The sequence below is a fragment of the Dolichospermum sp. UHCC 0259 genome, from assembly GCF_009711935.1.
Lineage (GTDB): Bacteria > Cyanobacteriota > Cyanobacteriia > Cyanobacteriales > Nostocaceae > Dolichospermum.
In genome coordinates this window covers 1-45,107 of record NZ_VIKX01000031.1, presented here as the reverse complement: position 1 = coordinate 45,107, position 45,107 = coordinate 1, and the positions used below count along the sequence as shown (strand labels likewise).

Below are 45,107 nucleotides of genomic sequence, written 5' to 3'. Positions count from 1 at the left end.
TAGCCCCCCTATTCTCTCTCAAATTCACAATTTTTTGCTTGACAGACCACTAGCTGAACCTAACATTTCTTCAATTAATGGTTTACAGCTACCGCAAATTGTCGTTGCTTGAGTTTGTTCCACTAATTGTTCTAAGTTATTGCAACCTCCTGCAATCAAATCCTGAAATTTACCGCATTTTGTTTGAGTACAATTACAAACAATATCCTCTACAGAACTGAGATTATTAGCTTCTTCAATTGCTAATTCTCCCAATTCTCGAAATAACGCCACTTGCCAACGAGGTATAGGTTGATTTTGTAAAAATAACTGAGTTACTAATCTTAATCCGCGCCAAATTCCCCGCACCGATACGCTAAAAATTTGTCCATTTTTTAATTTTAAAATTCGCTCCCCAACTTCTGGAGATTGATAACTTACTACTTCTACCTCTGTATCTGTATTAGCTAATTGCATTTCTACAGTTTGCATATCCAAAGTTCGCTTACCTAAAATAACGCGGTTGTTACCTTGAAAAAGACGGGTAATTAATGCTGGTTGTTCTGCAAATAGCCCTTCATTAATAGTTAAAATACCTCTTCCTGGCAAAATATAAACATTAATCCAATCAAGTACATATTGTTTAGCCCAATCAGTTAAAGAAATGTTAATATTACCTAACCATTGATCTAATTCTTGCTTTTTTTTGTGGTGAGTTATAACTCTTGATAATTTATTAACTAGACTTTCTTCTGTAACAATTTCCGTCTTTTTATGATCTTCCTGTTGATATAATCCATACTCATTTACTGCTTCACATAACTCTAGTCTTGATTGAGCAATATTTTCTTCTATTCCCCTAGCAATCATGTCATAGATAGATGTAGATTTAGCTATGTTAATATACTGTACTTTTGTGGGAACATCTGCCAGAATTTTAGTGAGATTCTCTCCTAAACCTTGAGTAAATTCTTCAAAGTCAATTACTCCATTACCATCAGTATGGGTTTCTTCTAAAATATTGACAGCTTCATCTTGGCTATATCCGAGTTTTAATAAATAGGGTAAAAGTTCTGCTAAAGAAATTTCGTTATTGAGATCGACATCAATCTTATCGAAATATTGTCGAGCAAATATCATCCCGTTCAGATTCTCTTTAATTACTAAAGAAAGTGTTTTAGCAATATTATCTCCAGTTAACAAACTTGTACCAACAATAATATCAGGAGGTTGATTATTTATCTCACCTAATACCCACTTATATAAAGCCTGAGAAATGACTTCTGGTGCTACCCAAGGTAAGGGATTAGTCCCCAAAGACATAGATAGAGTCCGCCTATATTTTAGCTCTTTTTTGTGTTCTAAAATGTCAGAGAATAGAGGCGCATGACGCAAAATAAGAGTTTCTAAACAGGAAGAACGGACTAAATTTTCAGCCTCAGCTAGACGCTTTCCTAAATCGCTTTTTTCTGAACAAGCGGGAGCTATCCAACCTATGCGTTGACAACCTAATTCATTAGCTAATACTACGAAGTTACGACTAATTTCCATGACTTGATCAAAGTCCGCAGGTTGTATAAATATGAAAGCAGAATTAGCAATATCGAGTTTTCTAGTTAATTGACTTCCTGACAATTCTGAGGTCAATAAAACTTGCACATCGTATTTTTCGCTACCTATTAGATGATAAATAAAATTTTGAATAGTTATCTGCTGGAGGTTAGCAGCAAAAACTATTAGTATAGTTTGTAACATAAGTGAGAACACATTTTAAGAGACAATAGACAGAATATTTTTGGGGAATATTTTGTTTGTTAAGTTTGATTGTTTACAAAAATCACTTACTCTTAATTTATCCTTGATCTCAAAATCCTTCTAATAGCACATTTAAGTCAATTTTTTGTAATAAAAATTCACTGATATGATATTTTTGCATAAAATTAATGCAAAAATCCTGTTTAAGTAAGTCATGTCTTTAATCAAAGAATCTCAGCGGCTTTAGCCGCTGAGAGTGTCAATTTGAGAATATCTTTCTAAGAAGGTGGATAACCAGCAGCAATTAAAGCTTCTCTAATAACGGATTCTGAAGCTTGAGTTTCTACATTGACAAACTTGGTTTTTGTATCAGCTTCCACAATAGCATTAGCGTCAATGCCTATAACTGCTTTGGTTATATTACTAGCACAAGCAGAACAAGCCATTCCAGGAATAGTAAGTTTAATTGTCATAGGTAAAAATGAGTGAAAACTCAATTAGAAGTCACAAAAATATGCGTCTTAACTGACTGTATTATGCTTGAAAAAATAGTATATCCTAAATTTTCTAAATTAATTAGTCAAGGTAGAACAATTGTTGATTGTTTGTACTAACAAAGCTAGTTCTACTGCGCGGATTTTAACCTGTTCCCTATGATAGTTGACACCTAAACACTAATATAGTAATTTTGTACTATACAAATTTGGTTCTCACTGTCATCTACCTATAGGGAGTAAAACAATGAAGCTATCTAAAATGGATTTAAGCAGTTTATTGGCAATTTCTCATTCTGAGGGATATTTGCAATTATTGCTCGACAGGGGAAACGAGTTTGAATTAATGCAAATTTCCGCACCAGTCGAAGCTTATGAAGGCTTAAAACAACTAAATGAGGTAATTTCTGATACTGTAACTGATGCAGAGGAAATTCCCATGCTATCGGTTAATTCTTCTGTAGCTTATGCAATTGGTTATGATGCTGATTCACAAATTTTGCAAGTAGAATTTCAAAGCGGTGAAGTTTACCAATATTTTGATGTAGAAGCAGAAACATGGGAAGATTTTCATTCAGCAGATTCTATTGGTGAATTTTTTAATCAAGAAATCAAAGGAAATTATGAATGCGATTGCATAGACAATATATACGATGAGGATTATTAGATTCAAGAAACTGTAGGTTGGGTTGACATGAAAAAACCCAACCACAACTTTAACAATGTAGATTTCCTAGTATTAACTCTGAATTAATGTTTGAAAACCTGGCTCATTTTTAATCTCATCAAAATCAATATCAGTTGCAGCATCTTCTCGATAACTGGGATTAAATTCAATAGCTTTTAGGAGATTTTTTAAAGCTAACTCAACCTTTCTTTGTAGTGCATAACAGGCAGCTTTGTTATAATAGGCGCTATGATAATCAGATTTAATTTCTAGTGCTTTATCAAAACTGATAATTGCTTGATCGTCTTCTCCTAACATTACCAATGTGTAACCTCGTTTATCCCAAACTTTAGGAGAGTTAGGTTGAAATTCTAAAGCTTTATCAAAAGACACAACTGCATCTTCATAACGTTCTAATTCTAGCAAAGATAAACCACGATTTACCCAAGCAACTCCATCATCAGGTTTAATTTTACTAGCTTTATCAAAACAGTTAAAAGCTTCTTGATGTTTTCCTAAGTTTCCACAAGCTACACCAATATCACACCAAGCTTGATGATATTCAGGATTAATTTTGATAGCCTGATTATAGGAGGCTATAGCCTCTTTGTAGCGTTTTAATCTATTAAGAATAATTCCACGTTTTAACCAATTTTCTGGATTTTCTAGTTGGATTTTAATGAGTTGTTCATAAATAGCTAAAGCATCTTCATGGCGTTTTTCCAAAAATAGCACTTCTGCTTGTTTTATATAATCAGCAGTAGAAATTTTTGGTTGTAATGCTTCTGATTTTTGTTCTATTGCTGGTGATATTGTAGGTGTAATTTCCGCTAACTCTTTGAGAATTATATCTTTACGTTGTTGAGCATCAATTTCTAATTTTTGCAGATTTTCCAGAACAGTAATTTGCTGTTTTTGCACATCATTTTCTAAGTCTGAAAACTGAGATGTAAATTCTCCTCCAGATTTTTCTAGATTCTCAATGATTTGCTGTTGTCGTTGAATAGCCGTATTTTGTAATTCTGTCAGTTGGTGAGAAAATTCACTTTCTAATTTTTGCAAATTTTCCAGAACAGTAGTTTGCTGTTTTTGTACGTCAGTTTGTAAATCTGAAAACTGAGACGTAAATTCTCCTCCAGATTTTTCTAGATTCTCAATGATTTGCTGTTGTCGTTGAATAGCCGTATTTTGTAATTCTGTCAGTTGGTGAGAAAATTCACTTTCTAATTTTTGCAAATTTTCCAGAACAGTAGTTTGCTGTTTTTGTACGTCAGTTTGTAAATCTGAAAACTGAGACGTAAATTCTCCTCCAGATTTTTCTAGATTCTCAATGATTTGCTGTTGTCGTTGAATAGCCGTATTTTGTAATTCTGTCAGTTGGTGAGAAAATTCACTTTGTAATGTCGCTAAATGCTCAAGCAATTGATACTTTTGAACTTGGGTATCAGTTTTTAATTCAGTAATGTCTGACTTGAATATATTATTAAGATTTTCGATATTACCTGTAACTAGATCTTTTTGATTTTTAACATCTAACTGAAATTGAGATAATTCATGAATAAATTCTGATTGTAATTTCCCTAAATTTTCAACAGTACAAAATTTCTCTTGTTTAGTTTGCGACTCTAACCCTTGGAATTGAGATATTAAACTAGCACGAGATTGTTCAATATCACTAATAGCAATATCTTTTTGATTTTCTACTTCTGACTTAAGTTGGGTAAATTGAGAAAATAACTCAAATTCTAATTTTTTGATATTGTCAATTGTAATTCTTTGCTGTTGAGCAGATAAAGTTAATTGTTCTAATTGAGTATTTAATCTAAACTCTAAATTACTAATATTTTCTTGAGCAGACTTCACTTCAATTTCCAAAGCTGTTAAAAACTCTTGTTTTGATTTTGGTAAATCAGATAAAAGAATAGATAAATTTTCTTCCTCACCTTGAATTTTTTGTTTAAGAGTATTAACTTCCTGTGCTAATTCTTGAGTAGTATTTTTGGATGATTGAATCAGTTGTTTTGCTTCTGCTTGAACTGTAGTTAATTGAGTTTGTAAATTTTCAATTCCTTGAATTTGCTGCATTGCTCGTTCGACAATTTCTCGAATTACGGCTCGACGAAAAAACCATAATATGGCAATTAAAGCCACAGGAAATAAACTTAAAATAGTTAACCAAATATTGAGTAAGGTATTCGTGCGAGTAAAAGCTCGTTCAAAATCAGATTGGACTTGTTTTTGAGTTCGGGTTTCTTGTCGCAGTCGCGCTAATTCTTCCCTTTCCTGATTTGATAGTACCTGAGCCGTAGCAGATAGTACAGTATATCCACTGATAAAAGCCGTTGATAGCAGTAAGGGTGACAAGAAAATGGCACTTTTTAAAGCTAGATTTGAGCATAAGGGGTTTTTGTTTTTCATAACTATTTTCCCTATCCGGTGGTTATTGTTTGCGGCGGTGTGCTTATATGCCATCTATGATAGATGATTGGTGTAGGGTTACTGGATTTTTAGGGGTTTTTTTGATATTAACAGATTTGGGGAGAGCGATCGCTGTTCTAGGATGGAATTATGGATAAATCAAAGAGAGAACTTCGGCAATCTGAAAAAAAAGCTGCCATGTCCTTAGATAAAAAACCAGAGCGAGACCGAATATTAGCAGGATTAAATAAAAGCAAATATAGCTTAATAAAAAATGAAGATTCATTGAATGAAAAACAAAAAGAAGGATTAAATAGAGTTCAAGAGGTTTCCCCTATTTTGGCAAAAATGCACGCACTAAAAGAAGAATTTCGACACATATTTGAATCTACTAAACCTTGGAGTGAAAGCATAATAGATTTATTGGATTGAATGCATGATGGAATGAAGTATTTTCCTAAAAGTATAGGGACAATGACTAGATGGTTTGGTGAAATTGTCGGTTATTTTGACGACAGAACTACCAGTGGTACTGTAGAAGGAATTAATAATAAACTCAAATTAATCAAAAGACTTGGATATGGATTTCGTAACTTTAGCAATTTCAGATTACGCAGTTTATTAAACTGGCACTTTAGTATTAATTCTCCATAAAAGGAACGCAAGAGCCGCAAAATCATCCAGGAACACAATTACATGATGCTGTTAAATTCAAAATTCTAGACCCACAACATCCCAAAGCACAAGTATTTGTTAAATGGTTTAAGGATTTGTATGATTTGTAATTGTTTAATCCGATTTTTCTTGTTTTCTATTTAATTCGGTGCAGTTGCGAAAGAAAATACTGAGTTGCTAAGGTAGGTTGATCAGATTCGATGAGCGATCGCACTACAGCTACCCGTTGCCCTCCCGCATTTATCACATCATTCACGTTACTCATATCTATTCCCCCAATCGCAAACCAGGGAATTTGACAATTTTGAGAAACATACTTCACATATTCTAAACCTGCTGCGGCTTTACCCGGTTTAGTCGGTGTTTCATACACAGGCCCCACACCAATATAATCTGCACCTTCGGCAATTGCCCCTTGCATTTCTTGGGGATTTGTGGTAGAGCGGCCGATAATGCGCTGACTTCCTAGTAATTGACGCGCTACAGCAATGGGCATATCCTGTTGTCCCAAATGGATACCATCAGCATCCACAGCCAAAGCTAAATCCACCCGATCATTGATAATGAATAATGCCCCATAATGATGACATAATTCACGTAGTCTTGTCGCCCGTTCTAAACGTACTGAATCATCAGCGGTCTTTTCCCGATACTGTAACAGAGTTAAACCGCCTTGAAGGGCTGCTTCCACCACTGCAAATAAGTTATCTGTGGGAGATGTTACCAGATATAAATGCGATCGCCATAATAACTGATGACGCTGATAACCCAGCAAATTGCTTTCTAGGGTATAAACTTGATAACGCATTTGTTTACAAGCTGCTCCCATATTGCCATGATAAAGCTTGCCATATTCTTCCAATACTCGCAATGCTTCCTGCACCCGGCAGAAGTTAGCCTGTAATAGCGATGTAATATCAGCCCGTTGTTCCTCTTGGGGATGACTTAAATCCGTTCCTGCATCACCCGGTGTATCGCGGGCTGCGCGGATTTCTGCCGTATGCAAAATGCCCAATTCTTGACGCAGGTGTTTGCATATACCTGAAAACTGAGCATTATTTAAACCAAACCGACACCACTCTTCAATAATTCGCAAACCCTCACGAGCGCGATCTAAATTAGCATCTAAAATGCGATAAACAGTTTGTTGTGTGTGACTATGGGCTGAAACCATTACAAAACCTCATTTTTAATGTTTTTATAGTAATAGCCAGCCTGATTCATATTTTAATATTTTGATTATTAAATATTTGCTAACTAATCGCGGTTAATTTGTCAAGATCCCAGTAAAATCGTGGACATACTACTATATAAATAGTATAAAAATTAATTGTATACCAATTGCCACATAACAATTGATATCCCGTCTTAGATCCCAATAGACTCTCAGTGTTCTTGCTATAAGTTTTAGAGGAGTTTTATAAAAAAATGATAGTCCCCCAAAAATCTGTGAACACCCTGCATAACTTCCTGCGTTTAACAGTTGGTTTAGGAGTGACGAGTACCATACTCTTGATGACAAGTGCAAGTACTGTCTTTGCTCAAGTTCCGAGGGTCGGCGAACAAATACTTCCAGGTGAAAAAACAATCTCTCAGATTAACCAGTCATTTGTCAACCCCAGTACGGGAAATGACAAAACAGGTAATGGTAGTATCAGCGCACCTTGGCGGACAATTAGCCGAGCTTTGGAAGCATCACCATCTAATAGTGTAATTATCCTCTCTTCTGGTACATATAACGCCCAAAGTGGAGAAATATTTCCTTTAATGTTGAAGCCAGGTATAGCTATTCAGGGCAATATTAACAATAAAGGTCAAACTGTGACAATTACTGGTGGTGGTGAATTTCTCAGTCGCCGGTTTGGTGGTCAAAATGTGGCTATTGTTGGTGCTAACCAAGCTAGTTTGAGTGGTGTCACCGTTACTAATACCAATCGTCGTGGTTATGGATTATGGATTGAATCCAGTAATATTTTAGTTCGGGAAAGTACCTTTACTAATAATACCCAAGATGGAATTGCGATCGCTGGTGATGGCACACCCAGTATTAGTAAAAATACTTTTGTTCGCAATGGTGCTAATGGGATAACTATTTCTGGGAATGCCCGCCCGGAAATCAGGGAAAATATCTTTCAAGAAACTGGTTTTGGGATTAATATTGCCCAAAATGCTGCTCCTGTGGTGGTAGCTAACCAAATTCAGAATAATAGATCGGGGATTATTGTCCAAGCCAATGCTACACCGATGTTAAGGAATAATATTATTCAAGGTAACAGAGAAGATGGTCTAGTCGTCATTGCCCAAGCTAGACCAGATTTAGGGAGTAGTTATGACCCCGGAAAGAATATCTTTCGCAATAATCGTCGTCATGATATCAATGCCAAAACTGCTAAGTTGGTAATTTCTGCGGCTGGGAATAATTTGGTTAGTAGTCGGATCAGCGGTAAGGTGGATCTCAAAGGTACAAGCTCATCTACAGCTAGAAATTCTGGTGCTAATTCTTCATCAACACCAACTTCAGTCCGCAAACCCATCACTTTTACTCCACCTCAAAGAACGGTAACACCTTTAAAAGTTCAACCTGTTCCCAATCCCAATCAATCGCCATCATCACCCAATAATCTATCTGATTCACGCCAATTTAATTATACCAAACTTGATTCTGGTGCTATTGAATTTGTAGCCCCTCAAGCAGCTATTGGATCAGAATCCAGGATGTCTAGGACTACTGGGCAAAATGTCAGTTACCGGGTGTTAGTGATGGTTGCTAGTAAGCAGCAAGAGAATTTAGTTATTTCTCTAGTTAATGATGCTTTTCCCAGGGTTTGGCAAGGTCGTAGGATGATGCAGGTGGGAATTTTCAATAGTCAAGAAAGCGCCGCTGAAGCAGTAAACCTTTTTGATAGCAAAGGGTTAAAATCAGTGGTTGAAACTGTGAAGTAATTGGGGACTGGGGACTGGGCATTGGGCATTGGGCATTGGGCATTGGACAACTGACCACTGACAACCGCCTAAAATGCCAATTCCAATCTTTCACTAGTCATGGATTTGAGTTTGGAGGTGAAGGATTCGGTGCGATCGCTCTTTTGGGGCATAAACTGACCAATAGGGGGATGATTGGCTGTTGCTGGGAGCATCAACTGTTGGGTAAGTGGGGGTGAAATTTCCTCAATAACTTGTTTTTGTCTGATATTTCCGGTTAATTGCACAGAAGAAGGGGCTGGGGCTAGGCTTTTTGGAGCATAGTCTCGGTTTTCTTCTATTGGCTGTAAATTATTATTTATTTGATACTTATAACTCACTGGAGCAGGTGATAGACGAAGATTTTTATATTCTTCCATCCTGATTTCCTGTTTAGTGGGTGGTAAAACTGGTAAAGAGACAGAAGTGAGCCGTTCTGGAAATTTGCTGCAAATCATGCGCTCAAATTCCATGTTGAAATGGTAGGTTGTCTCGCCCTTTCGTCGCCAAAAGTTCAAGATTTGCTGGACAGATACGGCTTTATAACGACCTTGATACAAAGCTTCAATAACTGCCAAGTGTAACCAATGCAGAGGATATTCAGATTGCCATTGGTTAATCAACTCACTGGCATTGTATCCGTTCAGATCAAAGCTGTAGTGAGTTAATAACTTAGCTGCTAGTTCGGCAGGAGCCGCGAAAGTTTGAGTGACCGGGGCTGTTGTTAACATGGGCTGTGAGTTATAGGCAATAGGTATAAACATTGCACCCATCGCATCTAGCCTAGCGTACTTTTGGCTACATGAATGTTTTTTTCCATCAGCAGCAAAAGTGATCGGCAGTGTTTTCCATTCTACTTGTCAATTGCTGATATGCAAAACAATATATGGTGAGTTTATAACTTTTGTGCGCTGACTGGCGACTAATGCCTGATACACCATTGCTGCAACTTCGGCGCGGGTGGCTTCTCTGGTTGGTGCGAGTAAATTGGGGTCGGGATAATTAACAATAATTTTTTGCTGGGTGGCAATGGTAACGGCTGTGCGGGCGTATTCGGGAATTTTCTCTTGGTCAATGTAGGTTAAGGTTTTTTGATCAGTTGCCACAAGTCCCAGTCCGTTGACTAGGGAGACGATGACTTGCAGCCGTTGGACGTTTTGGGTAGGACGGAAGGTGCGATCGCTAAATCCGCCCACAAAACCCCCTCTGGCTGCAATTTCAATGGCTTTAGCTGCCCAAAAATCTTTGGCTATGTCTGTAAATTCTGGGGAGGGACGTTTGGCTGGGGGATTAAAGGCGGCCGCAATTAAAGCTGTATATTGGGCGCGGCTCATGGCTTGATCTGGTTGGTATGTTCCATCAGCAAAACCCTGGGTTAAGTTCATGCTAACTAATGCCCGAATAAATGGTTCTGCCCAATGGCCGACAATATCGGAAAAGGAGGGAATCTCTGTCTCTGGTTTGACAATATAGGCGGAGGGTAGGGGATTTTCTTGACCTGTGGCGACTAATGCCTGATAAATTAGGACTGCCATTTCGGCGCGGGTAATTTCCCGGAGTGGTTCTAATTGATCTGATTGAGGATAATTGACGACTAATAGTTTTTGCGTAGCTACGGTGGTGGCATTGGTAGCGTAACTGGGAATTTGGGCGCGATCGCGGTATACCATTAAGACGTTAGGATTACCACCACTTAAGTTTAAACCGTTAACAATGGAGACTAGTGCCTGAATTTTGGTGATGTTATTTCCGGGTCGAAATGTGCCGTCAGGAAAGCCTTTCAAAAAGCCTCTATCGGCGGCACTGGCTATGGCTTTAGCAGCCCAAAAGTCGGATTTGACATCTTTAAATTTATTGAGTTGATTACTTTCTGGTAGTTGAAATGTTTTGGTGATTAAAGCTGCATATTGGGCGCGGGTAATCGGTGTGGCTGGTTGAAACGTGCCGTCGGGAAACCCACTAATAATATCTTTACTGACTAAGGCTTCGACGAAGGCGGCCGCCCAATGTCCTTCTAAGTCAGCAAATCTACTGCTAACTCCGATTTGACTGGGGGTGTCAGCGGTTGCAGCGATGAAATCTATCGCCCCAATTACCTGGGGAACGCTTAATTGATTACCAACGGAGATAATTTTTTGATCTGTAACATTTTGTAAATCGAATTTACCCTGTTCTCGAAAAATGTTGTCGGCTGGGTCTTGGGGACTGCCTAAGTCGGGAATGGCATTACCATTGACTAAGAGACCGCCTTGGGTATTACCAGTGATGAGATTCCGCCGTAATACTGGTTTAGCATCACGAGATAGGGCGATCGCTGTACTATTGGTAGAAAGTTGGTTATTGGCGACTAAAGGGGCAGCAAGGTCACTAATGGCTATGCCTAAAGCATTATTTTGAAACACATTCCGCAGGACTTCTCCTTTGCTATTCTTGGCTATAACTAATCCACAAACTTTGTTATTAATAAATAAATTATCTACAATCCCTGGTTTGCTATTGCCAGTAATGAAGATTCCTTCTCTGGTACAGTTCTTAAATGTACTATTAGCCACAGTCGGTATTGATGATTCAATCCACACCCCAGTCCCTTTGGTTCTAGGATTAATCACTGTCACGCCTAAAAGACTGGCATCACCGAGTAAGAGTAATGTGATATTCTGTACTCCAAAACTAGGGCTTTGATATTCTCCACTACCAGAAATAATTATTTCCTGACCTTTATTTGCTTCATTTCCTACTACTAATACTCCCGGTGAAATGACTAAGGGAAATACTTCACCATTGGCTGTGCTATAAGTTCCACTGGCTAACTGAATAATGGTTGATGTTTTCGCTTGTTTAAGGGCGCGGGTAATGGTTTTGAGGGGATTAGGACGAGAACCAGTATTAGCATCGTTTCCTGTCACAGGATTAACATAGAGTGTGGCAACAAGACTAGAATTAACCATAAATTTTTAAACGGGCAGGGTTTTAATGGTGACATCCATAATTAATCATATTTTTAGCACAATTAAGATCCCCGACTTCTTAGAGAAGTCGGGGATCTGACTCTGGCAATTGCTATAATTCTCAAAAATCCTGCGGATTTATATATGAATAACAATGATTTAGCTTTTACTCCGGCTTTGGAGTTAGCACAGTTAATCCGTCGGCGGGAGGTGTCGCCTCTGGAATTGGTGGAAGTATATTTAGAAAGAATTGAACGCTTGAATCCCCAATTGGGGAGTTATTTTACAATTACGGCAGATTTAGCGATCGCTGATGCTACAAATAAAACGGAATTACTAACTACAACTTCAGAATTACCACCGTTTTTTGGTGTGCCAATTTCTATTAAAGATTTAAGTGCAGTTGCGGGTGTGACTTGTACTTATGGAAATCCAGCACTGTTAAATAATATCGCTAATCACGATGATGGCGTAGTGACAAAAATTAAACAAGCGGGATTTATTATTCTGGGTAAAACCGCAACTTCTGAATTAGGTTCTTATCCTTACAGCGAACCTATGGGATTTCCCCCAGCGAGAAACCCTTGGAATTTAGAATATACTCCGGGTGGTTCTAGTGGTGGTGCAGCGGCATCGGTAGCAGCAGGATTAAGTGCGATCGCTCAAGGTTCAGATGGTGGTGGTTCGGTACGTGGTCCGGCGGCTTGTTGTGGTGTTGTGGGCATCAAACCAGCGCGAGGAAGAGTGTCTAAAGCCCCTGTAGGCGATCGCTTGGGTGGCATCGCTGTTGATGGTCCCCTTGCCCGCACAGTGGCAGATGCAGCCGCTATGTTAGATGTCATCTCTGGCTATGTTACTGGTGATCCTTATTGGCTACCAGATCCCCAATCATCATTTCTGTCTGCAACTCAGGTTAAATTAGCTCCTTTAAAAATCGCTTTTAGTACCAATATTCTCCCCTTTGGAGAAGCTGACGCTAACTGTCAACAAGGAGTATTAAAAACCGTCGAATTATTAGCACAATTTGGACATCAAGTTGAGGAAAAATACCCAGATTTTAGCAGTTTAATCGAACCATTTAAAGTAGTTTGGCAAGCGGGAATAGCCGCAGCGGGAATCCCGTCACCAGCTTTGCAACCTTTGAACCAATGGTTATTCGCCAAAACCGGTTCTGTGGCTGAATATCTGCAAGCACTTTCCCAGATGCAAATTGTCTCTCGGCAAATTATCGCATTTTTTGATACTGTTGATGTGTTGGTATTACCAGTTTATTTACATTCTCCCATTCGTGTCGGTGAATGGGCAGATTTGAGTCCAGAAGAGACATTCGCCAAAATTGTCCACTGGGTTGCCCCTTGTCCTGTCGCAAATGCTACCGGATTACCTGCGATCGCTCTTCCTGTCGGTTTTGATAGCAATGGTTTACCCCTGAGTGTACAGCTAATTGGTAAACCTGCGGCTGAATCTACTCTTATTAGTCTAGCAGCCCAATTAGAAGCCGCTAACCCTTGGATTCAACATCGTCCATCACTTTGAATAAACTGTCTGAATCAGGATTTACAGGATTTAAAGATTTAAAGGCTTCTTATCCATGAAATGATCTGAAAAACAAAAAAATTGGCAAATATCTCCATATTCAATCCTGTAAATCCTTCAATCCTGAGCATCCTGATTCAGACAATAATCTAAAAAACAAAAAATTGGCAAATATTTCCAGATTCAATCCTGTTAATCCTTCAATCCTGAGTATCCTGATTCTGGCATAGAAATAATCTAAAAATCAGAAAGTTGGCAAATATTTCCAGATTCGATCCTGTAAATCCTTAAATCCTGGATATCCTGATTCAGACATATTAACTAGCCAATTTTGCCTGTTCACGAGCATCAACAACCAAAACTAAACAAAGTGCTGCAACTGCTTTTTCCCATTCTTCACGCACCTTTTCATCTTCCACACCATCAAACAAACCCACCAACCTGGGAACAGCTTGTTCTAAAGCTGCGTGGGGAACGGGACGATGTAATTCAACCAAATGATTGATACTTTCTTGATTATTGAGAAAACCAACTACCCATTTTGTTGTATGATCTGGACTATCAGGAACCCGCTGAACACCTAATTCATTTTTTAGCCAATCATAAAAAAGTGGTAAATGTTCAGCTAAAACTGCACCGGCTGTAGGTAAGGTTTTTTTGAGTAAGCTAATATCTAAACTATCTAACTCTTGTTTCAAAGCCGGTGAATTTAGTACATCATTTAACGGTGTGGAAAGTATTGTTTCTATTTCCGATTCCGAAAAATCTAAATTTTGAGTAAAAGTTGCAATTAAAGATTTCATTTTATATACTCCAGAGATAATTTTCTAAGCTGTAAAATGATTATAGCAATGGAATAATATCGTCTGTTACCGGGTAATTACTCATCTATTTGTTTTCTACTGGAGTATCCATCCAAATTAATCAAAAAATTAGATTTTATTTGCTAATTGTTATTTACAAAAGTTAATTAATCTACGATTGATTTAACATCAGCAGCAATACATACACCACCATATTTTTTAATAATTGGTCGAACAGCTTCAGCTATTTGCTGTTCTTGTTCTTCATTGCAAATTCCTGTTACGTCTAAATAACCAACTCGGTGGGGAGAGAGAATCCGAAAACTTTCCAACCCCTTGGGAGAAAGGTTAACATGACCTGTTGAACTCAGAGGTGCTGTCCCGACAAAAAATATTTTTTGATTAATAATAAACTTTTGTAGTTCTTCGGTGATTAAATCAAAAACTTTAGCCATAATTGGTGGATATTTTTTGTAACCTTATTATTTTATACTATTTGGATAAATCTTAACTTTTTTGGGAAATGTCGTCAATTTTTTTTCCGCCACTTATTCAACAAATTCATAATGAAATCTGTGCTATTGCAGATACTAGATTATATGTCTTACGACTGGATATAATGCACCCTCATGTTAACGGTAATAAATGGTTTAAGCTAAAGTATAACCTAGTGGAAGCTAAAGAGAAAAATTTCTCAACAATTCTTACTTTTGGTGGTGCTTATTCTAATCATATTTATGCTACCGCAGCCGCAGGAAATTTATTTGGTTTCCGCACTATTGGCTTAATTCGGGGAGAAGAAAATATTCCTCTCAATCCTACTTTACAATTTGCAGTAGCACAGGGAATGGAATTAGTATATATTGATCGGCAGACATATAAAAAACGCCATACAGCAGAATTACAAAATCAGTTAAAACAGCGATTTGGAGAAGTATTTATTATTCCTGAAGGTGGTTGTAATTTAAATGGTATGCGCGGTTGTATAGAAATATTACAAACAGTTAGAGGATTTAATACTATCTGTTTAGCTTGCGGGACAGGAACAACATTATCAGGAATTACACTATCATTAAATCAGGAACAAAAAGTAATTGGTTTTCCTGTTTTGAAAGGTGGTGATTTTCTCACTGAAGATATCAATAACTTATTAACAAATTATCTAGCTTCTGGTTTACCATCACCTGTTGATTCTCCTGCACCTTGGCAACTTGTATCTGATTATCATTTTGGTGGTTATGCTAAAGTAACTAATAAATTAAAGCTCTTTTGTCAAGATTTCCAACAACAACATGATATACCTTTAGATTATATATACACAGGCAAAATGTTTTATGGAGTGATGGATTTAATCGAAAAAGGTTTTTTTCAGTCGGAATCTTTGCTATTAATCCATACGGGAGGTTTGCAGGGTAATCAAGATGCAATATCTAAATTAAGCGTGTAAATTAGCCTGTTCTTGTAACCAAGGATCTACAGGTTGTCCGTCTTTGCGTTTGAGTTCTATTTCTATTACCATGACTTCCTTTGAACCAGGAGGTGCGGGTTTTTTATGGAAGAGAATTTCAAAATCTAAAGGATTTTGATTATGTTCTTTTAACCAATCTTGCACTTTTGTAAGGGCAAAAAATGATTGTCCTTGGGCAAACATTTGGGTAATTTGCATTTGTAATGTGTAGGGATTAATGCGACTCATTTTATTGACTCCTTTGGTATTTAGAATTATGATTATTTCACGCTCCAGGCGCAGAGAGGAAAATTGAGTTTTTATTCTTCGGTGTTGAAATCTACTTTATCATAAATATCTGCTAACAAAATTTGGCAGGGAATAGAAGATAGGTTTAAGCTACTATCTCCGTCTGTAAATTCAGAAAATATCCATTTATTATTATCGGTTTTAAAATATTGTTCAATGTGCATTGTATATTGGTCAATTAAAATATATTCTTGTAAGCTGGGAATTGTCCGATAAGCTGCAAATTTTTCATCTCTATCATAGCTTTTGGTAGATTTTGATAATACTTCTGCAATCATCACAGGATTTACTAAGAGGTTGTTTGAAAAGTTTTAGGTTGTGATTTTAGGCACTTACAGATCCCCCCTAACCCCCCTTAACAAGGGGGGAACTAGAGTCAAAGTCCCCCTTTGTAAGGGGGATTTAGGGGGATCTAAAAATATTTGATACACCATGAGGGACTTTTCAAACACCCTCTAAGGTGTCTTTTCTTCCTTGCTCATATTCTAAGGGAGTTTTCACAACCATAATATCAGGGTAGGTATGAATTTTTCTTGTAGGAATCCAAAGACGTTGATCTGTGACAAAGACTTGATAAGGTTGACGTTTGAGCGCAAAATTTAACATTGCGTAAAAATTGCCTGCAAGTTGGTTGTGATTGGGTGTTCCGCCTGTCTTATGTATAATTAATCCGTTGATATATTCGTGACGTATTTCTGAGTTTACCTCTAATTCTAGGTATTCTTGAGGTGAATAGTACCGTGTTTCTTGTGCGAGAGTCATAATTTTAATTTATAGGTTTTATGGGTTGGGGATGTAGGCGATCGCTCCTACAAATTTCTCAACTAAGTTATAATTATAGTCTAGCAGTTTGTTTGCATTGACAAAACATGAGTGGTCAGGACAATTGGTGATACTTTACCAGAAGTACAAGAAAATATTAAAGAAGCTATGTTAGAGGATGTTTTAAAAGTGGTTGGTGATGTATCAAAAACTCGGACAAACCATATCTAAAGTTTTTGGATTTTCCAGAAATAACTAGATAGCCAATTTGTGACGATATGAGCAATAATAGGTACTAATAAGTTGCCACTTAATAGGGTGCTACAACCTAAAATGATACCAACAATAGTTGCCCAAATTACATAAGGCCATTGTTGGGGACCACTCAGGTGTAGGACTCCAAAACAAAGACTGGATACGATCACAGCGGTATAATCTGCGCCTAAAGCGGGTAGCATTACACCTCGAAATAATAATTCTTCACTTAAACCAGGAAGTAGTCCTAACCAAATTAAGTCCGGTAAAGCTAAGGGTTTCAGAACCATTTCTAGATAATAATCGGCACTTTTACGATAGGGAGGGGAAAGGCGATAAGCTAAACCACTTAACATGGTAATAATTACACCTAAACTAATTCCTAATAATAAATCTTGTTCGTGCCAGCGCCATTTAAAAAGCACAATGTTACCCCAGCGCAACCATAATTTAGCAACTATCCAGAGAATAATTGCGGTTACACCCATTGCTACTAAGACTTGGGTGCGTGTTAAGTAGGGTATTTCTGGTTCTTGATTTTTTTGTTCAATCACAGGAGTTTAAAAAATAATTGGTAATTGTTAATGAGAAAGGATTGATACCTGCTTTATGAGCGACTAGCACACCTACTGCTTCTAAATATGAGTTTACCTGTAAGGTGGAAATTCTTAACATTGATGCAGGAACTTGGAGCAAAGTTTTATTTTCTGCTACTGTAATTATTTGACATTGTTTCTGGCTTAAACTCAATAAAGCATTACTTCCACAAGCGGTGGCGGGAATAATTAAAGCATCAACTTGATCTGCCCAGATATCAGTTGATAAAGAATTGTCATTTTCTGTTTTAATGATAAATTGCGGGGCGTTACTCAACCCCACTAAAACGCAAGGTAAAAATGTGTATCCTATTTCTTCAGCCGCTGCACGAGGGGATAAATTAGGGGACACAGGGGCAGTAGAAAGGGCAGGAGCATGGGCGCAGGGAATTTTAAAGGTGCGGACTAATAAATGGCTAATGACGGCTTCTGCACCGGCTAGAGGGTCTACTCCTTGACCTTGCCGATAGTTTTGAATGGCGGTTTCGTCCATATCTTCGGGGAAACGGGCAACAACTGCGATCGCTTCGGCTTTTTCTTCTATAATTAATTTCTCAGCAGCCCGTAATAAACTATCAGGATTGCCGATTGTTCCCCAACTAGCACCTGATGGAGAAGTTCGTAATTCTACGTTTAGCGGTGCATCAGTAATAACATGATTTGTAATATTTAATCCTAGAGTGGCTCTAGCTGCATCGGCTACCTGCAAGTGTCGCAGCATTAATTCCGGTTCGATACCCTGGTCTAAAAGCAAACCGACTCTATTACTGCGAACCGGACGTAAACCCCATTCTCCAGCCGCAAATTTATCTAAACCATAACCTTCGACATAGAAAGCGTTGGGAATATTCCAGTATAAACTTGCGCCATTCATGACATTGGGGTGAGTAATCAAGCGATCGCATACCTGTGATATAACTCTAGCTACTGGTAACGCATCACCAGCATAACCGCCAATCGCCGCCCCAATGCCGGTAGGTATAATTAAAATTACGGTGTATGGTTTTTGAATGGGTATCACAGGTTTTTTCGCGCAAAGAAGAAATTTAAGCAGTAACTACGGCTTCGACTGTTACGGTTTGTGCTTCTTCATTAACAGCGGTAATAGACCAACGCAGGGGTTCACCTTGTTTTTGCAATTCCGCTGTAATGGCTTTTTCTAATTCTGTAGGAGTTTCTTCTAATTCGATTTCAGCGGAAATAAAGTGAGTTGTCATAATCCTAAATCCTTCCCTTGATGATTTTGAAAATACAGAAACTTTTTGGTAATTGGTAAATATTAATTATTATCCATCTTTCCCAAATTGCATATTATAAACAATATCTTCTTTTTCTGTTTCAATTTTTAAATCAGAAAGAGGTTTAGCAACACAAAGTAGTGCATAGCCTTGGTTTTGCAAATCTGGACTTACACCCATACTATCCGCTTGATTTACAGTTCCCTCTGTAATCAAAGCTGCACAAGTTGTGCAAACACCAGCGCCGCAAGAAGTTGGTAAGTCTAAACCATTAGCTGTGGCGGCGTTGAGAATAAATTGATCTTCAGGAACTTGCAGGGTATATTTTGTACCTTGGTGGTTAATTTCTACGGTGTAAATTTTGGACATATATAGCAGCAGTGTTTGACAACAGACAAATATTCTATTCTACTTGTTGACATTATTAAAGTATTCTACCATATTTATTTATTGTTAAATTTGACTTAATCCTCAAGGCTTTTGGCTGTTGTTGAATTTAGTTCGTTTGTTTATATTCATATAGATACTTCCAACTGTGCTGTTATTAACTATTTGCAAGATGTCAATTATAGCAGGAGTCAGAAGAAAAACCCTTTGGTAGCAAGAGTTTGACCTTGCATTAGTTATTTTCACAACTTTGATTTAATCATATTACAAAATTGTATGAATGTTTGAAAGGTAGGTAAATGCTCAGTTTCATTTTGAACCCTGGCTATTAATTGTTCTAAATATTCTTCTTTTATGACTTCATTAGTAATTTTATAATGTTTAAGATTGTTGATCTTAAATAATTCTTTTAAATAATCTTTATGAAATTGAGCATGAGTATTAAAATCCAGTTTACCCATAATTTCTGGACAATTAATTGAAACATCATAATAATTTGTATAATCTAATAATGGACTAATTTCTGGTTGTAAAGGGTAAATTCCTTTATTTCCCAAGCACCAAGTGTCAAAACAGCGATTTTGAACAATGATATGAAAGTGGATATTTACTAAATCAATGTTATTAGACTTTAAACATTTATAAATTTCTTGTTTTTTATAATCAATAGTAACTTCTTCTGCATCTAAACAAATGACAAGATAATTATATTTACTATACTCTTGAATATTTGCAATAGCATCAGGTAAATGTCTATCAATTATTCCCGGTTGACCTTTTGCATTGAAAAGATAATAGTTATGATGATCAACTTGATGGGGTAGTCCAATTCGTGTTAATTCTGGTAGAAGATACTTAAGCCAAGCCTTGTAAACTTTTTCTTCAGTATCTCCCTCCACAAGAAAATAGATATTCATTATGCTGATATTCCTTCATTATATTCATCGAGATTAATCAATTGCATAAATGCTTCATGTCTGGATTTACCTAGTCCAAAATCTTTTGCATCTTTAGCAGTTACTACACCACCCTTGCGAGTTACTATTTTCCAATGTTCCATTCCAACTTTATTTATTATATAGGGATGATGACTGGTGATTATAAATTGTAAATTTCTGCTTTCAGCTAGTAAATCACTTAGAATATCAATACAATTCACCCCTAAACTATTTTCAAATTCGTCAATTAAAATCACAGATCCTTCGCTTGATAAATAAAGCTCACTTGTATGCATTAGTGTTTTATACATACCAGAAGAAATTCTACTTTGATTAATCCAATTACTAACACCTTTTTCTTTAATTTTTACATAAGGTCCATTCCTAAGATTTTTGGGTAATTCTTCATCTGGTTCTAATTTCATATCTTCAACTTGATTAAAAATGTCTTGAAAAACTTCTTTTATTTGCTGAAATTTTTCTGGAAAATATTCGTAAGTTAATGCTAATTTTATTTTATATGGTAAATTATCTTCGCGTAAATCTTCAAAAGTTAAATTTGAGTATTTTTGCACTAAAGAATGATAATGCATGGAATGAAATGTATTGATAAAATCAAATAAATTTAATTCATTGACATTATTATTACTGTTAACTACTTGGTTAAAACCTTCTTGAATAGGAGCTATATCTTCTTCTTGATTCAAAATGTTAATTGTACTTTTAAAAGGAGAAAGTTTAGGCATATCTTGATATTTACTAAAATATATGTTATTACCATCTCTTTCAATGATTTTTGTACCGTTAATAAATAAAAATTCATTAACAACTTTAAATTTATTTTCTTCTGGTTTGCTATTCATATTCAATTCATCTGAAATTAAATTTTCTAAGCTTTTAGTTTCAAATTCACCTATCCAAGAATATTTTAAACCATTTTTAAGAGTAAAGTTAATATTCCATTCTACACCATTAAATGATTCACCATTAGCTATCTTTTGTAAATTAATAATTGATTCAAGTATTCGAGTCTTACCAACCCCAGAAACACCGACTAGAAGATTAAAATCAGAAAACTGAATTGGCTCAAGTCGCCATTCTCTTTTATGGTCATAATAGCTTAGTTGATTGATTTTCATGTTTTTAGAGTTAAACGATATTTTCAAAAATAAACCTAACACAGTGTATTTTAACTTAGTCTTTTTAGCTTCAATAAAAATTTATAACCATAAATTGATTAATTGTAAATATCTGGTAAATTTTCTTACCCATTACTATAGCTCAACCCTCAATAAACCTTATATCTGCTACAACTAAACAATAACTCTCTCGTCACTACTTCTGTAACCAAGCTAGTAAAAACTGAAATCGCCTGTAAATATACGCTAAAATACTGAATGTAACTAGCTTTTTAAACTTTTAATTTTTAATTCTTAATTGGTTATGACCATGCACAATGCCGCTGAATTCCAAGACGCTTATGATGTGATTGTCGTCGGTGCAGGTCACGCCGGTTGCGAAGCAGCACTTGCTACTGCCCGCATCGGTTGTCGAACACTGCTATTGACCTTAAATTTAGATAAAATCGCTTGGCAACCTTGTAACCCCGCAGTGGGTGGCCCTGCTAAGTCCCAATTAACCCATGAAATAGATGCTTTGGGTGGGGAAATTGGCAAAATGGCAGATCGGACATACCTGCAAAAACGCATCCTCAATTCTTCACGAGGTCCAGCGGTATGGGCATTACGGGCGCAAACTGATAAGCGAGAATATGCGGCAATAATGAAGGGAATTGTCGAAAATCAGGAGAATTTGACAATTCGGGAAGGCATGGTGACGGATTTAATCTTAAATGATAATAATGAAGTTATTGGTTTAGAAACCTATTTTGGCGTATCTTTTCACTGCAAAGCGGTAATTCTTACGACTGGCACATTTTTGGGCGGTAAAATTTGGGTGGGGAATAAATCAATGGCCGCAGGACGCGCGGGAGAGTTTGCAGCGGAAGGATTAACACAAACTTTGAATCGTTTGGGATTTGAAACCGGCAGACTGAAAACCGGGACACCTGCACGGGTGGATAAGCGTTCCGTTGATTACACTCAAATGGAAGTGCAACCGGGAGACGAAGCTGTGCGGTGGTTCAGTTTTGACCCCCAAGTGTGGGTAGAACGAGAACAAATGCCTTGTCACATGACCCGCACGACGCAAGAAACTCATCGGTTAATCAGGGAAAATTTGCACTTGTCGCCAGTGTATGGTGGTTGGGTGGAAGCAAAAGGACCTCGCTATTGTCCGAGTATTGAGGATAAAATTGTCCGCTTTGCCGATAAAGAAAGTCACCAAATCTTTATCGAACCGGAAGGAAGAGATATCCCTGAATTGTATATCCAAGGCTTTTCCACTGGTTTACCCGAAACTTTGCAAATTTTGATGTTGCGGAGTTTGACTGGTTTGGAAAATTGTGTGATGTTGCGTCCGGCTTATGCTGTTGAGTATGATTATTTGCCAGCAACTCAGTGTTTTCCCACCTTGATGACCAAGAAAATTCCTGGGCTGTTTTGTGCCGGACAGGTAAACGGGACGACTGGTTATGAAGAAGCTGCTGCTCAGGGTATAGTCGCGGGAATCAATGCAGCGCGGTTTGTGCGGGGTGAGGAGATGATTATTTTCCCCCGTGAACAAAGTTATATTGGCACGTTAATTGATGACCTCTGTACAAAAGATTTACGCGAACCTTATCGAATGCTCACCAGTCGGTCGGAGTATCGGTTACTACTGCGTTCTGATAACGCTGATATCCGCATGACACCTTTAGGACGGGAAATAGGGTTAATTGATGACCGGCGCTGGGATTTGTATAGTCAAAAACAAGAACAAATTACAGGGGAGAAAAAACGCCTGCATGGTACTAGAATAAAAGAGAATGAGGCAGTAGGACAGGCGATCGCTCACGATACCCAAGAAGCAATTAGAGGTTCTATTACCCTGGCTGATTTACTGCGGCGTTCGGGTATCCATTATATTGATCTAGAACGTCACGGACTTGATAACCCTACCCTCAAGCAAGCGGAAAAAGAAGGCGCAGAAATTGACATCAAATACGCTGGTTATTTAGCCAGACAGCAAACTCAAATTGACCAAGTTGCCCGTCAAGCAAATCGCCAACTGTCTAGTGATTTAGACTACTCAACCATTGAGACTCTATCGAAAGAATCTAGAGAAAAGCTGAATAAAGTTAAACCCCTCACCATTGGACAAGCTGCGAGAATTGGCGGAGTTAACCCAGCCGATATCAACGCTCTTTTGATATATTTGGAAATAGCTAAAAACAAGACGGTAATGGGTAATAGGTAATGGGCAATGGGTAATGGGTAATTATCCTAGTGGTCTGTCAAGCTTAAAATTGTGAGTAGTATTATTCTGTATTGACTGTTCCACAATAATTCTGGAAATCGGTAACGCACAAAATCAAAATTGACAGACCACTAGTTGGGAAAGAATTTCTTCCTGACTCCTGACTCCTGACTCCTGACTCCTGACTCCTGACTCCTGACTCCTGACTCCTATAAATTTTCCTAACTAATTTCACCAAAATTTCCATAACAGAGTACAATTTAATACCATTAGCTAATCAAATCCTGGACTCTGGCAAGAAAAATCAGCTGTTCAATTAAAAAAGGTAGTTGATTTCCAGGAAGTAGCAAATTTGTCCTCCATTATCTTCAGCTACAACCGAAAAAGCCTATGTTACCCAAATCCAGCACTGATTTACTTGTTTCAGAAGCGTCCGATAGCGCCAGTATGTCCTTAGCCATAGATTTCGTCAACAACGAGCCTTGGACAATAGAAACCTATGCTGAAGGCTTAATGGACGAACTTTTTCATGATATTGACAACATTCTTGATGGTCGAAACAAGCGAAATCATCATAGAGATAGAAACGAATCTGTCCCCGTGCAAACCATGACATTTCAAATGCCAGATGTGGTTTTGCCATCAAAACTTAATCGTCCATTACAATCTACTGCACCTATTAAAAACGTCCAAACCACAACACTAGTAGTTAATCATCCATCTATCAGGGCAATTACAACTACTGGACAAGAACAAAGCAGTGGTTTAGGTAAACTTATATTCATGGGATTAAGCCTAACTGTGGGAACTTTGGGGATGGTTTACTTAACCGAGTCTGGTTTATTAAATACAATAAATGCCCAATTAACTTCCCAAAGTTTGCCAAATAACCAGACACTATCACCTGCGTCTGTAACCACAGATCCTCAGTTAGACTTAGTAAATTATATGTTGGAAGCCTTAACTGTCATAGAACAGCAAGGGACAACCAATGATAAAACAATTGCTAAACCAGGATTTCCCACTGTTAATCTGAATCAAACTACTGCCTTACCTTTACCAAATACCCAACCAACACAAACTCTACCATTACCTGTAGCAGTAAACAATATGCTACCTGCTAATAATCGCTTAACTCCCCCTAATGTAGTTGAGCGCATATATATCCCAGTTTATCAGTCTCCCGCACCCAAATATCAAATACCAACTGTTCCCACAGTTCCAGTACCACCTACCTTACCTTCATCTTTAGCAGTTAATAATCCTCCTACTATTAATACTATACAACCAGCAATTAAACCCGTAGCTAAAACACCACAGGTTAACCTCAAACCAGCAGCCGTTAATCCTCAACCGCTGAAAGTTGCACCACCGCAATTACCAACGATTGTTCCTCCTGCACCTGTACAAGAAATAAAGAATATACCTCAACAAGTTTCAGCACCCAGCTATTCTGCACAATTAGAGGGTCTATTAGAGTTGGGTAATAAATCTGTGGCTTTGTTTAAGGTAGATGGCATTAGTCGCCGAATTAATCTAGGTGAAAATATCGGTACTACAGGTTGGACGCTAGTAGAAGTTAGTAACGGAGAAGCTATTGTTCGTCGTAATGGTGAAGTTCGCTCTATTTACACAGGACAAAAGCTTTAATACCACTGTATGAGTCAAACAAAAATTAAATATCTCCTAGAAAGCTTGTGTAGTCAGCTTCTTTAGTTTTTAGTACCGTACTACGGTACTAATTTTTTCTCCTTAATTTTTACACTTCTATTTTATTAAGCTAAGATCAGTAAATACGCGGACATTCAAGGATTTCAACAAAACTTTACTTGAACTAAGTATATCTAGTATTGACACTTAGTCTAGTTAACAGGTACATTAATCATCTATATAGAAAAATAGTGTAAATGCAACCCAGAAGATTTTTACTCAGAATTTTGACTAAATCTAACTTCAAATAAATTTGTAATTATGACAACACTGCGCCCCTCATTACGTTCCCAATCTTCCCAAGTACCTGCCAAAATTGGTGTTGGGATCAAGTCTTATAATGTTATGGAATTGTTAGTGACAGAAGAGGTTAATAAACAGATTCAATTATTAACTGTGAAAACTTCTAAAATTGTCCAATCAGCAGACGTAATTGCTTATGCTTTGAATCGTTTACCGTCATTATATGCAACAAGTAAAATAGGTTGGCAACGGCAGTTAAATCGAGCCAAAACTGAGTTTAGTAAGCAGATTAATAATGCAGTACAGCAGGGAATTATTGCTGTGCAAAAAGATCCTTTACATATCAGTGATCTAATCAATGATTCATCAGAAAATGGAGAAGTGAATCAGGCAGCAAATGCAGCATTGGAAAGATTAAAAGTGGTGCTGCGGCGGGAAGATTTATCATGGGAAAACTTAGCTAGTGTGGTGGAAAATCATGTTAACAAAAGTAATTACAGTCGGTTACGCCATAGTACCGATAGTTGGGAGACCTATCGGTATTAAGATGGTTATAATATAGTTAATAGGGTTCTGTCCAAGCACTATTTGTTGACTATTGCACCTATAGGAGTGGCTGATTCAGAAATGGGGTGTCTGAGTGTGGGATAAAAACCGGAAAATCAGGTAGAATCTCCTAAGTTGAGGGACAAGATAAAGATGTTCATAGAGAAAAGCTGGAAGAATTTTAAGGTATTTGCAGGGGCATTTTGTGTTGTTGCGCTGACACCGTTTGTTGGAGTTAATTCTTCTGTCCACGCAGCAGATACGGTTGTGATTCGTTATGGACAGCTAGAGGAATCTGCGTCCTTGGAAGATTTAAAAAAATCTACGGAAACAGGCAAATTACCAGATAGTTTAGGAACTTATACCAAGAGAATGACTGAAGAACAACGTCGTTTTTTAGTAGAGGGACTAAAAATCAGAATTCCCATAAATGTTGCTACTTTAGATAGATTAATCAATACTCAAATTGGGACTACAATTCTCGGTGATGTCTCTACAGCTATTACCCGTCGAGATCAAGCGGGATTACAAGCTATGAAAGGGGGATTGGTTTTAGCCGCTAATTCTCCACAGGGTTTATCTATACTAAGTTTTATTGCTGCCTATCCCAGTAAACGCCTAGAAATTAATTTACCCCAGGCTTTAACTGTGGCGGGGAGTTTAAATGGTGCATTTGTCCGCACTCAGCGGTTTATGTTTGGTCTTTCTCCTCAAGTTAACCCCAAAGATATCAAAGTTGCCTATTCTCTAGATCCTACTCAAGCAGGAAGCGCACAGGTACAGACACTCAAGTTAAATTTCAATGACCAAAAGCGTCAAAGACAAATTCCCCTGGATGTTTATTTCTCTACCGCTGCAACTGCAAATAAACCTGTAATTGTCTTGTCTCACGGTTGGAGTTCGGTGCGGACTGACTTGCGTTATTTAGCTGAACATTTGGCAACTCATGGTTATGTTGTTGCGGCTTTGGAACATCCTGGGAGTAATTTCACGGCAGTCAACAAAGCTAAAAAACGACAGATTGAACCCCAGGAATTTTTAGATCGTCCCAAAGATGTTAGTTTTATTGTTGATGAACTGGAAAAAATTAACCAAACTGGGGATAATCCTCTACAGGGAAAGTTGGCAACTAATAACGTTATGGTTGTGGGTTATTCTTTTGGTGGAGGAACGGCTTTAGCATTGGCTGGGGGTGAACTACAAATTGAAAACCTGAAACAACGCTGTCAGCCAAACTTAGCTAAGGCTAACTTGGGTGAAAGTCTTCAGTGTCTAGCTCAAGCATTACCAGAAAAAACCTATCAATTTCGAGATGGGAGAATTAAACAGGCGATCGCTCTTAATCCTACCACCTCTTTAATGTTTGGGGAAACTGGGTTAACAAAAGTACAAATCCCCACATTAATCCTCTCCAGTTCCGCAGATAAAATCACCCCTCCATTAACTGAACAAATCATGGGTTTTGCGAAAATTCCCTCCCCCAAATGGTTAGTAGGTGTGGTTGGTGCTTCTCATTTGAGTGTCATAGATCCTAGTCTAACTCCATATCAAACAGAGAACTCCAATACACCTATTTTGAACAAAGAAGTAATTGGAGAACAATCTAAAGATGTGCGGAAGTTTCTCAAAGGTATTACCCTAGCAATGGCAGCACAGTTAACTCCTGAAGCTAGTCAATATGCTCCTTTTTTGACTGCCAACTACGCTCAAATTTCCTCAACTCGTCTATTTCCATTTCGCACAGTGCGAGAACTTTCTTCTGAAATGATGCAAGAAGCACAAGGTCCAGGTATGACACCTAGATAAATAATAGATTGAAGGACGAGCCAAAAAATAAAAAGGCTTGGAGGGTAAACCAAGCCCAACTTCACTCAGGGTAAAATATATAATCAATCCTATAGATTATTTATATTTTAATAATCCTTCTCAAGAGAGAAATTTGAAAATCTCAACCTCTGCACCTGAAGCAACTATCCCACGCCCCTCAGAGTGAGACGTGGGGCTTCTTGCTGCTTTAGCTAATAACAATTATCTCATGGTCACAAATTCCTCTGCTGCGGAAGGATGAATACCTACAGTGGCATCAAAATCAGCTTTAGTTGCACCCATTTTCACTGCAATAGCGACACCTTGAATAATTTCTGCGGCGCTATCTCCTACCATGTGAGCGCCGAGAATTTTATCAGTGCTAGTATCTACTATCAGCTTCATCATGGTTTTTTCTTGCTTACCTGCCAAAGTGTAGTACATGGGGCGGAAGCTGGTACGATAAATCTTGATATTATCATCACCGAATTTGTCCCTAGCTTGGGCTTCTGTTAAACCGACTGTGGCTGCTTCTGGGGTGGTGAATACGGCTGTGGCAACGGTTTCGTGACTAAATTCGCGGCGGTTGTTGCCAAATTCAGTATCAGCAAAGGCGCGTCCTTCACCAATGGCAACGGGGGTTAAGTTTAAGCGGTCTGTGACATCACCAACAGCATAAATATGAGGTTGGCAAGTTTGACTGTATTCATTCACGGAAATTGCATCTGAGGTACTGTATCCAGGTCCTTCAACCGAACTGGGAACACAATCAACTTGGGCATTTTCTAAACCTAGTGCCTCAATATTGGGACTGCGACCTGTTGCTACTAAAAATACATCAGCAATGATGGGTTCTTGGTCTCCAGACAAGGTTAATTTCAGTCCTGCGTCTACTTTTTCTATTCCTGTCACCACAGTATTTTGGATAATACGAATACCATGATTGATCATTCCTTCTTGGATACTGGTACGGATATCTTGGTCAAACCCGTTTAAAATTTGCTCTTTGCGGATAATCTGGGTGACTTCTGAACCCAAACCGCGCATAATACAGGCAAATTCACTGCCGATATAACCAGCGCCAATGATAGCAATATGTTTGGGTTGGGTTTTTAGGTGAAAGATTTCATTGGAAGTAATACCGTGTTCTATACCGGGAATTTCTGGTTTAATGGGACGACCACCGACAGCAATTAAAATTTTCGCGGCTGTATATTGTTTCCCATTGACTTCGACGGTATGGGGGTCTATGAAGGTAGCACGACCGGAAATTAATTCTACGCCGGCTTTTTCTAAAAAGCTGATGTGTAGTTTGGAAAGTCTGTTAACTTCGTTATCTATGGATGTGATGAAGTGTTCCCAGTCAAATTTTACATCTCCCACTGTCCAACCATAACCTGCGGCTTCTTGGAATTGGGCGGGAAAGTGAGAACCGTAAACCATGAGTTTTTTGGGTACACAACCACGAATTACGCAAGTACCACCAACTAAATCATATTCGGCGATCGCCACTTTTGCCCCATAACTAGCCGCCCGTTTAGAAGCAGCCAAACCCCCAGAACCAGCACCAATCACAAATAGGTCGTAATCAAAAGTCATAATTTTCTACTTTTTTCACTAAAAATAGGCTATTGAACTATATATAGTCAAGTTGCCTAGATTTAATCTAACGTAACTGACAACTGACAACTGACAACTAACAACTAACAACTGACAACTGACAACTAACAACTGACAACTGACAACTAACTAATAACTAATCCAATCACTCCAACTACCAGCGTAAAGTTTAGCGGTGGAAATTTCAGCTATGGCTAAAGAAAGTAAATTTACACAAGCTGTGACACCAGAACCACAATAAACTAAAATTTCTTTATTGGTATCTATATTTTGCCACCGTTGAGATTGTGCTAACTGGGGAATTATGCACCCAGAAGCGTCCGTTACTTCTTGCCAAGGATAATTAACAGCACCGGGAATATGTCCAGCAATTTTATCAATTGGTTCTTTTTCTCCTCGATAACGTTCTCCTTCCCTAGAGTCTACTAAAACCACATTTTGACTATCTTTGTGATTTTTAACATAAGTAAAATCTACAACTTTATTTTCTTGAATTTGGGGAATAAATATTCCTCTTTCAGCAGTAGGAATGACATCTGTAACGGCATAACCCGCTTTTTGCCAACCAGAAAAACCACCATCTAAAACAGCTACTTGTTCATGTCCTAAATACCGCAATAACCACCATAAACGAGATGCAAAAGCCAAGCGAGAATCATCATAAGCTACTACTAAAGTTTTTTTGTGATTTACCCCAATTGCTGAGAATTTTTCAGCTAATTCTGTAGTATTTGGTAAAGGATGTCTGCCTCCATGTTCTTGTACAGGACTAGATAAATCTTGATTTAAATCTAAATAATAAGAGCCTGGGATATGATTAGTTTGGTACTGTTGTTTTCCTAATTGAGCATCAGCTAAAGAAAACCGACAATCAACAATCACAACTTGAGGATTATTGAGGTTTTCAAACAACCATTCTGGAGAAACAATAAATTGATTATTCATAAGTAATTGGTAATTGGTAATTGATAATTGGTAATGACTCACCCAGGCTTTCTTCTTTCTTCCTCCTGACTCCTGACTCCTGACTCCTGACTCCTGACTCCTGACTCCTGACTCCTAAAATCCTAAAATCCTAAAATGTCAAATTTAGAAGATTTTACACCCCAACAAACCCAAGATGGTTCTTTTACCTTTTTTTCCACAGAATTTAATCAAGCTTTTCACAGCCACTATGGAGCAAAACAAGAAAGTTTACTCAAGTTTGCTGTTCCGACTCGATTACCAATATTAGCCGAAACGGGATTTGTGCGGCTGTTAGATATTTGTTATGGTCTAGGATACAACACAGCGGCAGCTTTACAGACAATTTGGCAAGTAAATCCTCGTTGTCGTGTGGAGTTGATTGGCTTAGAACTAAATTCCCTTGTCCCTCAAGCAGCAATTAACCATCAGTTATTTAATGACTGGGACGACAAATATATAAAAATTTTAACTGAAATAGCGTTTGAACATCAAATCCATATAGATTATTTACAAGCTACTTTACTAAGTGGTGATGCTAGAAACTTAATTCTCCAAGTACATGAATCAGGTTTTCAAGCAGATGCAATTTTTCTTGATCCCTTTTCACCTCCGCAATGTCCACAGTTATGGACAGTGGAATTTATCCAAAAAGTATCAGAGTGCTTGAATCAAAATGGGTTACTGGCTACTTATTCCTGTGCTGCGGCGGTACGGAATGGGCTGTTAACTGCTGGTTTGGTTGTCAGTTCGACTGCACCGATAGGAAGACGGACTCCGGGGACTATTGCGGGACATCCTCAACATGAAGAACAATTAAAATCCTCTTTGCCGCCTCTTTCCCAAGCTGAAGCAGAACATTTACTAACTCGTGCGGCTATTCCTTATCGAGATCCTAATTTAAACGATACCGCTGCAATGATACTGAAGCGACGACAAGATGAGATTCAAGTCTCTACATTAGAATCCAGTTCACAATGGCGCAAAAGGTGGCCAAGACAGGGATTGAAGACACTTTGCTAGTTTGTGCCAGTGGTATCGGCCTAAATCCTGGAAGTCATCATGGCAGGTGTAACAGAGGTATTTTTGATACTGTAAGGGCTAGAAATTGCCACTTCAGTAGCCCATCCTGGCTTGAGATTCTGGAACAAACGATCAGGAGTCATGTCCATATTAGCACAAAGAGGATCATGATAACCGTTGCCAGGTCCCCACTCCCAAGCATACCAGCCAATTTCGTGTTTGTGACATTCTTCTAAGATGGTTTTGTAGTCAATTTCTCCATCTGGACTACATCCACTTTTATTTTCACCAGCATAAGCTCCAAATTTGGAGAACTCGCCCACTATTAGGGGATAACCTAGATTAACTGACTTTTGCAACTGCGATCGCACAAAGTTGGCATCAGCACCATTAGATATACCCCAATAAAGGTGAACTGAAAATAGCAAATTGTTGTCTGGGTCAGCTTTGAGTAAAGTAGATGCAGTAGCATCGAGGATACCGAGATTTTTACCCCAGTCGGGAGCATCTATTACTAAAGGAGTACGGATTCCTGCGGCTCGCATAGATTGAATAGCTGTTGTATAACCATCAATAAATTGAGCTTCATTCACCTGATCATTTCCAGCTTCATTGGCAATATTAACTAATAGATATTGTTGATATTTCTGGATCAAATTCACAACATTAGGTTGCACCCAGTAGTCAACTAATGTCTGGAGACGATTCCATTCTCCTGTGGCATCATGTAACTCAATCATGGGAATAAGTTGATTATTTATAGCACTACCAATAAGTTGATCCAGGACATTAATATCTGTTGTCCCTTGTTGAGTTGTCATAGCCCAAACAATTCTGACTGTATTTGCCCCCGTTTTGCGAATTTCTGGGAAGGAAATACTGCCAGTGGGATCTTCTCCATCCCATACGGACATTTTGTTAACTCCGCGCAGAATGACTTTGTTACCAAGCTGATCATATAGGTCTCTACCCTGGATATAAAAAGTAGTTCTTTGAGGAGTGCTGCGATTAATTTTTTGACGTTTCTTTTTGAACTTAGCCAACTTAGCAACAGCTTCAGGGGAAAACAATAAATTAGCAGCGAAACCAACTCCAAACCAAGTTAAAAATTGACGACGATTCATAAATAACTCCTTGTTTTTAATTGCAAATATTTTTATCAGTCTTGTTCACTTGCGGATTGTTTTTAAGATAATCATTTAACCAGTTACAACCTCTATGAATTAGTTGATCAAAATCGAGAGTTTCCGCATTCCACAGTTCAATAAGTCCATCATCACTGACAGAAGCAATTTTTTGTCCATCAGGACTGAAACTGACATTCAAAAAAGCATAACCACGCCCCTCAAGAGTTTTAATTTCTTGACTAGTTTCTACAATCCAAAGTCGAATTGTGCCATCAGAACTAGCAGAAGCTATAATTTTGCCATCAGGACTAAAACTAAATCTAGTAACTCCCGCAGTATGACCTTTGAAAGTTTTGAGTTCCTGGCCTTCTAAACTCCAGAGTTTGATGGTTTTATCCTGACTACTGGAAGCAATGATCTTACCATCAGGACTGAAACGAACATTAGTGATATAACTATTATGTCCTTTGAAAGTTTTCAGATTTTTTCCCTCTAAATTCCAAAGTTTTATTGTACCGTCATGATTACCAGAAACAATCATCATACCATTAGGACTAAAATTAACACTGCGAACCTTACCACCATTTCCTGTCAAAGTTATCAGTTCTTGATGATTTATATTCCATAGTTTGACCGTACCATCATAACTAGCAGTTGCCAGAGTTTTACCATTAGGACTAAAGCTGAGATCAATAACTTGATCATTGTGTCCTTTAAAAGTTTTAATATTTTGACCATCAAGACTCCAAATCTTAACCATTTGATCAAAACCTACAGTAGCAATTGTATTACCATCGGGACTAAAGGTAATGTTCCAAATTCGATTCCAATCAAGATTACTGTTGGGATTAATAGATTTGAGTTGTGGCCCATCAATACTCCAAAGTTGAATAGTTTTATCATCTCCTGCTGAAGCAATGATTTTACCATTGGGACTAAAATTAACAGCCCAAAGAGAGTCAGTATGTCCAATGAAAGTTTTGGGTTCTTGATCAAGATTCCAAAGTTTAACTGTATTGTCAGCGCTCGCAGAGGTAATGATTTGATTATCGGGGCTAAAACTCACACTAAAAACAGAATTATTATGCCCTTTGAGAGTTTTTAATTCTCTACCTTCAATACTCCACAATTTAACTGTGTTGTCAGCACTACTAGAAACAATTGTTTGACCATCTGAGCTAAAGCTAACACTAATAACATAATTATCATGTTTGCCAATGGTTTTGAGTTCTTTTCCATCTAAATTCCACAGTTTAATAGTGGTATCTCCTGCCGCAGTGACTATGGTTTTCCCATTTGGACTAAAACTAACACCAAAAATAGATTGTGGACTCGCTCTAAAGGTTTTGATTTGTTCTCCATTTGCACTCCATAAGATTAGGATACCCCCTAAATCAGCCGTGACGATGTTTTTGCCATCAGGACTACAACTAATGCTCCAAATAGGAAATTTATGACCTTTGAGAGTTTTAATTTCTCTGCCATCAATACGCCAAAGTTTAACGGTATTATCTTGATTAGAAGCAGCAATTATTTTACTATCGGGAATAAAACAAAGGCTACTCATGAAATTATCTTGGTTATCTTGCCCTTTTAAAGTGATTACTTCTTGTCCATTTATTTCCCAGATTTTGATAGTATTATCTGCACTTATAGCAGCAATTATTTTACCATCTTGGCTGAAATTAACACTTCTAAAACCTTGATTATTTCCAGTAAATTTTCTAATTTCTCTGCCCTTAATGTTCCATAGTCTAACTGTATTATCTTCACTAGCAGTAGCAATCATTTGACCATTGGGACTAAAAGTTACACTTCTAACTGAATCATTATGTCCTTCTAAACGATTTTGTTCTCTGACTTGATAAACTGCTCTTTGTAATGCTAATCTTACAGATTCTTTAGTGTTAGCATCTGTCCAAGTTGCTGATTTTAATTGCATGGCTGCTTTTAAAGCGGCAATTAAAGCATCAAGTTCTCTATTTGAGTTTAATAAAGCATGAGAAGAGATGCTCAAAGATGTAATTTTTTCTAGTTGTATATCTTTGATCATCATATTTGCCCAAATTCCAGTAGACATCGCTGTAACTAGGGTAATTGCTAATACTCCTCCTCCAATCTGAATCTGTTTTTTAGCTTTTTGATTAGCTACAAATAAAACATCATTTGCTGCTGCTAAAATTCCCGATGATTCTGCTTCTACTTGTAATCTTTTTTGAACATCTCGCTTTTCTAATTCCTGACTAGCATCTAAAAATTTACGATCTAAATCGCTTAAACCTTTATCTGCGGCCCAATTCCGAGCCTCTTGTAAACTTTGACCATGTAACAAACGCGAGTCATCTTGAAAATTTGAACTCACCCAAATATTTAACATTTGTGCATAAGGTCGAATATTTGCTAAGACTTTATCTAGCCATATTTGATTAAATATTTCCGCATAAATGCAATTATAAATTCTCAGTTTTCCCTGTTGTTTAACAATTAATCCTGTTAGTCGTAATTGAGTTTGTTCAGGGCTATCATCGGCAATTATTTCTCCATTATGCAATATTTGCTGATATAATCCCAATAATCGCCCAGTTTGATTTTCAGAACTTTGTAAAATTCGATCTCTAATTGTTCGCAAATGTTCTGGTTCATCCTGTGCTTCCCAATTTTCGATAATTTGAGTTTGGACTAATTTCTCTATATATTCATTTTCTTGAAACTCTGGACATAAATTATTAGAATTACAAATTAATTGACAAAGCTTTTGGGTTAAAAATGGTTGTCCTCCAGTCCACTTTAACACTTCTGCTAATACTGCTTTTGGTCTAGAAACTATATCCTCTAAACCTTTTATTAAAGATTCTACTTCATTTAATTGAAATCCATTTAATTCAATAGCCCGTCCAATATTAAAAGGAGTACGATTTTTATCAGCAATTAAATTAGAGGGAGTTGCTACACCTAACAAACAAAAAGTGAGGCGTTGATATTCTGGATTATCTGCCCGTTGATTATAACAAGCACGAATAAAAGCAAAAAAATCATCTTTAAAATTTATTCTTAAAATACTGTCAACTTCATCAATAAAAATGATAATTCTACCCGGAAATTCTGTTAATAATACATCATCAATTAATTCACTTAATCGTTGTTTTGGTGGTAAAAACTCCCGTTCTCTCCACCAAGTCCCAAAATTCACTTTTTTGGATAAACCAAAACCCCGCAACAACTCAGAAACAAATCCTCCATACCATTCAGCAGGTGTAACATGACTGCCAATTCTGGTTAAATCAACAGAAGCGCATTTTATCCCTTCCTCTTTCAGTTGTTTCATAGTATGTACTCGTAAACTCGATTTACCCATTTGCCGCGAGTTTAAGACATAACATAGATCACCATTTTTCAAGCCTTCATAGAGATCAGAGTCAGCTTGTCTAATCACATAAGTAGGATGCTGATATTCTAGGCTGCCTCCTAGTTTATAGTAATTGAAATTTGTCATAACGTTTAAGGGTTAAACTTCAAGAAATTATTTTTCAAATCAAATATAAAGGCCAAGTAAATTGATTAAAGTGAATAGACATCTTGTGAAAATGAATGTAGAGACGTTCCGCCGGAACGTCTCTACAAGGGTTGTAGAAAACGCATATTTAATTTTCACAAGATGTCTAATTGACTCTACTTTAGAGGATTTTTCTATCAAAAACATATATTTTAGGATTTACCTGACTTTTTATGACATTTACTGACTTTACTAAAACTACTCAATTTAACCACTGATTTTTTAGGTATAGACAGCGATTGAATTAAAGGACATAATCTTAGTTAACAAACAGAAAACACATAAAAACTTTAACTCAACAGAAAGATTATGAAACCTAACTTTATTAGCAAAAGCCTAATCACATTATTAATTTTTGGAGCAATTTTAACTTCCGGCAGTTCCAGTCAAGCGGCGCAATTAATTATTAGAGCAATTGAATGTAAATCAGTCTCTACAGGTATTAGTCCTGGTGTTCTTAACGCCATTTTTAAACCACTGGCTGCTGTAACTCAAGCACTGATTTCTACAGCCCTCCCAGGGGATTTAAGTGAAGCCAGTAAGCTAATAGCCGCTATTCCTGACGTAGCCCAAGCTATTGATAGTGCTGGTGGGGGAGATCCTGACGATCTTTATTTAAGTTTGTCTAATGAACCAAAAAGAGATTTAGCAATTTGGCCAGCGCCAGGAAAAGATTATGATATTAGTAAAGGTCAAGTAGTTCGTCCTAATCTCACACTTAATTTTTCTAACGTTATTGATGTGAATTTCTGGGAATATGACAGTGGCAGTAAAGATGATTTTTTAGGTCGCTTAACTGTTAATGAATCTGAAGCTGGTGGCGGTGGTGGTTATCAAATCTTTTCTAGAAATGGTTCAAATTGGGATCTAGTGGAAGGTGCAGCCACAGACATAGCTGTTAATTCTGATGGTACTCCTTGGGTTGTAAGTTCTGATGGTAAAATATTTCAAAGAAGTGGTAATTCATGGCAACAAGTCCCTGGTTGTGCCAAAAAAATTGCGGCTGGTGGTGGTAAAGTTTGGCTATTAGGTTGTGCAAATAATGGCAATAGTGGTTATCAAATCTTTACTTGGAATGGTTCAAACTGGGATTTAATGCCAGGTGCGGCGGTAGATTTAGCTGTTGATTCTCAGAATATTGTTTGGGCAGTGAACGCACAGGGCGGCATATTTCGTAACATCAATTCTCGTACCAATGGAAACATTATGAAAAAAGGTGATCCTTGGAAACAAGTTGCTGGTTGTGCCAAAAAAATCGCAGTTGGTGGTGATAAAGTGTGGCTATTAGGTTGTGCAAATAATGGCAGTGGTGGTTATGAAATCTTCTCTAGAAATGGTTCAAATTGGGATCTAGTTCCCGGTGCGGCTGTAGAAATTGCCGTTGATGCTACTGGTACTCCTTGGATAGTTAATGCTAATGGAACAATATTCCGCGCCCCATAAAAGTAGGTTGGGTTGACGCAAGGAAACCCAACAATATCAAACTTCAAAGCATAATTCAAATCAATAGAAAATTGGAGCAATAATGAAATTTAACCTACTGAAAAAATTCCTGAGTATTTCAACTTTAGGTTTGTCAGTCTGTGGGATTGTGCTAACATCATCATCTTCAGCTTACGCCCAATATAAAGGTTTGTACGGTCAAGTTCACTCCTTTGCTTCGTCTAACTTTCCCGATCGCTATATTCGCCACAGAAATTTATTGGGCTACTTAGAACCAATCACTGAAGAACTCGGAAGGAAAGACACAAGTTTCAAAATTGTTCCGGGATTAGCGGATAGCCGATGCTCTTCATTTGAATCTGTAAACTATCCAGGTCACTTCTTGAGACACAAGAATTTCCGAATCCAGTTGTCAAGGATGATCAATCAGCAGCTTTTTAGAGAAGATGCTACCTTTTGCATTAAACCTGTAACGTTTGGTAGGAATGATCATTTTGCATTTGAATCCTTCAACTTGTATGGATACTACATCCGACACAAGAATTTTGAGTTGTGGCTAGAAAGATCAGATGGTAGCAATTTATTTCGACAAGATGCGTCATTTATGATTAACATGCGATAAATTTATTGAGTCTCACTGTTACAAAATATTGGAGATATTTCATGTCATTAATTAAATTACGTCAGAGTCACAACTTACTTACCAAAGGCTTATTAACTAACATTTTCACTGTTGCTGTTAGTTCAATATTGTTAACCAACATTGGTATTAATCAAGCACAAGCTTCGTGTGCAGCACCTTATAGCAATCTTGATTTTGAACAACAACCCTCCTCTTATTGGCAAACAGAAGGACGTGCAGGTTTTGATATCAAGAAAGGATATAGTTTTAAAGGTGAAAATAATGCCTGGATGCGGAATGTTTCTGGTTGGAATGGCATTCGTCAACAAGTACGGCTGAAACCAAATTCTAACTATATTTTGGAGGCTTATGTAAGAACATCAGGGAATGTTACAGATGGATATTTCGGAGTTCGTGATAGTCAACAAAAAGTTTGGTCTGAACTCAAATTTGGTAGTTTACCACAATACACAAAATTGACACTACAATTTAGAACTGGTAATGCTTCAAGTTACAATATTTTTACAGGTTTATGGGCTTTAGGACAAGATAGTTGGGTGCAAGTTGATAGTTTTTCTTTAAAGGGTCCAAGTCCAGACTGTCCTAGCCAATAGTTATTTTCATGAGTTTTTATCAATTTACTTCGTCAATCAAAATTATCAAAGTTATGAAATTACTCCAAAAATGTTTGTTAGGTTTAGTGCTGATTCCTTCTGGATTATTATTTAATCTTGGTACAACTAATGCCTCACAGGCGATCGCTCAATGGTATTTTGGTACATGGGATTGCACTATTGACGGTCGTAGTGCCAAAATGCAGTGGCTTGTCGTTGATGATCCGCAAACTAGCTGTGATGGTGATGTCTGTAGAACTACATCAGGGGTGAAGGTTGTAGGACGGTTCAGCGATAATGGTAGTGCATGGGTGCCACTAGCAAAACGTTCCGCAAATTCCAATTCTCTCTCAATTCGTTATTTAGGTCAAGAACAAGACAACTGGTTTTTAAGATATAATGCTAAGTCAGGTCAGGCTACTGGTTGGACTACTTGGAGAGGTAAACGTTATCCTTTATCTTGTGCAAATAAAAGACGTTAGTAGCAAATTTGCACAAATATTGCGTCTCTTTATTTCCAAAAGTTAGAATCATGGGTTATAGGATTTACGCATTGACAAGATTCTCCAAATATGTAACGTGAATTTTATCCCTTGTAGGGTGCGTCAGATAGAGGAAATCTGTTTTTTTGTCAAAATATCGTGTCTGACGCACCCTACTCAATAGGTTATTCCCAAAGCCGAAAACGACGCAATTTCGTTCATTCATATCATGGCAAGTTTGTACAGTGCGTAAGTCCTAGGTTATTTGTTTTAATTTGCCAAATGTTCCCGAAAATAATGTTGATATAACTGATAGCTTGGGATTAATTTATCGCCTACTCTTTTAACTAATCCCATACTATATAGTTGATATGCTTGCATTGTTTCTATACTGATTGGTTCGGTGGCTGTAACTACTTGAATAAATGCCTGAGTTAAATGAGGGTTTACTTTAAAAGTATGCAAGAAATGCCTTAAATGTTCTTCATAAATTCCAGCATTTGTTGAGGCATTTTGTAATAGTTTTTCTAGGGTTATCTCCCCAAGTGCCAGATGATAAAGTGCTAATCTGATTAAATATGGATGCCCGCCAATTATAGACATTAATTCCTGTATTTGGGTTCGATTATAATCTAGTTGATGATGATGGGCTAAAACTTCTATTTGTTCTTTGGTAAACTCTGTTAATTCTACCACTAAACCAACATTAAATGGTGATTGATTGATATCCAATGAACCATAATTTTCAGTAGAATGGACTACAGCTAATCGTAATTTTTCCCAAATTTCTATAGTTTTAGCTTCTTCATGCCAACTCCGTAACATGGCAAAAAAACCTTGAGAAATTTCAGGATATTGAAATACTCTATCTACTTCATCTAATGCCAAAACTAAATTATTATTGATTTCTGCTAAAATATGATCTTCAAAATATGTGGTGCAATTAATAATGCTACCTCTATATTCATCCCAAGATTCATTTAACAAAGAAGGTAATTTTAATTTGTGGCTAACATAAGCACAAAACCAGCGCAAAAATTTATCTAAATTACTAAAAACTGTTGTTTCTGCTTGCAAAAAGTTGAGGCGGACTGTATGATAATTTTGCTGATTTGAATGAGCGATAATTCTATCAAGTAAGGATGTTTTACCCATTTGATTTGGGGCTTTAATCCGAATTAGAGAACCAGCCTGAAGAATTGTGTCATAACAGCGTTCTTCTATAAGATTTCGTTGGATGTAAAATACAGAATTTAGAGGGACTGAACCTTTCGGGTATTCTGGGACAAATTCATGTTTGATGTTATGAGAACTCTCTTGATTTAATTCTATCGGGAGAATGTTATTATTTCTCAGGTGTGAACGTTCAACTGCTGCACGAAAATTAGTTTTATTAACTTCTTCTCCTAGTGCTTCTGAAAGTAGTTTCCACAATTTAAAACCTACATCTTGACGGAGATATTTAGCTGCATAACCTTCCTTATTAGCAATTTCATCATAATTAAAACCTTGCCAAGATCCTTTTAGAACAATTATTTCTACATCTTTCAGGTGTCTATTAAGTTTGTTAAAGATAGCCGTATCTAAAATTTGTAATCCTTCTTCAAAGTTCATTATTTATCCTGAATATTATCTTTGTGTTTCCTAACTCCACAAATGAATTGAATTTTGTCAAGCTACTTACTAAATCTTGCAAAATGCCGCACGGGGAATAAAACGCCAACCACTAGCACCACCAAAACCCCCACCAACACCATAATCTGATAGAGGAATACCCGGTAAATGTCCTTGAGGTGCTTTTAAGGAATAAATGAGATTATTGGTATTAATAGTTCGATAACCACCCAAAGCTGTTGAATCTTTTGTATACCAACCCACACGAATCACAAATTTTCTATAGATATTTTCATCAAAATTAGTTTTACCTCCAAAATCTTGCCAGATTTTGCGTTGTACACTAAAACCAAAGCGATTTTTACTGGATTTTAGCCAAAGTTGGTTTAAAATTCCCAGATGATTACAGGGAAACTTATTCATTTCATCTGCGGTAAGATAATCATCACCAGATTTTGAAAACATCGCCATTTGTTTCCAAGTTTCTAAGTCAGCTTCTCGCCATTTACCTGCTGCTAGTAATTTTTTTAGTCGAGTGTAATTTGGTTGTTTAGATATATGGGGACGTGAATTAGGTTTTGGCTTTGCTTCTATACTTGAGGGAACAATACTAAATAGAGTTATCATTCCACAAAAAATAGATAATAAGCACTTGTTTGTAAAAGTCATCATAATTTAATGTTAAAAATCCAGAAATCTAGTTTGATTATACTCAACACGGCTTATTTATTTGATGATGTGGGTAGGGGTAAAGCATGAGCTAAACCCCTATAAATCTAGGTTTTTTGTAATTTATTGAAAGTTCATGTCCCAACCGTGTTGAGTATACCATGTCTGATTTGAGAATAAGACCCCACTCTGCAAGCGAAGAGGGGAATAAGAAGTTTTTTTATGGGTTCTGGTGTACGCAGTTCACGATGGCTACTTATATAGACGGGTAAGAGGCAATAGGATTATAGAAGATTAGCGTTTATAAGTTTCTAAGCGCACAAATCAAGCTATAGACAAGAAAAATCAAATAGGAGTCCTATATATTGCTGATTATATACATATTTTTTCAGAGACAGTACATTCTTTGTGATCTAAAATTTTCAGAAGACTCCCACCATAGATAATTAACTGATATGATCTGACCTGGAAAGGAGCAAGTCAAGAAAGCATTTATCGCTAATTTACTGATATTTAATTATGGTTGTTGTAGCAATTCTCGCCGCTGGAAAAGGAACAAGAATGAAATCTAATCTACCCAAGGTTTTACATTCTTTGGGTGGAAAATCTTTAGTTGAACGCGTGATTGAAAGTGCTGAACCTCTTTCACCTTCCCGGAGATTAGTGATTGTTGGTTATCAGTCCACAGAAGTAAAAACAGCTATGGATTCTATTGATGGTTTAGAATTTGTAGAACAGGCTGTACAATTAGGTACGGGTCATGCTATTCAACAATTACTTCCCTGCTTGGAGGGTTACACTGGAGATTTATTGATTTTAAATGGTGATGTGCCTTTGTTACGAACGGAAACTTTAAAAAATTTCTTACAAATTCACCAAGAAAATAAAAATTCCTGTACTATTTTGACTGCACAATTAGCAAATCCTCAAGGTTATGGGCGGGTTTTTCGGAATAGTGAGGGTATTGTCCAAAAAATAGTTGAGGATAAAGATTGTACTCCTACTCAAAGAGAAAATAATCGGGTGAATGCTGGTATTTACTGTTTTAGTTGGCCTGATTTGGCTAAGATTTTACCAGATTTGCAAGCTAATAATGCTCAAAAAGAATATTACCTGACTGATGCTGTTACTCAGGTGGGTAAGGTAATGGCTATAGATGTGAAAGATGATCAAGAAATTTTGGGAATTAATGATAGATTGCAATTAGCAACTGCTAATAATATTTTGCAAAGACGGATTAAGGAAAAATGGTTGTTAGCAGGTGTGACGTTAATTGATCCGGCGAGTATTACTATTGATGAAACGGTGGAATTACAGCCAGATGTGATTATTGAACCGCAAACCCATTTGCGCGGAAAGACGGTGATTCAAGCTGGTAGTCGCATTGGTCCAGGAAGTTTAATTGAGAATAGTGCGTTGGGTGAAAATGTCACGGTTCTCTATTCTGTAATTACAGATAGTGTGATTCAATCTCAAACTCGAATTGGGCCTTACGCCCATTTACGTGGTCATGCTGAGGTGGGTGTAGGTTGCAGAATTGGTAATTTTGTGGAGTTGAAAAATACCCAATTAGGCGATCGCACTAATGTAGCACATTTATCATATTTAGGTGATACGACAACGGGAACTCAGGTTAATGTTGGTGCGGGGACAATTACTGCTAATTATGACGGTGTGAAGAAGCATAAAACAATAATAGGCGATCGCAGCAAAACCGGTTCTAATAGTGTGTTAGTTGCACCTATTACTGTCGGTAATGATGTCTACATAGCCGCAGGTTCAACGGTGACGGAAGATGTCCCTGATGATTCTTTGGTAATTGCACGCAGTCGTCAAGTTGTCAAACCAGGTTGGAAAATGAAAACTGTAAATTAATATTTTCTAGGGTGCGTTGATTAACGCACCTTTTTATGCAGAACTTTGATTAAGTAGGTGAACCGAAAAATTTAAAGGTATGTGAAGAAAAGTAAAATCGCCCAAAACTCTCTTCCTGTTCCCTGTTCCCTTGCCCCAACGACAATTTTTAACGCCAACCTACTTAATTACTACTTAATAAATTACCTATTCTCACCGAGTAATTTTATTTTTGGTGACTACTCCGAATTATCCAATAACTAATGGATAGGGCAAGAATCGCAATACCCAAACCAATAATTTCTATACCTTCAGTTACTTTTAAATCAAGAATAATAATTTTTCTGGCAATAGCAATTAAAGAAGTAACAATAACTAATTCAACTTGTAAAACGTGCTTTTTGAGGTAGCCAGTAATGTTTTCTAAAATTTCTAAAGCAATTAAAACATTGAGAAATAAACCAAAAGTTTGAAACAATGTCTTACTAAAACTACCTTCTTCTGGAGAAAGTATTTCCTTAAAAATAAATGTTGCTAAATCACCAAGCGTGGCAAAAATTACTATTACCATAAGTAGAGATAGTAATTTAGCAACTATTATTTCGACAATTTCAATCAAATGAATAAAGCTTTTATCACTGGTAAGTTCTAGAAAATTTTTAATGAACCTTCTCATTTGATACTCCTTGATTAAAATTAAATTGGAAATTACGAATATAAAACAAAAATCCTGTAGATAAATCTCAAGGATCAAAAAGCATCAATATATTGTCTACTTTCACAAACTTTACAGTTTTAGAAAGTGCTTTCAAAACTAATAGTTTCTTACTTAGATTGTAAAATTAATTGTGATCATTCTTTGACAATTTAGGTATCCAAAGAAACAATCATAACCATTGATAATTAACAATAGATTACGTAATAAATTCCCAAATCGGGAATATAGTTAAAAGCTTACCATTGGGAAGACTGAAATTGATAATTTTTAACAGTAGATTCTACAGGAATTGGTACTAATTGTACAGCACAGGCTTTTAACTCTGGCTGAAGGGAATCAGGACAAGCCTCTGAATGGGTAAGAGTGTTAGCTTCAGCATCATCCGCCCATAGCTTACCCCAGTGCATAGGCACAAAGACAGTGCCGGGGGAAATAGCTTTTGTGATTTTAGCGGGAAACTTAGTTATACCACGACGCGATCGCACTTCTAACCACTGGTTATCAATAATACCCAAAACAGCAGCATCACGGGGATGAATCTCAATGAATGGTTGGGGGTGCAGTTTGCGAATTTTCTCAATCCTGCCTGTCCGTGTTTGCGTATGCCAATGTCCATATAGTCTACCAGTAGTTAATATAAAAGGATAATTATCATCCGGTGGTTCAGCAAGTCCTTTAGAATAATATGCACCAAATTTAGCGCGTCCGTCAATTGTGTGAAAGCGTAAGTTAGTATATAGACGTTTAGTTTCTGAATTACTACCATCTGAATAAGGCCAATGAGTTGGACCTTGTGCAGCTAAAAACTCATGACTTAAACCCGACATATCACAAGGACGCTGACGAGTTAACTGGACAAATTCTTGATAAACTGCGGCGGAATTTGGGAAATTAAACTTATCAGTAAAACCTAATCTTCTGTAACTGTTCACACTCCCCCACTAAAAAGGAATTAGGAAGTAACAGGGATAGGAG

The 45,107-nt window shown here is 37.3% G+C and carries 37 protein-coding genes and 5 pseudogenes; 16 read left to right on the top strand and 26 right to left on the bottom strand.

The window, feature by feature from the left end; genetic code table 11:
- Positions 1-24 precede the first annotated feature (24 nt).
- Together FJR05_RS03185 and FJR05_RS03180 are read right to left on the bottom strand one after the other, a co-directional pair.
- On the bottom strand, positions 25-1,734 hold the full coding sequence (locus tag FJR05_RS03185; protein WP_168642777.1) for an EF-hand domain-containing protein: 1,710 nt from the start codon (positions 1,732-1,734) through the stop codon (positions 25-27).
- A 278-nt stretch (positions 1,735-2,012) separates the two neighbouring features.
- A complete protein-coding gene (locus tag FJR05_RS03180) occupies positions 2,013-2,207 on the bottom strand; it encodes a heavy-metal-associated domain-containing protein (protein ID WP_168642776.1) in 195 nt (64 codons plus the stop codon).
- A gap of 268 nt (positions 2,208-2,475) precedes the next feature.
- Here FJR05_RS03180 and FJR05_RS03175 point away from each other — a divergent pair, with 268 nt between their 5' ends.
- On the top strand, positions 2,476-2,895 hold the full coding sequence (locus FJR05_RS03175; RefSeq protein ID WP_168642775.1) for a KTSC domain-containing protein: 420 nt from the start codon (positions 2,476-2,478) through the stop codon (positions 2,893-2,895).
- 72 nt (positions 2,896-2,967) lie between these two features.
- On the opposite strand, the gene FJR05_RS03170 is transcribed toward FJR05_RS03175, so the two are convergent.
- On the bottom strand, positions 2,968-5,313 hold the full coding sequence (locus FJR05_RS03170; RefSeq protein WP_168642774.1) for a tetratricopeptide repeat protein: 2,346 nt from the start codon (positions 5,311-5,313) through the stop codon (positions 2,968-2,970).
- A gap of 171 nt (positions 5,314-5,484) precedes the next feature.
- Here FJR05_RS03170 and FJR05_RS03165 point away from each other — a divergent pair.
- Both FJR05_RS03165 and FJR05_RS27835 read left to right on the top strand, forming a co-directional pair.
- Positions 5,485-5,967: pseudogene (locus FJR05_RS03165) on the top strand (transposase); the annotation flags it as partial.
- Positions 5,964-6,098, top strand: a complete 135-nt coding sequence (locus tag FJR05_RS27835) for a DUF3226 domain-containing protein (RefSeq protein WP_371416780.1) — start codon at positions 5,964-5,966, stop codon at positions 6,096-6,098. The pseudogene FJR05_RS03165 and the gene FJR05_RS27835, both read left to right, overlap by 4 nt.
- Before the next feature lie 26 nt (positions 6,099-6,124).
- Here FJR05_RS27835 and FJR05_RS03160 read toward each other — a convergent pair whose 3' ends face one another.
- The gene (locus tag FJR05_RS03160; RefSeq protein WP_168642773.1) at positions 6,125-7,162 is read right to left on the bottom strand and encodes a thiamine phosphate synthase; all 1,038 of its coding nucleotides are present in this window, start codon (positions 7,160-7,162) and stop codon (positions 6,125-6,127) included.
- Between the two features lie 254 nt (positions 7,163-7,416).
- Here FJR05_RS03160 and FJR05_RS03155 point away from each other — a divergent pair, with 254 nt between their 5' ends.
- Positions 7,417-8,931, top strand: coding sequence for a DUF1565 domain-containing protein (locus FJR05_RS03155; protein WP_168642772.1), 1,515 nt, complete (start codon positions 7,417-7,419; stop codon positions 8,929-8,931).
- Between the two features lie 68 nt (positions 8,932-8,999).
- On the opposite strand, the gene FJR05_RS03150 is transcribed toward FJR05_RS03155, so the two are convergent.
- Together FJR05_RS03150 and FJR05_RS03145 are read right to left on the bottom strand one after the other, a co-directional pair.
- The gene (locus tag FJR05_RS03150) at positions 9,000-9,713 is read right to left on the bottom strand and encodes a hypothetical protein (protein WP_254446665.1); all 714 of its coding nucleotides are present in this window, start codon (positions 9,711-9,713) and stop codon (positions 9,000-9,002) included.
- 96 nt (positions 9,714-9,809) lie between these two features.
- Positions 9,810-11,897 (bottom strand): S-layer homology domain-containing protein, encoded by a 2,088-nt coding sequence (locus FJR05_RS03145; protein ID WP_168642771.1) that lies wholly within the window; start codon positions 11,895-11,897, stop codon positions 9,810-9,812.
- 144 nt (positions 11,898-12,041) lie between these two features.
- Here FJR05_RS03145 and FJR05_RS03140 point away from each other — a divergent pair, with 144 nt between their 5' ends.
- Positions 12,042-13,433 (top strand): amidase, encoded by a 1,392-nt coding sequence (locus FJR05_RS03140; RefSeq protein ID WP_168642770.1) that lies wholly within the window; start codon positions 12,042-12,044, stop codon positions 13,431-13,433.
- A 317-nt stretch (positions 13,434-13,750) separates the two neighbouring features.
- On the opposite strand, the gene FJR05_RS03135 is transcribed toward FJR05_RS03140, so the two are convergent.
- Both FJR05_RS03135 and FJR05_RS03130 read right to left on the bottom strand, forming a co-directional pair.
- Positions 13,751-14,236, bottom strand: coding sequence for a hypothetical protein (locus FJR05_RS03135; RefSeq protein ID WP_168642769.1), 486 nt, complete (start codon positions 14,234-14,236; stop codon positions 13,751-13,753).
- A 263-nt stretch (positions 14,237-14,499) separates the two neighbouring features.
- Positions 14,500-14,691 (bottom strand): annotated as a pseudogene (locus FJR05_RS03130) (pyridoxamine 5'-phosphate oxidase family protein); the annotation flags it as partial.
- Positions 14,692-14,759: 68 nt separating this feature from the next.
- Here FJR05_RS03130 and FJR05_RS03125 point away from each other — a divergent pair.
- Positions 14,760-15,683, top strand: coding sequence for a 1-aminocyclopropane-1-carboxylate deaminase/D-cysteine desulfhydrase (locus FJR05_RS03125; protein WP_168642768.1), 924 nt, complete (start codon positions 14,760-14,762; stop codon positions 15,681-15,683).
- Here FJR05_RS03125 and FJR05_RS03120 read toward each other — a convergent pair.
- The 9 genes and pseudogenes from FJR05_RS03120 to FJR05_RS03080 form a co-directional block, all read right to left on the bottom strand.
- Positions 15,672-15,932, bottom strand: a complete 261-nt coding sequence (locus FJR05_RS03120; RefSeq protein WP_168642767.1) for a hypothetical protein — start codon at positions 15,930-15,932, stop codon at positions 15,672-15,674. The genes FJR05_RS03125 and FJR05_RS03120 overlap by 12 nt on opposite strands.
- Before the next feature lie 71 nt (positions 15,933-16,003).
- Positions 16,004-16,282: pseudogene (locus FJR05_RS03115) on the bottom strand (Uma2 family endonuclease); the annotation flags it as partial.
- Positions 16,283-16,448: 166 nt separating this feature from the next.
- Positions 16,449-16,754 (bottom strand): annotated as a pseudogene (locus FJR05_RS03110) (Uma2 family endonuclease); the annotation flags it as partial.
- A gap of 227 nt (positions 16,755-16,981) precedes the next feature.
- Complete coding sequence (locus FJR05_RS03105; RefSeq protein WP_168642766.1) at positions 16,982-17,563, bottom strand: CPBP family intramembrane glutamic endopeptidase; 582 nt, start codon at positions 17,561-17,563, stop codon at positions 16,982-16,984.
- A complete protein-coding gene (locus FJR05_RS03100) occupies positions 17,556-18,617 on the bottom strand; it encodes a DUF3326 domain-containing protein (RefSeq protein ID WP_168642779.1) in 1,062 nt (353 codons plus the stop codon). The genes FJR05_RS03105 and FJR05_RS03100 overlap by 8 nt, the downstream gene beginning before the upstream one ends.
- Before the next feature lie 34 nt (positions 18,618-18,651).
- Entirely contained in the window at positions 18,652-18,822 is a 171-nt protein-coding gene (locus FJR05_RS03095; RefSeq protein ID WP_168642765.1) for a hypothetical protein, read from the bottom strand.
- A gap of 69 nt (positions 18,823-18,891) precedes the next feature.
- Complete coding sequence (locus tag FJR05_RS03090) at positions 18,892-19,212, bottom strand: 2Fe-2S iron-sulfur cluster-binding protein (RefSeq protein ID WP_168642764.1); 321 nt, start codon at positions 19,210-19,212, stop codon at positions 18,892-18,894.
- 260 nt (positions 19,213-19,472) lie between these two features.
- Entirely contained in the window at positions 19,473-20,147 is a 675-nt protein-coding gene (locus tag FJR05_RS03085; RefSeq protein ID WP_168642763.1) for a hypothetical protein, read from the bottom strand.
- A complete protein-coding gene (locus FJR05_RS03080) occupies positions 20,147-21,307 on the bottom strand; it encodes an AAA family ATPase (RefSeq protein WP_168642762.1) in 1,161 nt (386 codons plus the stop codon). The genes FJR05_RS03085 and FJR05_RS03080 overlap by 1 nt, the downstream gene beginning before the upstream one ends.
- A 304-nt stretch (positions 21,308-21,611) precedes the next feature.
- On the opposite strand from FJR05_RS03080, the gene mnmG reads away from it, so the two are divergent.
- On the top strand, positions 21,612-23,525 hold the full coding sequence (gene mnmG / locus FJR05_RS03075; protein ID WP_168642761.1) for a tRNA uridine-5-carboxymethylaminomethyl(34) synthesis enzyme MnmG: 1,914 nt from the start codon (positions 21,612-21,614) through the stop codon (positions 23,523-23,525).
- Between the two features lie 61 nt (positions 23,526-23,586).
- Here the strand turns inward: mnmG and FJR05_RS03070 are convergent, their stop codons facing one another.
- Positions 23,587-23,772 (bottom strand): hypothetical protein, encoded by a 186-nt coding sequence (locus FJR05_RS03070; RefSeq protein ID WP_168642760.1) that lies wholly within the window; start codon positions 23,770-23,772, stop codon positions 23,587-23,589.
- A 143-nt stretch (positions 23,773-23,915) separates the two neighbouring features.
- On the opposite strand from FJR05_RS03070, the gene FJR05_RS03065 reads away from it, so the two are divergent.
- The 3 genes from FJR05_RS03065 to FJR05_RS03055 all read left to right on the top strand — a co-directional run bounded on the left by FJR05_RS03065 (position 23,916) and on the right by FJR05_RS03055 (position 27,830).
- Positions 23,916-25,175 (top strand): hypothetical protein, encoded by a 1,260-nt coding sequence (locus FJR05_RS03065; RefSeq protein WP_168642759.1) that lies wholly within the window; start codon positions 23,916-23,918, stop codon positions 25,173-25,175.
- Between the two features lie 321 nt (positions 25,176-25,496).
- A complete protein-coding gene (locus tag FJR05_RS03060; protein ID WP_168642758.1) occupies positions 25,497-26,024 on the top strand; it encodes a late competence development ComFB family protein in 528 nt (175 codons plus the stop codon).
- Between the two features lie 153 nt (positions 26,025-26,177).
- Positions 26,178-27,830: an alpha/beta hydrolase gene (locus FJR05_RS03055; RefSeq protein WP_168642757.1), complete on the top strand. Its 1,653-nt coding sequence runs from the start codon at positions 26,178-26,180 to the stop codon at positions 27,828-27,830.
- A 222-nt stretch (positions 27,831-28,052) separates the two neighbouring features.
- On the opposite strand, the gene gor is transcribed toward FJR05_RS03055, so the two are convergent.
- Complete coding sequence (gor, locus tag FJR05_RS03050; protein ID WP_168642756.1) at positions 28,053-29,429, bottom strand: glutathione-disulfide reductase; 1,377 nt, start codon at positions 29,427-29,429, stop codon at positions 28,053-28,055.
- A 150-nt stretch (positions 29,430-29,579) separates the two neighbouring features.
- Positions 29,580-30,395, bottom strand: coding sequence for a sulfurtransferase (locus tag FJR05_RS03045; RefSeq protein WP_168642755.1), 816 nt, complete (start codon positions 30,393-30,395; stop codon positions 29,580-29,582).
- Positions 30,396-30,530: 135 nt separating this feature from the next.
- Between FJR05_RS03045 and FJR05_RS03040 the strand changes: the two genes are divergently transcribed.
- Positions 30,531-31,436: a tRNA (5-methylaminomethyl-2-thiouridine)(34)-methyltransferase MnmD gene (locus tag FJR05_RS03040; protein ID WP_168642754.1), complete on the top strand. Its 906-nt coding sequence runs from the start codon at positions 30,531-30,533 to the stop codon at positions 31,434-31,436.
- A 20-nt stretch (positions 31,437-31,456) separates the two neighbouring features.
- On the opposite strand, the gene FJR05_RS03035 is transcribed toward FJR05_RS03040, so the two are convergent.
- Together FJR05_RS03035 and FJR05_RS03030 are read right to left on the bottom strand one after the other, a co-directional pair.
- Positions 31,457-32,560: a cellulase family glycosylhydrolase gene (locus FJR05_RS03035; RefSeq protein WP_168642753.1), complete on the bottom strand. Its 1,104-nt coding sequence runs from the start codon at positions 32,558-32,560 to the stop codon at positions 31,457-31,459.
- Positions 32,561-32,576: 16 nt separating this feature from the next.
- Complete coding sequence (locus tag FJR05_RS03030) at positions 32,577-36,056, bottom strand: AAA-like domain-containing protein (RefSeq protein WP_168642752.1); 3,480 nt, start codon at positions 36,054-36,056, stop codon at positions 32,577-32,579.
- Between the two features lie 369 nt (positions 36,057-36,425).
- On the opposite strand from FJR05_RS03030, the gene FJR05_RS03025 reads away from it, so the two are divergent.
- The 4 genes from FJR05_RS03025 (at position 36,426) to FJR05_RS03010 (ending at position 39,277) form a co-directional block, all read left to right on the top strand.
- Positions 36,426-37,559 (top strand): tectonin domain-containing protein, encoded by a 1,134-nt coding sequence (locus FJR05_RS03025; RefSeq protein WP_168642751.1) that lies wholly within the window; start codon positions 36,426-36,428, stop codon positions 37,557-37,559.
- Between the two features lie 82 nt (positions 37,560-37,641).
- Positions 37,642-38,181 (top strand): AbfB domain-containing protein, encoded by a 540-nt coding sequence (locus tag FJR05_RS03020; protein WP_168642750.1) that lies wholly within the window; start codon positions 37,642-37,644, stop codon positions 38,179-38,181.
- Positions 38,182-38,222: 41 nt separating this feature from the next.
- Positions 38,223-38,795 carry a hypothetical protein gene (locus FJR05_RS03015; RefSeq protein ID WP_174783559.1) on the top strand — a complete coding sequence of 191 codons (573 nt, stop codon included), beginning with the start codon at positions 38,223-38,225 and terminating at the stop codon, positions 38,793-38,795.
- Between the two features lie 53 nt (positions 38,796-38,848).
- On the top strand, positions 38,849-39,277 hold the full coding sequence (locus FJR05_RS03010) for a DUF6006 family protein (RefSeq protein ID WP_168642749.1): 429 nt from the start codon (positions 38,849-38,851) through the stop codon (positions 39,275-39,277).
- A 270-nt stretch (positions 39,278-39,547) separates the two neighbouring features.
- Here the strand turns inward: FJR05_RS03010 and FJR05_RS03005 are convergent, their stop codons facing one another.
- Entirely contained in the window at positions 39,548-40,891 is a 1,344-nt protein-coding gene (locus FJR05_RS03005) for an AAA-like domain-containing protein (protein WP_168642748.1), read from the bottom strand.
- Positions 40,892-40,960: 69 nt separating this feature from the next.
- Positions 40,961-41,518 (bottom strand): GUN4 domain-containing protein, encoded by a 558-nt coding sequence (locus tag FJR05_RS03000; protein ID WP_168642747.1) that lies wholly within the window; start codon positions 41,516-41,518, stop codon positions 40,961-40,963.
- A gap of 561 nt (positions 41,519-42,079) precedes the next feature.
- Between FJR05_RS03000 and glmU the strand changes: the two genes are divergently transcribed.
- Positions 42,080-43,435 (top strand): bifunctional UDP-N-acetylglucosamine diphosphorylase/glucosamine-1-phosphate N-acetyltransferase GlmU, encoded by a 1,356-nt coding sequence (gene glmU, locus FJR05_RS02995; RefSeq protein ID WP_168642746.1) that lies wholly within the window; start codon positions 42,080-42,082, stop codon positions 43,433-43,435.
- 205 nt (positions 43,436-43,640) lie between these two features.
- On the opposite strand, the gene FJR05_RS02990 is transcribed toward glmU, so the two are convergent.
- Entirely contained in the window at positions 43,641-44,090 is a 450-nt protein-coding gene (locus FJR05_RS02990) for a phosphate-starvation-inducible PsiE family protein (protein ID WP_168642745.1), read from the bottom strand.
- 278 nt (positions 44,091-44,368) lie between these two features.
- Positions 44,369-45,052 (bottom strand): annotated as a pseudogene (locus FJR05_RS02985) (molybdopterin oxidoreductase family protein); the annotation flags it as partial.
- Positions 45,053-45,107 lie beyond the last annotated feature (55 nt).

Excerpts from the sequence above, each read along its gene's own strand:
- FJR05_RS03185 (WP_168642777.1), bottom strand. The coding sequence starts at position 1,734 with ATGTTACAAACTATACTAATAGTTTTTGCTGCTAACCTCCAGCAGATA.
- FJR05_RS03180 (WP_168642776.1), bottom strand. The coding sequence starts at position 2,207 with ATGACAATTAAACTTACTATTCCTGGAATGGCTTGTTCTGCTTGTGCT.
- FJR05_RS03175 (WP_168642775.1), top strand. The coding sequence starts at position 2,476 with ATGAAGCTATCTAAAATGGATTTAAGCAGTTTATTGGCAATTTCTCAT.
- FJR05_RS03170 (WP_168642774.1), bottom strand. The coding sequence starts at position 5,313 with ATGAAAAACAAAAACCCCTTATGCTCAAATCTAGCTTTAAAAAGTGCC.
- FJR05_RS03160 (WP_168642773.1), bottom strand. The coding sequence starts at position 7,162 with ATGGTTTCAGCCCATAGTCACACACAACAAACTGTTTATCGCATTTTA.
- FJR05_RS03155 (WP_168642772.1), top strand. The coding sequence starts at position 7,417 with ATGATAGTCCCCCAAAAATCTGTGAACACCCTGCATAACTTCCTGCGT.
- FJR05_RS03150 (WP_254446665.1), bottom strand. The coding sequence starts at position 9,713 with ATGTTTATACCTATTGCCTATAACTCACAGCCCATGTTAACAACAGCC.
- FJR05_RS03145 (WP_168642771.1), bottom strand. The coding sequence starts at position 11,897 with ATGGTTAATTCTAGTCTTGTTGCCACACTCTATGTTAATCCTGTGACA.
- FJR05_RS03140 (WP_168642770.1), top strand. The coding sequence starts at position 12,042 with ATGAATAACAATGATTTAGCTTTTACTCCGGCTTTGGAGTTAGCACAG.
- FJR05_RS03135 (WP_168642769.1), bottom strand. The coding sequence starts at position 14,236 with ATGAAATCTTTAATTGCAACTTTTACTCAAAATTTAGATTTTTCGGAA.
- FJR05_RS03125 (WP_168642768.1), top strand. The coding sequence starts at position 14,760 with ATGTCGTCAATTTTTTTTCCGCCACTTATTCAACAAATTCATAATGAA.
- FJR05_RS03120 (WP_168642767.1), bottom strand. The coding sequence starts at position 15,932 with ATGAGTCGCATTAATCCCTACACATTACAAATGCAAATTACCCAAATG.
- FJR05_RS03095 (WP_168642765.1), bottom strand. The coding sequence starts at position 18,822 with ATGACAACTCACTTTATTTCCGCTGAAATCGAATTAGAAGAAACTCCT.
- FJR05_RS03090 (WP_168642764.1), bottom strand. The coding sequence starts at position 19,212 with ATGTCCAAAATTTACACCGTAGAAATTAACCACCAAGGTACAAAATAT.
- FJR05_RS03085 (WP_168642763.1), bottom strand. The coding sequence starts at position 20,147 with ATGAATATCTATTTTCTTGTGGAGGGAGATACTGAAGAAAAAGTTTAC.
- FJR05_RS03080 (WP_168642762.1), bottom strand. The coding sequence starts at position 21,307 with ATGAAAATCAATCAACTAAGCTATTATGACCATAAAAGAGAATGGCGA.
- mnmG (WP_168642761.1), top strand. The coding sequence starts at position 21,612 with ATGACCATGCACAATGCCGCTGAATTCCAAGACGCTTATGATGTGATT.
- FJR05_RS03070 (WP_168642760.1), bottom strand. The coding sequence starts at position 23,772 with ATGGAAATTTTGGTGAAATTAGTTAGGAAAATTTATAGGAGTCAGGAG.
- FJR05_RS03065 (WP_168642759.1), top strand. The coding sequence starts at position 23,916 with ATGTTACCCAAATCCAGCACTGATTTACTTGTTTCAGAAGCGTCCGAT.
- FJR05_RS03060 (WP_168642758.1), top strand. The coding sequence starts at position 25,497 with ATGACAACACTGCGCCCCTCATTACGTTCCCAATCTTCCCAAGTACCT.
- FJR05_RS03055 (WP_168642757.1), top strand. The coding sequence starts at position 26,178 with ATGTTCATAGAGAAAAGCTGGAAGAATTTTAAGGTATTTGCAGGGGCA.
- gor (WP_168642756.1), bottom strand. The coding sequence starts at position 29,429 with ATGACTTTTGATTACGACCTATTTGTGATTGGTGCTGGTTCTGGGGGT.
- FJR05_RS03045 (WP_168642755.1), bottom strand. The coding sequence starts at position 30,395 with ATGAATAATCAATTTATTGTTTCTCCAGAATGGTTGTTTGAAAACCTC.
- FJR05_RS03040 (WP_168642754.1), top strand. The coding sequence starts at position 30,531 with ATGTCAAATTTAGAAGATTTTACACCCCAACAAACCCAAGATGGTTCT.
- FJR05_RS03035 (WP_168642753.1), bottom strand. The coding sequence starts at position 32,560 with ATGAATCGTCGTCAATTTTTAACTTGGTTTGGAGTTGGTTTCGCTGCT.
- FJR05_RS03030 (WP_168642752.1), bottom strand. The coding sequence starts at position 36,056 with ATGACAAATTTCAATTACTATAAACTAGGAGGCAGCCTAGAATATCAG.
- FJR05_RS03025 (WP_168642751.1), top strand. The coding sequence starts at position 36,426 with ATGAAACCTAACTTTATTAGCAAAAGCCTAATCACATTATTAATTTTT.
- FJR05_RS03020 (WP_168642750.1), top strand. The coding sequence starts at position 37,642 with ATGAAATTTAACCTACTGAAAAAATTCCTGAGTATTTCAACTTTAGGT.
- FJR05_RS03015 (WP_174783559.1), top strand. The coding sequence starts at position 38,223 with ATGTCATTAATTAAATTACGTCAGAGTCACAACTTACTTACCAAAGGC.
- FJR05_RS03010 (WP_168642749.1), top strand. The coding sequence starts at position 38,849 with ATGAAATTACTCCAAAAATGTTTGTTAGGTTTAGTGCTGATTCCTTCT.
- FJR05_RS03005 (WP_168642748.1), bottom strand. The coding sequence starts at position 40,891 with ATGAACTTTGAAGAAGGATTACAAATTTTAGATACGGCTATCTTTAAC.
- FJR05_RS03000 (WP_168642747.1), bottom strand. The coding sequence starts at position 41,518 with ATGATAACTCTATTTAGTATTGTTCCCTCAAGTATAGAAGCAAAGCCA.
- glmU (WP_168642746.1), top strand. The coding sequence starts at position 42,080 with ATGGTTGTTGTAGCAATTCTCGCCGCTGGAAAAGGAACAAGAATGAAA.
- FJR05_RS02990 (WP_168642745.1), bottom strand. The coding sequence starts at position 44,090 with ATGAGAAGGTTCATTAAAAATTTTCTAGAACTTACCAGTGATAAAAGC.